At 65.8% G+C, this 52,064-nt stretch carries 58 protein-coding genes (1 of these 58 running past the window's edge); 22 read left to right on the top strand and 36 right to left on the bottom strand.

Translation table 11 applies throughout. The features are described 5' to 3' along the window. Positions 1 to 3 precede the first annotated feature (3 nt). The 3 genes from ACH2A7_RS04925 to ACH2A7_RS04935 all read right to left on the bottom strand — a co-directional run bounded on the left by ACH2A7_RS04925 (position 4) and on the right by ACH2A7_RS04935 (position 1,819). Positions 4 to 360, bottom strand: a complete 357-nt coding sequence (locus ACH2A7_RS04925) for a phage tail assembly protein (RefSeq protein WP_394960563.1) — start codon at positions 358 to 360, stop codon at positions 4 to 6. 141 nt (positions 361 to 501) lie between these two features. Beyond that, a complete protein-coding gene (locus ACH2A7_RS04930) occupies positions 502 to 1,185 on the bottom strand; it encodes a helix-turn-helix domain-containing protein (protein WP_394960564.1) in 684 nt (227 codons plus the stop codon). A 208-nt stretch (positions 1,186 to 1,393) separates the two neighbouring features. Then, positions 1,394 to 1,819: an Hsp20/alpha crystallin family protein gene (locus tag ACH2A7_RS04935; RefSeq protein ID WP_394960565.1), complete on the bottom strand. Its 426-nt coding sequence runs from the start codon at positions 1,817 to 1,819 to the stop codon at positions 1,394 to 1,396. Positions 1,820 to 2,151: 332 nt separating this feature from the next. On the opposite strand from ACH2A7_RS04935, the gene ACH2A7_RS04940 reads away from it, so the two are divergent. Both ACH2A7_RS04940 and ACH2A7_RS04945 read left to right on the top strand, forming a co-directional pair. Further along, positions 2,152 to 2,472, top strand: coding sequence for a PadR family transcriptional regulator (locus ACH2A7_RS04940; RefSeq protein ID WP_394960566.1), 321 nt, complete (start codon positions 2,152 to 2,154; stop codon positions 2,470 to 2,472). Continuing rightward, positions 2,469 to 2,957 carry a DUF2812 domain-containing protein gene (locus tag ACH2A7_RS04945; RefSeq protein ID WP_394960567.1) on the top strand — a complete coding sequence of 163 codons (489 nt, stop codon included), beginning with the start codon at positions 2,469 to 2,471 and terminating at the stop codon, positions 2,955 to 2,957. The genes ACH2A7_RS04940 and ACH2A7_RS04945 overlap by 4 nt, the downstream gene beginning before the upstream one ends. A gap of 357 nt (positions 2,958 to 3,314) precedes the next feature. Here the strand turns inward: ACH2A7_RS04945 and ACH2A7_RS04950 are convergent, their stop codons facing one another. From ACH2A7_RS04950 to ACH2A7_RS04965, 4 genes are read right to left on the bottom strand one after another with little or no spacing between them, the layout of a single operon-like run. After that, a complete protein-coding gene (locus ACH2A7_RS04950; RefSeq protein WP_394960568.1) occupies positions 3,315 to 4,529 on the bottom strand; it encodes an NADP-dependent isocitrate dehydrogenase in 1,215 nt (404 codons plus the stop codon). 28 nt (positions 4,530 to 4,557) lie between these two features. Then, complete coding sequence (locus ACH2A7_RS04955) at positions 4,558 to 5,754, bottom strand: PLP-dependent aminotransferase family protein (protein ID WP_394960569.1); 1,197 nt, start codon at positions 5,752 to 5,754, stop codon at positions 4,558 to 4,560. Positions 5,755 to 5,770: 16 nt separating this feature from the next. Beyond that, on the bottom strand, positions 5,771 to 6,970 hold the full coding sequence (locus ACH2A7_RS04960; RefSeq protein ID WP_394960570.1) for a cation diffusion facilitator family transporter: 1,200 nt from the start codon (positions 6,968 to 6,970) through the stop codon (positions 5,771 to 5,773). 45 nt (positions 6,971 to 7,015) lie between these two features. Continuing rightward, a complete protein-coding gene (locus ACH2A7_RS04965; RefSeq protein ID WP_394960571.1) occupies positions 7,016 to 7,222 on the bottom strand; it encodes a DUF896 domain-containing protein in 207 nt (68 codons plus the stop codon). A 483-nt stretch (positions 7,223 to 7,705) separates the two neighbouring features. Here ACH2A7_RS04965 and ACH2A7_RS04970 point away from each other — a divergent pair, with 483 nt between their 5' ends. Together ACH2A7_RS04970 and ACH2A7_RS04975 are read left to right on the top strand one after the other, a co-directional pair. Beyond that, positions 7,706 to 8,365, top strand: a complete 660-nt coding sequence (locus ACH2A7_RS04970) for an epoxyqueuosine reductase QueH (protein WP_394960572.1) — start codon at positions 7,706 to 7,708, stop codon at positions 8,363 to 8,365. Continuing rightward, complete coding sequence (locus ACH2A7_RS04975; protein ID WP_394960573.1) at positions 8,343 to 8,534, top strand: hypothetical protein; 192 nt, start codon at positions 8,343 to 8,345, stop codon at positions 8,532 to 8,534. Before ACH2A7_RS04970 ends, ACH2A7_RS04975 begins: the two co-directional genes overlap by 23 nt. A gap of 55 nt (positions 8,535 to 8,589) precedes the next feature. Here the strand turns inward: ACH2A7_RS04975 and ACH2A7_RS04980 are convergent, their stop codons facing one another. From ACH2A7_RS04980 to ACH2A7_RS05005, 6 genes are all read right to left on the bottom strand, one after another. After that, positions 8,590 to 9,534, bottom strand: coding sequence for a TPM domain-containing protein (locus ACH2A7_RS04980; protein ID WP_394960574.1), 945 nt, complete (start codon positions 9,532 to 9,534; stop codon positions 8,590 to 8,592). Next, entirely contained in the window at positions 9,531 to 10,097 is a 567-nt protein-coding gene (locus tag ACH2A7_RS04985; protein WP_394960575.1) for a LemA family protein, read from the bottom strand. The genes ACH2A7_RS04980 and ACH2A7_RS04985 overlap by 4 nt, the downstream gene beginning before the upstream one ends. Next, complete coding sequence (locus ACH2A7_RS04990; protein ID WP_394960576.1) at positions 10,097 to 11,257, bottom strand: toxic anion resistance protein; 1,161 nt, start codon at positions 11,255 to 11,257, stop codon at positions 10,097 to 10,099. The genes ACH2A7_RS04985 and ACH2A7_RS04990 overlap by 1 nt, the downstream gene beginning before the upstream one ends. A 28-nt stretch (positions 11,258 to 11,285) precedes the next feature. Beyond that, positions 11,286 to 11,915 (bottom strand): 5-bromo-4-chloroindolyl phosphate hydrolysis family protein, encoded by a 630-nt coding sequence (locus ACH2A7_RS04995; RefSeq protein ID WP_394960577.1) that lies wholly within the window; start codon positions 11,913 to 11,915, stop codon positions 11,286 to 11,288. 68 nt (positions 11,916 to 11,983) lie between these two features. Beyond that, positions 11,984 to 12,472, bottom strand: coding sequence for a DNA-deoxyinosine glycosylase (locus tag ACH2A7_RS05000; protein ID WP_394960578.1), 489 nt, complete (start codon positions 12,470 to 12,472; stop codon positions 11,984 to 11,986). Continuing rightward, entirely contained in the window at positions 12,462 to 13,268 is an 807-nt protein-coding gene (locus tag ACH2A7_RS05005; RefSeq protein ID WP_394960579.1) for an HAD hydrolase family protein, read from the bottom strand. The genes ACH2A7_RS05000 and ACH2A7_RS05005 overlap by 11 nt, the downstream gene beginning before the upstream one ends. 215 nt (positions 13,269 to 13,483) lie before the next feature. Here ACH2A7_RS05005 and ACH2A7_RS05010 point away from each other — a divergent pair, with 215 nt between their 5' ends. Both ACH2A7_RS05010 and ACH2A7_RS05015 read left to right on the top strand, forming a co-directional pair. Next, the gene (locus ACH2A7_RS05010) at positions 13,484 to 14,212 is read left to right on the top strand and encodes an AzlC family ABC transporter permease (protein WP_394960580.1); all 729 of its coding nucleotides are present in this window, start codon (positions 13,484 to 13,486) and stop codon (positions 14,210 to 14,212) included. Then, entirely contained in the window at positions 14,209 to 14,523 is a 315-nt protein-coding gene (locus ACH2A7_RS05015) for an AzlD domain-containing protein (protein WP_394960581.1), read from the top strand. The genes ACH2A7_RS05010 and ACH2A7_RS05015 overlap by 4 nt, the downstream gene beginning before the upstream one ends. 51 nt (positions 14,524 to 14,574) lie before the next feature. Here the strand turns inward: ACH2A7_RS05015 and ACH2A7_RS05020 are convergent, their stop codons facing one another. Beyond that, positions 14,575 to 14,874 (bottom strand): helix-turn-helix domain-containing protein, encoded by a 300-nt coding sequence (locus tag ACH2A7_RS05020; RefSeq protein ID WP_394960582.1) that lies wholly within the window; start codon positions 14,872 to 14,874, stop codon positions 14,575 to 14,577. Positions 14,875 to 15,023: 149 nt separating this feature from the next. On the opposite strand from ACH2A7_RS05020, the gene ACH2A7_RS05025 reads away from it, so the two are divergent. Next, entirely contained in the window at positions 15,024 to 15,533 is a 510-nt protein-coding gene (locus ACH2A7_RS05025) for a DUF6591 domain-containing protein (protein WP_394960583.1), read from the top strand. 45 nt (positions 15,534 to 15,578) lie between these two features. Here ACH2A7_RS05025 and ACH2A7_RS05030 read toward each other — a convergent pair whose 3' ends face one another. From ACH2A7_RS05030 to ACH2A7_RS05055, 6 genes are all read right to left on the bottom strand, one after another. Then, positions 15,579 to 15,929: an arsenate reductase family protein gene (locus tag ACH2A7_RS05030; protein ID WP_394960584.1), complete on the bottom strand. Its 351-nt coding sequence runs from the start codon at positions 15,927 to 15,929 to the stop codon at positions 15,579 to 15,581. Positions 15,930 to 15,944: 15 nt separating this feature from the next. Then, complete coding sequence (gene nagA, locus ACH2A7_RS05035; RefSeq protein ID WP_394960585.1) at positions 15,945 to 17,081, bottom strand: N-acetylglucosamine-6-phosphate deacetylase; 1,137 nt, start codon at positions 17,079 to 17,081, stop codon at positions 15,945 to 15,947. A 211-nt stretch (positions 17,082 to 17,292) separates the two neighbouring features. Beyond that, the gene (locus ACH2A7_RS05040; RefSeq protein ID WP_394960586.1) at positions 17,293 to 18,153 is read right to left on the bottom strand and encodes a putative manganese transporter; all 861 of its coding nucleotides are present in this window, start codon (positions 18,151 to 18,153) and stop codon (positions 17,293 to 17,295) included. A 194-nt stretch (positions 18,154 to 18,347) separates the two neighbouring features. Continuing rightward, positions 18,348 to 18,884, bottom strand: coding sequence for a rubrerythrin (rbr, locus tag ACH2A7_RS05045; RefSeq protein WP_394960587.1), 537 nt, complete (start codon positions 18,882 to 18,884; stop codon positions 18,348 to 18,350). A gap of 88 nt (positions 18,885 to 18,972) precedes the next feature. Beyond that, a complete protein-coding gene (locus ACH2A7_RS05050) occupies positions 18,973 to 20,271 on the bottom strand; it encodes an ABC transporter substrate-binding protein (protein ID WP_394960588.1) in 1,299 nt (432 codons plus the stop codon). A 55-nt stretch (positions 20,272 to 20,326) separates the two neighbouring features. Continuing rightward, positions 20,327 to 20,719, bottom strand: a complete 393-nt coding sequence (locus tag ACH2A7_RS05055; protein ID WP_394960736.1) for a transposase — start codon at positions 20,717 to 20,719, stop codon at positions 20,327 to 20,329. Positions 20,720 to 20,874: 155 nt separating this feature from the next. Between ACH2A7_RS05055 and ACH2A7_RS05060 the strand changes: the two genes are divergently transcribed. Then, entirely contained in the window at positions 20,875 to 21,057 is a 183-nt protein-coding gene (locus tag ACH2A7_RS05060; RefSeq protein ID WP_394960589.1) for a ferredoxin, read from the top strand. Positions 21,058 to 21,132: 75 nt separating this feature from the next. Here ACH2A7_RS05060 and ACH2A7_RS05065 read toward each other — a convergent pair whose 3' ends face one another. Both ACH2A7_RS05065 and ACH2A7_RS05070 read right to left on the bottom strand, forming a co-directional pair. Then, complete coding sequence (locus ACH2A7_RS05065) at positions 21,133 to 22,125, bottom strand: GGGtGRT protein (protein WP_394960590.1); 993 nt, start codon at positions 22,123 to 22,125, stop codon at positions 21,133 to 21,135. Between the two features lie 18 nt (positions 22,126 to 22,143). Then, the gene (locus ACH2A7_RS05070) at positions 22,144 to 22,836 is read right to left on the bottom strand and encodes an iron-sulfur cluster assembly scaffold protein (RefSeq protein WP_394960591.1); all 693 of its coding nucleotides are present in this window, start codon (positions 22,834 to 22,836) and stop codon (positions 22,144 to 22,146) included. Between the two features lie 351 nt (positions 22,837 to 23,187). On the opposite strand from ACH2A7_RS05070, the gene ACH2A7_RS05075 reads away from it, so the two are divergent. After that, on the top strand, positions 23,188 to 23,433 hold the full coding sequence (locus ACH2A7_RS05075; RefSeq protein ID WP_394960592.1) for a hypothetical protein: 246 nt from the start codon (positions 23,188 to 23,190) through the stop codon (positions 23,431 to 23,433). Here the strand turns inward: ACH2A7_RS05075 and ACH2A7_RS05080 are convergent. Continuing rightward, positions 23,411 to 24,679 (bottom strand): Gfo/Idh/MocA family protein, encoded by a 1,269-nt coding sequence (locus tag ACH2A7_RS05080; RefSeq protein ID WP_394960593.1) that lies wholly within the window; start codon positions 24,677 to 24,679, stop codon positions 23,411 to 23,413. The two genes, ACH2A7_RS05075 and ACH2A7_RS05080, sit on opposite strands and share 23 nt — an antisense overlap. Positions 24,680 to 24,811: 132 nt before the next feature. Next, complete coding sequence (locus ACH2A7_RS05085) at positions 24,812 to 25,987, bottom strand: MFS transporter (protein WP_394960594.1); 1,176 nt, start codon at positions 25,985 to 25,987, stop codon at positions 24,812 to 24,814. Between the two features lie 113 nt (positions 25,988 to 26,100). Here ACH2A7_RS05085 and hisS point away from each other — a divergent pair, with 113 nt between their 5' ends. Then, positions 26,101 to 27,345 carry a histidine--tRNA ligase gene (gene hisS, locus ACH2A7_RS05090; protein WP_394960595.1) on the top strand — a complete coding sequence of 415 codons (1,245 nt, stop codon included), beginning with the start codon at positions 26,101 to 26,103 and terminating at the stop codon, positions 27,343 to 27,345. Positions 27,346 to 27,465: 120 nt separating this feature from the next. After that, entirely contained in the window at positions 27,466 to 27,684 is a 219-nt protein-coding gene (locus ACH2A7_RS05095) for a DUF378 domain-containing protein (protein WP_394960596.1), read from the top strand. Positions 27,685 to 27,795: 111 nt separating this feature from the next. Here the strand turns inward: ACH2A7_RS05095 and gap are convergent, their stop codons facing one another. Then, positions 27,796 to 28,806 carry a type I glyceraldehyde-3-phosphate dehydrogenase gene (gene gap, locus ACH2A7_RS05100; protein ID WP_394960597.1) on the bottom strand — a complete coding sequence of 337 codons (1,011 nt, stop codon included), beginning with the start codon at positions 28,804 to 28,806 and terminating at the stop codon, positions 27,796 to 27,798. Positions 28,807 to 29,016: 210 nt separating this feature from the next. Here gap and ACH2A7_RS05105 point away from each other — a divergent pair, with 210 nt between their 5' ends. Further along, positions 29,017 to 29,730: an ATP-binding protein gene (locus tag ACH2A7_RS05105; protein WP_394960598.1), complete on the top strand. Its 714-nt coding sequence runs from the start codon at positions 29,017 to 29,019 to the stop codon at positions 29,728 to 29,730. A 55-nt stretch (positions 29,731 to 29,785) separates the two neighbouring features. Then, positions 29,786 to 30,808: an asparaginase gene (ansA, locus tag ACH2A7_RS05110; RefSeq protein WP_394960599.1), complete on the top strand. Its 1,023-nt coding sequence runs from the start codon at positions 29,786 to 29,788 to the stop codon at positions 30,806 to 30,808. 61 nt (positions 30,809 to 30,869) lie between these two features. Here the strand turns inward: ansA and ACH2A7_RS05115 are convergent, their stop codons facing one another. The 3 genes from ACH2A7_RS05115 to ACH2A7_RS05125 form a co-directional block, all read right to left on the bottom strand. Next, positions 30,870 to 33,470: a cation-translocating P-type ATPase gene (locus ACH2A7_RS05115; protein ID WP_394960600.1), complete on the bottom strand. Its 2,601-nt coding sequence runs from the start codon at positions 33,468 to 33,470 to the stop codon at positions 30,870 to 30,872. A gap of 296 nt (positions 33,471 to 33,766) precedes the next feature. Continuing rightward, positions 33,767 to 34,570, bottom strand: coding sequence for a hypothetical protein (locus ACH2A7_RS05120; protein ID WP_394960601.1), 804 nt, complete (start codon positions 34,568 to 34,570; stop codon positions 33,767 to 33,769). Continuing rightward, positions 34,570 to 35,934, bottom strand: coding sequence for a citrate synthase (locus tag ACH2A7_RS05125; protein ID WP_394960602.1), 1,365 nt, complete (start codon positions 35,932 to 35,934; stop codon positions 34,570 to 34,572). Before ACH2A7_RS05125 ends, ACH2A7_RS05120 begins: the two co-directional genes overlap by 1 nt. 138 nt (positions 35,935 to 36,072) lie before the next feature. Between ACH2A7_RS05125 and spoIID the strand changes: the two genes are divergently transcribed. After that, positions 36,073 to 37,140, top strand: coding sequence for a stage II sporulation protein D (gene spoIID, locus ACH2A7_RS05130; protein ID WP_394960603.1), 1,068 nt, complete (start codon positions 36,073 to 36,075; stop codon positions 37,138 to 37,140). Positions 37,141 to 37,205: 65 nt separating this feature from the next. Here the strand turns inward: spoIID and ACH2A7_RS05135 are convergent, their stop codons facing one another. Genes ACH2A7_RS05135 through ACH2A7_RS05155 form a run of 5 tightly spaced genes read right to left on the bottom strand, consistent with a single transcriptional unit; the run spans position 37,206 to position 40,334 of the window. Continuing rightward, a complete protein-coding gene (locus ACH2A7_RS05135; RefSeq protein ID WP_394960604.1) occupies positions 37,206 to 37,892 on the bottom strand; it encodes a PHP domain-containing protein in 687 nt (228 codons plus the stop codon). Positions 37,893 to 37,913: 21 nt separating this feature from the next. Next, a complete protein-coding gene (locus ACH2A7_RS05140) occupies positions 37,914 to 38,243 on the bottom strand; it encodes a hypothetical protein (protein WP_394960605.1) in 330 nt (109 codons plus the stop codon). Beyond that, entirely contained in the window at positions 38,240 to 39,535 is a 1,296-nt protein-coding gene (locus tag ACH2A7_RS05145; protein WP_394960606.1) for a [Fe-Fe] hydrogenase large subunit C-terminal domain-containing protein, read from the bottom strand. Before ACH2A7_RS05145 ends, ACH2A7_RS05140 begins: the two co-directional genes overlap by 4 nt. A gap of 26 nt (positions 39,536 to 39,561) precedes the next feature. After that, positions 39,562 to 39,987 carry an ATP-binding protein gene (locus ACH2A7_RS05150; protein ID WP_394960607.1) on the bottom strand — a complete coding sequence of 142 codons (426 nt, stop codon included), beginning with the start codon at positions 39,985 to 39,987 and terminating at the stop codon, positions 39,562 to 39,564. Next, positions 39,984 to 40,334 (bottom strand): DRTGG domain-containing protein, encoded by a 351-nt coding sequence (locus ACH2A7_RS05155; protein WP_394960608.1) that lies wholly within the window; start codon positions 40,332 to 40,334, stop codon positions 39,984 to 39,986. Before ACH2A7_RS05155 ends, ACH2A7_RS05150 begins: the two co-directional genes overlap by 4 nt. Before the next feature lie 245 nt (positions 40,335 to 40,579). Here ACH2A7_RS05155 and nuoE point away from each other — a divergent pair, with 245 nt between their 5' ends. From nuoE to ACH2A7_RS05185, 6 genes are all read left to right on the top strand, one after another. Beyond that, positions 40,580 to 41,074, top strand: coding sequence for an NADH-quinone oxidoreductase subunit NuoE (gene nuoE, locus ACH2A7_RS05160; RefSeq protein WP_394960609.1), 495 nt, complete (start codon positions 40,580 to 40,582; stop codon positions 41,072 to 41,074). Between the two features lie 22 nt (positions 41,075 to 41,096). Beyond that, positions 41,097 to 41,645 carry an ATP-binding protein gene (locus tag ACH2A7_RS05165; protein WP_394960610.1) on the top strand — a complete coding sequence of 183 codons (549 nt, stop codon included), beginning with the start codon at positions 41,097 to 41,099 and terminating at the stop codon, positions 41,643 to 41,645. 6 nt (positions 41,646 to 41,651) lie between these two features. After that, on the top strand, positions 41,652 to 42,029 hold the full coding sequence (locus ACH2A7_RS05170) for a (2Fe-2S) ferredoxin domain-containing protein (protein WP_394960611.1): 378 nt from the start codon (positions 41,652 to 41,654) through the stop codon (positions 42,027 to 42,029). 13 nt (positions 42,030 to 42,042) lie between these two features. Then, positions 42,043 to 43,836: an NADH-ubiquinone oxidoreductase-F iron-sulfur binding region domain-containing protein gene (locus tag ACH2A7_RS05175; protein WP_394960612.1), complete on the top strand. Its 1,794-nt coding sequence runs from the start codon at positions 42,043 to 42,045 to the stop codon at positions 43,834 to 43,836. 15 nt (positions 43,837 to 43,851) lie between these two features. Continuing rightward, entirely contained in the window at positions 43,852 to 45,606 is a 1,755-nt protein-coding gene (locus ACH2A7_RS05180; protein WP_394960613.1) for an NADH-dependent [FeFe] hydrogenase, group A6, read from the top strand. 138 nt (positions 45,607 to 45,744) lie between these two features. After that, entirely contained in the window at positions 45,745 to 46,635 is an 891-nt protein-coding gene (locus tag ACH2A7_RS05185) for a LysR family transcriptional regulator (protein ID WP_394960614.1), read from the top strand. A gap of 125 nt (positions 46,636 to 46,760) precedes the next feature. On the opposite strand, the gene ACH2A7_RS05190 is transcribed toward ACH2A7_RS05185, so the two are convergent. From ACH2A7_RS05190 to ACH2A7_RS05200, 3 genes are all read right to left on the bottom strand, one after another. Continuing rightward, on the bottom strand, positions 46,761 to 48,074 hold the full coding sequence (locus ACH2A7_RS05190) for an APC family permease (RefSeq protein ID WP_394960615.1): 1,314 nt from the start codon (positions 48,072 to 48,074) through the stop codon (positions 46,761 to 46,763). A gap of 1 nt (position 48,075) precedes the next feature. Continuing rightward, complete coding sequence (locus tag ACH2A7_RS05195) at positions 48,076 to 49,266, bottom strand: mandelate racemase/muconate lactonizing enzyme family protein (RefSeq protein ID WP_394960616.1); 1,191 nt, start codon at positions 49,264 to 49,266, stop codon at positions 48,076 to 48,078. Between the two features lie 412 nt (positions 49,267 to 49,678). Next, a complete protein-coding gene (locus ACH2A7_RS05200) occupies positions 49,679 to 50,791 on the bottom strand; it encodes an ABC transporter ATP-binding protein (RefSeq protein WP_394960617.1) in 1,113 nt (370 codons plus the stop codon). A gap of 133 nt (positions 50,792 to 50,924) precedes the next feature. Between ACH2A7_RS05200 and ACH2A7_RS05205 the strand changes: the two genes are divergently transcribed. Both ACH2A7_RS05205 and nagB read left to right on the top strand, forming a co-directional pair. Then, positions 50,925 to 51,704: a helix-turn-helix transcriptional regulator gene (locus ACH2A7_RS05205; protein ID WP_394960618.1), complete on the top strand. Its 780-nt coding sequence runs from the start codon at positions 50,925 to 50,927 to the stop codon at positions 51,702 to 51,704. Positions 51,705 to 51,842: 138 nt separating this feature from the next. Then, positions 51,843 to 52,064, top strand: partial view of a glucosamine-6-phosphate deaminase gene (gene nagB, locus ACH2A7_RS05210; protein ID WP_394960619.1) — the beginning only. Its footprint extends 516 nt past the window's final position; the window shows 222 of its 738 coding nt (coding positions 1-222); it begins with the start codon at positions 51,843 to 51,845; its stop codon lies beyond the right edge, outside the window.

A 52,064-nucleotide genomic window follows, 5' to 3' on the forward strand; every position in this document is an offset into this window, starting at 1 on the left:
CCTTCAGCCGATGCTGCCGAAGTCCACCTTCCAGGTGAAGGTTTTGCCGCAGTGCGGGCAGGTCACCTGGGCGGTGGGCGTCTCGCACCGGTTGATGGCGTCATACATCCGCTGCAGATAGCGCACGTCCTCCACGAACATGCCCTCGATGACCTCGGGCGTGACCGCGGGCAGGGTGCCCAGCGCGGTGATCACTCGGCTGAGCAGCAACGTTTGAGGATATCCCTCATCCGCCTTGACCCGCGGGTCCCGCAAGACCTGGAGTTCGTCCCCGGCGGTGGCAAGGCGCATCTGCCCCTGCCGGTGCAGCGTGCCCCCTGCGTCCAGATAGCCCTTGGGCAGGCTCGTCTGGAATTCCATTCTCCCGTCTCCTCCCTTTTCCGGGCAGCAAAGCAGTCCTGCCGGCCGCCTTTTTCAGCTGCCGCCCGCTGGTTTTTCAACAGTATACAGCAAATTCAAAACGACCGCAATATCCTGTCTGCGATTTTCCGGCGGTGTCCGTCAGCGGGCTCCTGCCTGCCGGACGTAACCGGCCAGCGCCGCCAGCAGGTTCAGCCCCAGGGTGACGACGCAGAAGAACAACACCACCGCCAGCAGCGGGGCCATGGTGTCCATCAGGGCGGACCAGTCTCCTTCCCGCACCTGGGTGAGGATATCGGCAAACTGGGCCGCAAGGGCTGCCAGGGCCAGCCCCAGGCTGAGGATGCAGCCCAGGGGGGTGCAGCGCCGCCGGGCCAGCTGCGCCAGGGGCGCGCTCCAGGCCCCCAGACCCAGCAGCAGGCTGGCCACCGAGCCGGCCACCACCGGCCCGCTCACCGCCAGCACCCACAAAAGAAAGGCCGCCGCGGCGGCAAACAACCCCAGGCAGACCACGCACGCCCACCACAGCGCCCGCTGCCCGGCGCTGCGGCTCTGCCGGGCCAGCGCCAGCGCCCCCGCCGCCGCTTCCTCCGCCTCCGGCAAAGGCGGCGTTTTCTGACGGCGGGCGGTGACCAGCTCGGCCAGGCTCACCTCCAGCGCCGCGGCCAGCGGCTCCAGGGTAGTGGCGTCCGGCAGGCCCACGCCCCGCTCCCACCGGCTCACCGCCTTGTCGGTGAGGTGCAGCCGCCCGGCCAGCTGGGCCTGGGTCAGACCCAGTTCCCTGCGCCGCACGGCGATAAAGTTCCCCAACGTTTTCGTGTCCATTCTCTTCGCCTCCCTGGGTCCTATCCTACCCTTTGGAGGCTCTGCGGTCAACCGACGCTTCGTTTACCCCATTCTTTACCCGAAAATAGGGCGATTCTTGTTGAAAACAATCCTTTTTATACACTTTGTATATTATAAAGCACAAAAAAGGGGCGCCCGGCCGGCTGGCCGGGCGCCCCTTTGCTTGCCATGGTGTGTTGTGGAAGGATCAGCCCTCGATCTGGATGCTCCGGGTCGCAGGCGCGCTCTCGGCCTGCTTGGGCAGCGTGACTTCCAGGATGCCGTTGTTGTAAGCGGCCTTGATGCCCTCGGTGTTGATGCCGCTGACATTGAAGCTGCGGCTGTAGGAGCCATACTTGCGCTCGCGGCGCAGGTAGTTGCCTTCGCCCTTCTCCTCCTTCTCGCTGTTGTGGCGGGCGGTGATGACCATGTTGTCGCCGTTCAGGTCCAGGCTGATGTCCTCCTTCTGGAAGCCGGGCAGTTCCGCCTCCATCAGGTAATGGTCGCCCTTGTCCTGAATGTCGCACCGGAACTGGCTCATGTCGCCGAAACCGGTGAACAGGTTCTTCTCCATATTATCCAGATAGTTCCACAGGCTATTTTCCTCACGGGTGAACGGAATCATACCAAACATACTGTACTCCTATTCTCCGCGCACGAAAAGATTTTGTTGTTTGGCGGCGCTGTGTTTGCGCGGGCGCTGCGCCGCCGGGCCAGGTGAGGAGGGCCCCGGGTTTTTGCTCCCGGGCCTCTTCCCTCTTGACAATTATTACTATACCCCTAATTTTGCTGTTTTGTGTTTCGGAATTATGAACTTTTTGTTAATTTTAGCAGTCTTTGTTTTAGAGCGCTAAATTATCCCCCAAACATTTTTTCTTGGGGGGATGGTTGACAACTATATCGGGTGCTGATATAATTATATCGTCAATCGATATATCGTTCCACGACGCAAAAGGAGGTGCGGCCATGGCGGAGAGCATTGCCCTGACCGAGGCGTTTTTCTACATTCTTCTTGCTTTATACCAGCCGCTGCATGGTTACGGCATCATGCAGAAGGTGCAGGAATTTTCCGGCGGGCGGGTGCGGCTGGCAGCGGGCACGCTGTACGGCGCGCTGAACACCCTGCTGGAAAAGGGCTGGATCGAGGCGCTGCCGGTGGAGGCGGGCAGCCGAAAAAAGGAGTATCGCATCACCGCTGCGGGCAAGGCGGCGGCGCAGGCGGAGCTGGCCCGGCTGGAGGAGCTGGTAAAAAACGGCCGGGCCGTGGCAAAGGAGGAGCAGGCATGAACAAAGTGGTTCACAAAGTGTTTCTTTTGTGGGACTGGGAGAAAGAGGCCGCCTGGCTCAATGAGATGAGCCGTCAGGGCTGGCAGCTGCGCCGGGTGGGCTGGTGCCGTTATGAGTTCGAGCCGGGCGAACCGGGCCGCTGGCAGTACCAGCTGGAGATGCTGCAAAAAAACGACCCGGACTATCTGGCCTTTCTGGAGGACACGGGCATTCAGGTGGTGGGCCGGCTGTTCCGCTGGGTCTACCTGCGGCGGGAGAACGACGGCACCCCCTTTGAACTTTTCAGCGACACCGACTCCATTCTCCGCCACATGGACCGGGTGCTCACCCTGTGCTATCTGCTGGGAGGCATAAACCTGTTTCTGGGTGCCAGCGCCCCCTACTCCCTGATCAACCTTGTGCTGGGCGCTGCCATCTGCCTGGGGGCGCTGCCCCTGGCGCTGCGGCGACACCGGCTGGCCCGGCGGCGGAAGATGCAGGAGTGAGCCATTGAAAAAAGCGGCAGAGAAACAAAGGCGGCCCCGCGGGAAATTCCCGCGGGGCCGTTCTGTTGCTGTATTGTATCGTGCCGGGATGCCGCCCGCCGCAAGTGCGGGCGGTGAAGGGCGGCGACGGGCCGACCTGTGTCTTTGGCCACCGGCTGTTTCCAACGTGTGCGGCGCTTCGACGGCCGCGCCACAAGGGCCGGAAAAGGCGGCTTCAAGCGCAGCCCGCCGAAAAGGCAGGGCGAAAGAAAGCGCGCACCAGCCCGCTCGCCGGGAAAGACAGACGCCGCGGCCCGTGGGGCGGATGCCGCCCGGCGGGCGAAGGCAAAGAGGACGCGCCGGCCCCGTCAGGGGCGCTCAGGCGCCCAGCTTCGCCTCCAGGTCCTTGCGGATGGCTTTGATGAACTCCTCGCTGGACACCGCCGTGGGGGTGATGCCCTCCGCCAGGCCGCACAGGTCTTTGGTCATCACGCCGCTCTCCAGCGTGTCAATGCAGGCGGCCTCCAGCTTTTTGGCGAAGTCCGAGAGGGCGGGGATGCCGTCCAGCTCGCCGCGCTTTGCCAGCGCGCCGGTCCAGGCGAAGATGGTGGCCATGGGGTTGGTGCTGGTCACCTCTCCCTTCAGGTAGCGGTAGTAGTGGCGGGTGACGGTGCCGTGGGCGGCCTCGTACTCGTAGCAGCCGTCGGGGCTCACCAGCACGCTGGTCATCATGGCAAGGCTGCCGAAGGCGGTGGAGACCATGTCGCTCATCACGTCGCCGTCGTAGTTCTTGCAGGCCCAGATAAAGCCGCCCTCGCTGCGGATGACCCGGGCCACCGCGTCGTCGATGAGGGTGTAGAAGTATTCGATGCCGGCCGCCTCGAACTTCTCTTTATACTCCGCCTCGTAGATTTCGGCAAAGATGTCCTTGAAGGTGTGGTCGTATTTTTTGCTGATGGTGTCCTTGGTGGCGAACCACAGGTCCTGCTTGGTGGAAAGGGCGTAGTTGAAGCAGCTGCGGGCAAAACTCGAGATGCTGGTGTCCTTGTTGTACTGGGCCTGCAAAACGCCCGGGCACTCGAAGTCGTACACCGTCTGGCGCATCTCGGCGCCGTCGGCGCCGGTGAACACCAGTTCCGCCTTGCCGGGGCCGGGCACCCGGAACTCGGTGCCCTTGTACACGTCGCCGTAGGCGTGGCGGGCGATGGTGATGGGCTTTTTCCAGTTTTTCACCACCGGCTTGATGCAGTTGATGAGGATGGGCGCGCGGAACACGGTGCCGTCCAGCACGGCGCGGATGGTGCCGTTGGGGCTCTTCCACATCTCGTGCAGGTTGTACTCGGTCATCCGCTGGGCGTTGGGGGTGATGGTGGCGCACTTCACCGACACGCCGTACTTTTTGTTGGCCAGCGCCGCGTCCATGGTGACCTGATCGCCGGTGGCGTCCCGGTTGGGCAGCCCCAGGTCGTAATATTCGCTCTTGAGTTCCACAAAGGGAAGGATCAGTTCGTCCTTGATCATCTTCCACAAAACGCGGGTCATCTCGTCGCCGTCCATCTCCACAAGGGGGGTGGTCATCTTGATTTTTTCCATGGGTGCCTCTCTCCTCTCGTTTTTGCGCTCACTGGGGGTTCGTCATCTCGGCCAGCACTTCGGCCATGATGGCCACGCCCCGGTCGATCTGCTCCGTGGTGGGGGTGGAGAAGTTCAGCCGCAGGAAGGGCTGCTCCACGGTGCTGTCGGTGTAGAAGGCGCTGCCCGGCACCACCGCCAGCTTCTTTTCCAGGCACCGGCGCACAAACTCGCCGGCGGGCACCTCGTCGGGCAGTTTGGCCCAGATGAACATGCCGCCCTCCGGGCGCACATAGGTCACCGCGCCGGCGAGTTCCTCGTCCAGCCGGTCCATCATGTGATTCGCCTTTTCCCGGTAGATGGCCTGCAGCCGGGCGATGTGGGCGCTCATGTCCGTCTGGGTGAGCATCCGCTCGCACACCCGCTGGGCCCAGACGTTGGTGTGCACGTCGCTGCCCTGCTTGGCGGTGACCATCTTGGTGATGAGGTCCGGCTGGCCGGCGCAGAAGGCAAGGCGCATGCCGGGGCAGAGGATCTTGCTGAAGGAGCCGGCGTAGATCACCGCGCCCTCCTCATCAAAGTGCTTGATGGGGGGCACGTCCTCGCCGGAAATGCGCAGCGCGCCGTAGGGGTCGTCCTCCAGCACCGGCACGCCGTACTTCACCGCCAGGCGGTAGATAGCTTTGCGCTTTGCCAGGCTGGTGGTGTAGCCGGTGGGGTTCTGGAAGTTGGGGATGCAGTAGAAAAATTTGGGCTTTGGCTCGGCGGCGAACACCGCCTCCAGCGCCGCCAGGTCCACCCCGTCCGGCTGCAGGGGCACCCCCCGCAGCACCGCGCCAAACCCGCGCATGGAGTTGTAGGCGCCCAGGAACGCGGGTTCCTCCACCGCCACCACGTCCCCCTCGTTGCACAGCAGCTTTGCGGTGAACTCGATGACCTGCTGGCTGCCGCTGGTGATGATGACCTCGTCGGAATCCTTCACCACCGGCCACTGGCGGTTGGCAAAGGCGCGGCAGGCGGTGCGCAGGGGGCCGTAGCCCTCGGTGACCGAATACTGCAGCATGCCCACCGGGTCGCTGGCCAGCAGCTGGTCGCTGAAGGCCCGGATGTCCCGGATGGGAAAGCTGTCCGCCGCCGGGTTGCCCCCGGCGAAGCTGATCAGCTGCGGATCGCTCATCTGCTTGAGCAGCTCGCGGATGATGCTGGGCCGCATCCCCAGCGTTTTGTTGGAATAGCGATACTCCATTGCCCGTTTCCCCCTTTTATGATCGCACCGCCTCGCCCGTGTGGGGCACGGCGGCAAAACTGGACTCCACCGTGATGACGCAGAAGTAGTTCGGATCCTTCTCCCGCACCAGCTTTTCAATGGCCTCCTTCAGCCGGGCGCTGCCCATGGCAAAGCCCGGCGGGGTCACACAGTCGAAGATCACGTTGGTGTGGGTCTTGCCCGGCACCATCCGCAGGTCGTGGATGGTGAGCCCCGGATCGATGGTCTTCACCGCGTCCGCCAGCCAGCGGCGCATGTCCCCCACCTGGGCGTCGGAGGTGACGATGGGGTCAAAGTGGATCACCACCGGCAGCCGGTCATTTTTGAGGAAATCCCGCTCGATGTCGTCGATGAGTTCGTGGCTCTTCATCACGTCGTCCTCGGCGGCCAGCTCCACATGGACGCTGGCGAACTGCCGCCCCGGGCCGTAATCGTGCACCATCAGGTCGTGGGTGCCCAGCACGCCGGGATAACTCATGATCTTGTCGTGGATGTGCTTGACCAGTTCCGGGTCGGGCGCCACGCCCAGCAGCGGGTCGATGGTGTCCTTGATCAGGCCCACGCCGCTGTAAAGGATGAACAGGGCCACCGCCACGCCCATCCAGCCGTCCAGTTCCACATGGATGAAATGGCTGACGAGGCTGGCGATGAGCACCGCGCTGGTGGTGAGCACATCGTTGCGGCTGTCCGCCGCGGTGGCGATGAGGGAACCGGAGTTGATGCGCCGGCCCAGCGTGCGGTTGAACAGCGCCATCCAAAGCTTGACGGCAATGGACGCCGCCAGCACCCCCATGGCCACCCAGCTGAAGGTGACGGGAGCGGGATGCAGAATTTTCTCCGCGCTGCTCTTGAGCAGTTCCACACCGATGACCAGCACCATCACCGCCACCGCCAGCCCCGCCAGATATTCAAAGCGGGCGTGGCCGTAGGGATGTTCCTCGTCGGCGGGGCGGGCGCCCAACTTGAAACCGATGAGGCTCACCACGCTGGAAGAGGCGTCGGAGAGGTTGTTCACCGCGTCGGCGGCGATGGAGATGCTGCCCGACAGGGTGCCGGCCAGAAATTTGCCGGTGCAGAGAAGCAGGTTGCAGAAGATCCCCACCCAGCTGGCCAGGTTGCCGTAGGCGGCCCGCACGGCGGGGTTCGTGGTGTCGCGGCGGTTTTTGATGAACAGCCGCACGAGCATTTCAGTCACACAAAGCACCTCGGATGTTATGAGCTGGGGGCCTCAAAAGCCCCCTTACGACTTTTTGGGCAGCGGGCGGTGCACACCGTACTCGTCGATCAGTTCGATGTTGTCCAGCTGGGTGCGCAGATTTTTCTTCATGCTGTCGATGTACTCCCTGCGCAGAGCGGCCTGCTCGGCCTTTTCCGCCTCGGTGAGGCCGGCGGGCGTGCGGCTCTTGCGGGCCAGCTCACCGATGCGCCGGATGTGTTTTTCGTCCATGGTTTTCCCTCCCCCGTCCTTCCCGCCGGGGGAAGGCAGAGTATTTAATCTATTATAGCAGAAACCTCTGCAAAACGCAAAAGCAGCCTGCCCCGAGGAGTAAGGGAGCAGGCTGCCTTTGCACAAATTGAAGAGGATTCTCATGAAAAAGCGGATATCTATATATAAACCTTCTCGCAAAGGGGAAGGGCGTCGGTTGTCTGGGCCGCCCCGGGCGGAGCTTGCGGGTCCGCCCGATCGCATGGGCGGCGGCCAGTGTGCGCGGCGTTCGCCGCGGCCGGTTTTTGTTTTGGGGAACGATCCGTTCCCCCCGGGCTGTGATTATAGAATACCCCTACTTTGTGGAAAAACCGTGATAAGGATTTAAACAAATTGCAAAATCGTTACAAACAGTTTGTGACCGGCCGGCCGGGCGGCACTTCACCGCCCTTGCGGAACGTGGTATAATGGCGTTGACCAATGTGCGAAAGGGGGCCGTGTTCTATGGCCAATCCACCCAACTATGCCCGGGAGATGGAGGCCGTGCTGGCCCGGCTGGCCCCCGCGGGGGACGAAAAGCCACGCCTGCTGCTCCACGCCTGCTGCGGGCCCTGCTCCAGCGCGGTGCTGGAACAGCTTCTGGCCCATTTTGCGGTGACCATCCTCTACTACAACCCCAACATCTGGCCCGCCGCCGAATACCACCGCCGGGCCGGCGAGCTGGAACGCTTTGCCGCCGCCTTTGCCCCCGCTGTGCGGGTGGTGGAGGCCGCCTATGACCCCGACCGCTACTACGCGGCGGTGGCGGGGCTGGAGGCCGAGCCGGAGCGGGGCGGGCGGTGCACCGTATGCTACCGGCTGCGGATGGAGGAGGCGGCCCGCTATGCCGCCGAGCATGGGTTCGACTGGTTCTGCACCACCCTGTCCATCAGCCCCCACAAGGACGCGGCGCGCATCAACGCCATCGGCCGGGAGCTGGAAGCGCAGTACGGGGTGCGCCACCTGCCCAACGATTTCAAGAAGAAAAACGGCTACAAGCGCAGCCTGGAGCTGTCGGCGGAGTACGGCCTGTACCGGCAGGACTACTGCGGCTGTGAGTTCAGCGCCCGGCGCGCGGCAAAGAACGAGGAGGACGCCCCCGATGGACCGGCTGGAACAACTTGAGAAGATGCTGGCGGACCTGCAGGCCCGCTACGCCGACACCACCGCCCGCATGGAAGGCCTGAAGGCGGCGGGCAAGACCCGCACCGCCACCTATCGTCAGCTGATGGGCGACAAACTCACCCTGGCACAGATGCTGGAGACCTGCCGGGTCTACGGCCTGCTGGACTGAAGACGCAAAAGCGGCCTTCCCCTCGTCGGGGAAGGCCGCTTGTTTTTTTAGGCCCTTATCTGCGTCGGCCCGCACCGCCGCCGGAGCGGGAACCGCCGCCGCTGCGGCGCCCGGCTCCCGAGCCCCGGGAGGAACCGCCGCCAAAGCCGCCGAAGTTCTTCGGCCGGGAGGACGAGGACGGGCGGGAGGAACCGCCGCCAAAGCCGCCAAACCCGCCGGGGCCGCCGGGACAGGGCGGGCGCGGGCCGCGGGGCGGCGGAGGCGGCGGAGGCCGCCGGTGCCAGCCGCCGTAGAACCGGCGGGGCGGCAGGGGCGGATAGCTGTAGCCAAACCAGCGGGTGCGCACATAGCGCACGGGATGCAGCAGGCTGCCCACCACCACCAGCAGCAGGAGCACCGCCAGCACGATCACCAGCGTGAAAGCACCGCCGATCCGGGCCGCGAGAGAGGGGCCCTCCGGCGCGGGGGCGGGGGCGCCGCCACCGGTGTTCTGGCCGGGCTGCACGCCATAGATATCGCACAGTTCGTCGTACATGGCATTGGCAAAGGCGGTGACGCCCGCGTCATAATCGCCCTTGGCAAAGCCCTCTTCCAGATTGTTCCAGAGAAGATCGTCCACCTTCTGCGGCGTCAGATCCTTTTCCAGGCCGGTGCCCACGGTGCAGTAGTAGTCCTGGGCGCCGATCACCAGCAACAGCAGCACGCCGTTGTTCTTGTCCGGGTCGCCCACGCCCCAGGCGTTGAACACCTGGGAGGCGTAGCCGGCGGTGGTGTCGGTGCCGGTGAAGTCCACCGTGAGCACGGCCATCTGTGCCCCGCAGGCCTCGTCCAGCGCGATGGTCAGATCGTTCACCGCCTGCTCGGTGCGCTCCGAGAGCACGTTCGCCTCGTCCAGCACACAGCTGTTTTCAGGGGCGGCGGGCACTGCCGCGAAGACGCTGCCGGTGAGCAGCATCGCCGCCAGCGCCGCGCCGGCAAGGGCGCGTTTCCACTGTCTCATTGGTAATACTCCGCCTCCTCGATGCCCCAGAGCGCGCCGATCAGCTTCGCCGGCTGGCCGGCGAGGGTGTCGTTGAACGCCTGCGCCCGGGAATTATAGTCGTTGTTTCGGATGGTGTTGCCCCGGGCGTTGAACTCCGCCAGTTCCCCGGCCAGCAGGTCGTACTGGTTTTGGTCCGCCAGGGCCACAGCCTCGTCGTAGAGGGCGTTCACCGCCTGGGCCAGCGCCCCGTCGGCGGCGGCCTTGGCGGCGGGCCCCTGGGCGGCCTGCACCGCCTGGATGGCGCCGTTCACCCCGTTGATGGCCTCGCCGCTCACCCCGCCGACCTTTTCGGCCACCGTGGCAAGGTTCGCCGCCGAGTTGAGCCGGGCGTCCAGGTCGGCGGCGATGGAGTACATCCCGTCGGAAAAGGCGGCGGCGGTGCTGTTTGCATAGGCGGCAAGCTTTGCCCCGCCGATGCCGAACACCGAGCCGACGGCCAGCAGGCAGGCGGCGGCCACCGCCACCGCCTTGTTCTTCAGCGGCGCGGGCAGCAGCTGTTCCAGTTTACACGGCCCCTTCATCAATTATGCAGCTCCATCAGTTTCTGCTTCAGTTCGCCCTCGATGCGGCCCAGCTCCACCTCGGCGGCGGCCCGCTTGGCGCGGCCCTCCGACTGGATCTTGTTCAGTTCGTCCAGCGTCTCGATGAGGCTCTTGTTGGTGGCCTGCAGGGTCTCGATGTCCACGATGCCCCGCTCGGACTCCTTGGCCGCCTCCACCGTGCCCTGCTTTAAGGCCGCGGCGTTCTTCTTCAGCAGTTCGTTGGTCATGTCGCTCACCGCCCGCTGGGCCTCGATGGCCTGCTGGCTGTGGGCCAGGCCCAGCGCCAGCACCATCTGGCTCTTCCACAGGGGGATGGTGTTCACGATGCTGGTCTGGATCTTCTCCGCCATCATGGTGTCGTTGTTCTGGATGAGCCGGATCTGGGGGCCCATCTGGATGGACACGTTGCGGGTGAGTTCCAGATCGTAGAGCTTTTTCTCGAACCGGTCGCACATATCCGCCAGGTCCCGGGCGGCCTGGGCGTCCTCGGGCAGGCCGCTGGCCTTGGCCTTGTCCATGGCGGCCTTCAACTCGCCCTCCCGCACCTGCTTGAGCTTTTTCTTGCCCGCCAGGATGTACATGGTGAGTTCCTTGAAGTAGAGCATGTTCATCTGGTACATCTTGTCCAGCATGGCCACGTCCTTCAGCAGCTGCACCTGATGGCCCTCCAGCACCGCCTCGATCTTCTCCACATTGGTCTCGGCCTTGGCGTACTTGGCCTTCATGGCCTCGATGCCGCTGCCCGCCTTCTTGAAGAAGCCGAAGATGCCCTTGCTCTCCTCCTGGGCGTCAAAGCCCTTGAGCTCGGTGACCAGGCTGGCGATCATCTCGCCCGTCTCGCCCAGGTCCTTGGTGCGCACCTTGTCCAGGGCGGTCTCGCTGAAATCGCCGATCTTCTTCTGGGTGGCCGCGCCGTACTGCAGCACCAGCTGGCTGTTGGTCACGTCGATCTTCTCGGCGAACTCATCCACCATCTTCTGCTCCTCGGGGGTCAGGCGGGTCTCCTCGATCATCACCGGCTCGACCTTCTTCTCCTCCTCCGCGGCGGCCGCCGCGGCCGCCTCGTCGGCGGCGGGGTCCAGGGTGAGGGTGGGCACGGCATCCAGGGTCAACTCGGGGCTCATGTTGTTTTCGTCCATGGTCGTTCTTCCTTTCGCTATCGAAAATTTATTCCACAAGGCCCTGCCCTTTCAGCATGCCTTTGAGTACTTCCAGGTCGGCGTCCAGGTCCAGCGCGGCGGCGGAATAGAGGCTGTCCAGCTGGTTTTCAAAAGCGGTGGCGATGACCGCCGCGTTCGCCTCCACCTGCTTTCGCACCTCCTCAGCGTTCTCGCCGGTCACGCCCGTCTCCTCCATGTCGGCGTAGAGGGTGAGGATCTTCACCGCGTCCGGCAGGTAGTGGTTGGCAAAGCGCCGCACCTGCGGGGCCTTGTCCGGGTCCTTTTCCAGCTGGGTCAGGATGCCGTCGCAGGCGGCCACCATCCGGCGGATGGCGGCGCTGAGGGCGTCGTCGGGGATGCGCTCGTCCAGCACCCGCAGGCGGTGGCGGTCGGCGTCGATCTGTCGGAGCATCTCGTCCGCGTCTTCCCGGCCGGTGAGATAGGGCATCTCCTTCGTCTCGATCACCGGCGGGCAGAGTTTGAAGGCCGCGGCCAGCGCCGCCAGCGAGGCGACCGCCACAAGGCCCAGCGCCCACAGCTGGTAGACGGGCAGCGCCAGCGCCCCCGCCACCCACACCGCCCCGGCGACGTACCAGGGGGCGGCGGGCTTCTTTTTGATCTGGATGGTCTTGCTCATGCTTCGTTTCTCCTGCGGACCGGCCGGCCCGTCATTTGTTGTTATTTTACCATACTAAAGCAGTCAAATCAACGCCGGCCGCAGATCCAGGGCCCCAGCGCCTGGCCCCAGGCGCCGGCCAGCCGGTCCAGGCTCCAGGCGGCGTTGGCGGGGCTGGTGCTGGGCAGCCGCACGGCGGCGAGGCCCGAGACCGGCCGCAGCATTTTTTCATACAGCCGGAAGGCGGTGGCCCCGTTGCAGAAGACCGCCTCAACGGGCGCCTGCTCCAGCAGGGCCGCCAGGTCCACCGGCACCGGGTCCTTGATGGAGGCGTCCGCCGCGCCGGTGACGGTGCAGCGTTCCAGCACATCCCAGAGGGCCAGGCCGTTTTGCAGGATCAGCGCCCGCTTTTGTTCCACCGTTCCCGGCACCGGCGCGGCGCACAGCCTTGCCAGCAGCGGCCAGAACCGGTTGCGGGGGTGGCCGTAGTAAAAGCCCTGGCGCCAGCTTTCGGGGCTGGGCCAGCTGCCCAGGATGAGCGCCCGGCTGCCCGGGCCGAACACCGGATCAAAACTCATGGGGAAAGAACTCCTGTCGCAGGGCGGCGGCCACGCCCTCCTCGGTGACCGGCGGCGCGATGGCGCTGGCGGCGGCCTTGGCCGCGTCGGAGCCGTTGGCCATGCACCAGGACCGGCCCACCAGCTTCATCAGCGGCACGTCGTTGTCGTTGTCGCCCATGCTCAGCAGTTCGTCCGCCTTCCAGCCGCAGCGCTCCATCAGCTTTTTCACCCCCACCGCCTTGGTGGTACCGGCGCGGTTGATGTCGTAATAGCCGGGGTGATAGGGCACGAACTGCAACCCCAGATGGCCGTAGCGGGCGGCGAAATCCTCCACCGCCTCAGGGGGCAGGATGCCAAAGGCGCCGAAGGGCATGTCCCGCAGATGCCGGTCCTGGTCCTCGCCGTCCCGCACAAACTCCTCGTGGCCGGTGACCGACTTGTAAAACCGGCGCATCTTTTCAAACTCCACATAGACGTAGTAGCTGTCGGAAAAGCAGAAGGCCAGGGGGTAGTCGTAGTCCTCGAAGTAGTCCACCAGGGCATACATCTCCTCGGGGGTGAAGTCCTCGCTGGCCAGCAGGTTGCCCTCTTCGTCCAGCACCTGCGCGCCGTTGGCGCAGACGGCATAGTCCGGCTTGATGCCCCCCAGGATGGAGGTGTTCATGGCGTAGTAGGTGCGCCCGGTGGCGATGACCACCTTCACGCCCAGGGCCTGCACCCGCCGCACCATCCCGGCCACCGCCGGGCGGGCGGATGGCTCGCCGTGGGCCACCAGCGTGCCGTCCACATCCAGTATGATCGCTTTGTAACGCATGGGAAAAGGTTCTCCTTTTTACGGGGTAGGGCCGGGCCGAAACGCGCGGCGGCCCATAGCCCTATTATAGACAGTTTGCCCGGCGGGCACAAGAAAAACTTGGGCGGACACAGCGTTTACGGCAACGTACAAAAAGTTTTTTGCGAAACCCTTTGCACTGCCCCGCCGTTGGTAGTATAATGAGGCGCAGCAATCATCACGGCGGAGGGAAAACCATGAGGAGCGAATACGCTTGCGGCCTGCGGGACGGGCTCGCCATCGGCGTGGGATATTTTTCGGTAAGCTTCACCTTCGGCATCCTGGCGGTGAACGGCGGGCTCTCGCCGTTGACGGCCGGGCTCATCAGTCTGACCAACATGACCAGCGCAGGCCAGTTTGCCGGACTGACGGTGATTCTGGCCCACGGCTCCCTGGTGGAACTGGCTTTGACCCAGCTGGTCATCAACCTGCGCTACGCGCTGATGAGCCTCTCGCTGAGCCAGCGGTTCGGCCCGGCATTCACCACCTGGCGGCGGATGATCGTGGCCTTTGCCAACACCGACGAGATCTTCGCGGTGGCCATGGGGCGGGCGGCGCCGCTCACCCCCCGCTATATGTACGGCCTTGCCAGCCTGCCCATCGTGGGCTGGACGTCGGGCACCGTGGCCGGCGCGGTGGCCGGCGCGGTTTTGAGCCCCGCCGTGCGCAGCGCGCTGGGGGTGGCGCTTTACAGCATGTTCATCGCCATCGTGGTGCCGCCCATGCGCCGCTCCAGGCCGGTGCGGCTGGTGGCGGCAGCGGCCGCCGCGGCAAGCTGCATCCTTGCCTGGACGCCCCTGTCCAGGATGGTGGGCAGCGGCTTTGCCATCGTGCTCAGCACGCTGGCCGCCGCCGCCATGGGCGCCTGGCTGTTCCCGGTGGACGCTTCTCCCGAGGACGACGGGGGAAAGGAGGCGGCGGTATGAGCCTTGTGTGGTATCTTGTGGTGATGGCGGGGGTGACCTATCTCATCCGCATGCTGCCCCTGACCCTTTTGCAAAAAAAGATCCGCAGCCGTTGGCTGCAGTCCTTTTTGTACTATGTGCCCTATGCCTGCCTCACGGCCATGACCTTTCCGGCCATCCTCACAGCCACCGAAAGCCCGGTGAGCGCCGCCGCGGCGCTGGTGGTGGCGGTGGCGGTGGCCTTTGCCGGCAAGGGGCTGATGACGGTGGCCGTCTGCGCCAGTGTCACCGTGTTCCTGGTGGAGCGGCTGCTGCCCCTCCTTTCCTTCTGAACCCTTCTCAAAAGGAACCATCCCCGGACCGTTGGTCCGGGGATGGTTCCTTTATTTTTCGGCACGGAAACACTCGATCACGTTCACCACCGCCGCCACCTGTTTTTCGGACAGCCCTTCCACCGAGACCGCGGCGGTTGTGTCCATTCCCAACAGATAATCGGTGGAGACCCCAAACATCTTTGCAAGTTCCACCACATATTGCGTTGACGGAACCGCAAGCCCCATTTCCCAGGCATTCACACCCGCGCGGGAGATCCCAAGCTGACGAGCGATCTCCGCTTGGGTCAGTTCCAGTTTTTCCCGCAGAGACTTGATCCTCTCCGCCACGGTAAGCAATTCTTTGGTCATTGCACTCTCCCCTTTCCTCCAGATTACAATGACCATTTTGATATTGCCTTATCATAATGATAATTTAATTTGACATCCCTTCAAAACAGGTGTATACTCTTACCAGCCGAAGCAGGCAACACCCCTATTTTTGATCGGAGGAATGAATCATGCGAAACATCTGTGCGGCTCTGGCCGCGGCGCTTTTGTTGGCTTTGATGGCCGCTTGCAGCGGAACGCCATCCGGAACGGGAACGTCCGCCCCCACGGCGACAAGCCAGGCCGGAAGCGATGCATCCAGCGCGGCCTCTGTTGCGGAAGAGAGCGAAGGCCCGGAATCGGCGCCCGAAGATCTGACGCCGGACGCTTCGTCTGCCACGGAGGTGCAAAGTGCCGCCACCCTTTCCGACGGTGAGATACGCCCGGAATTCCAGCAGGCAATGGACAGCTATGAATCCTTTTTTGATGAATACTGCGATTTCATGCAGCGCTACAGCGAGTCCGACGGGACCGACTTAAGCATGCTGGCGGATTACGCTGACATGATGGAGCAGTACGCTCAGGTGACATCTGATTTCAACAATTGGAACAGCGATGACCTGACCACAGCGGAACTTTCCCTTTATCTGGATGTTCAGACCCGGGTCAGCCAGAAATTGCTGGAGATCTCTGCCGGATGACGGAAAATGCGCCCCGGAGCCTTTGCTCCGGGGCGCATACTTTTTTCACAGCAGCTTTGCCCACTCCTCGGGCTTGAAGCCGGGGCACACGCCCTTGTCGGTGATGAGCACCGGGCGCTTGACCAGCATCCCGTCGGTGGCCAGCAGTTCGCAGACCTGGCGGTCGCTCATGGCGGGCAGCTTGTCTTTCAGGCCCATGGATTTGTACAGCAGGCCGCTGGTGTTCACGAAGCGCTTCACCGGCAGGCCGCTTTGGGCCAGCCAGCCCTCCAGTTCGGCGGCGGTGGGGTTCTGCTCCTTGATGGGGCGGGCGGTGTACGCGGCGCCCTGCTCTTTGAGCCAGTTCTCCGCCTTTTTGCAGGTGGAGCATTTGTCATAGCACAGGAAAGTGGTCATGAAACAGCCTCCGGGTCACAGTTCTTTGCCGCCGATGAAGATGTGCTCGGGGTGCAGGTCGGCGCCCAGCACCAGCACGTCCGCCCGCTTGCCCACGGCGATGCTGCCGATCTCGTCGAAGAGGCCGGCGGCCTTGGCGGGGTTCATGGTGGCGGCCTTCAGCGCGGCCTCCAGCGGCACGCCGAACTTGACGGCCCGGCGGAAGCCCTCGGGCTGGCAGGTGGCGCTGCCGGCGATGGTGCCGTCCGCCAGGGTGGCCAGGCCGTCGGTCATGAACACCTTCTGGCCGCCCAAGCTGTACTCGCCGTTGGGCATACCGCAGGCCTGCATGGCGTCGCTGATGATGCACACCCGGTCCGGCCCGAACATCCGGAACACCGCGCGCACCACCGACGGGTTCAGATGGATGCCGTCGCAGATCATCTCAACATGCTCGGCATAATCGCTGGCGGCGCCCACCACGCCGGGGGCCCGATGGGTGAAGGCGGGCATGGCGTTGAACAGGTGGGTGGTGTGGGTGAAGCCGTTGGCAAAGGCCGCGCAGGCCTGGCTGTAATCGGCGCAGGTGTGGGCGATGGAGACGGTGCACAGCTGGCCGGCCTTCCGGGCGAACTCCAGCGCGCCGGGCAGTTCGGGGGCCACGTCCACCAGGCGGATGTTGTGGCCGCTGCGCTCCCACAGGCGCTGGAACATCTCCCAGTCGGGATCGACGATGTACTCCTCGGCCTGGGCGCCCTTTTTGGCCTTGTTGAAGAAGGGGCCCTCCATATTGACGCCCCGCAGCACCGCGCCGTAGCCCTCCTGGCCGAAGATGGGCCGGGCCACGTCAAAGATGCGGTCCAAAATCTCCTCGCTGAACGCCATCGTGGTGCCCAGGAAGCTGGTGACGCCCTGGCTGCCCAGATACTTCTGGATCGCCCGCACATACTTGTCGCTGCCGTCCATGCCGTCGCAGAAATCCGCGCCGGCGGCCCCGTGGATGTGGATGTCCACAAAGCCGGGGGTGACGTATCTGCCCGCGGCGTCGATCTCCTCGCCGCCCTGGAGGGTGCCCGCCGGGGCCACCCGCACGATGCGGTCGCCGGCGATCTCCACGTCGGCGGGAATGAACTGGCCGTTGGAATTGAAAACCTGTCCGTTTTTGATGATCATGGAAAACTCTCCTTTCGGTACAAAGAGGGCGCACGCGCCTGAAGTTCTTTCATACCTTGATTATACAGCGCGGGGCGGCGTGGGACAATTCGCTGAATCGCAAAAAGCCGATCGTGCAAATTTTGTACAGTTTTACATCCGGAACGGCAACAAAACAGCGGGGGCGGACCGTGACGTCCGCCCCCGCTTTCTCGCGGAAGGATCGCGCGTTTCAAAGGCCCAGCAGCATCAGCACCATGCCGCAGCCAGCGCCCACCGCCCAGAGCAGGGCGGTGATGAACAGGTTCTGTTTGAGGCTGGGGTTGGCCCGGAACAGCACCAGCAGGCCCACCCCCGCGTTGGCGCAAAGGCCCGCCGTGACCGACGAAAAGCCGATGGCCCCCGACAGGTACAGCTGGGTGAGCAGCACGCTGGAGGCGCAGTTGGGCACCAGGCCCAGCAGCGCCGCGAAGAGGGGCTGGGCCAGGCCCATGCCGGTGAGGAAGCCGGTGAAGTTGTCCTCCCCCACGCCCTCGATCACAAGGCCGATCACCACGCTCAGGGCCAGCACCCACAGAAAGATGTTCACGGTGTGGCTCAGCGCCGCGACCACCAGGCTCTGTTTTTCCTCGTGGTGCTCGTGGCAGTCCACCTCGTCGGCGTGGCCGGTGTAGCCGCCCCGCATGGACGCGGGCAGCCGCCGCCGCAGCAAAAGGTCCAGCACGGCGCCCACCGCCGCGCCCAGCACCACCTTGAAGGCCAGCAGCACCGCCAGGTCGCCCCAGCGCTCGGGCACCGCCAGCATCAGCGGCACCGCCTCGTCGCTGGTGGCGATGAACACCGCCATCAGCGCGCCCAGGCTGATGACCCGGCTGCCGTAAAAGTTGGCTGCCATGGCGGAAAAGCCGCACTGGGGCGCGCAGCCCAGCAGGGCGCCCACCGCAAAGCCCCACCGCCCGCCGCCCGCCAGCGCCCGCTCGATGCGCTCGCCCTGGCGGCGCTCGATCAACTCGATCAGCAGGTAGGCAACAAACAGGAAGGGAAGCATTTTCGCGCTGTCTTCCAGCGCGTGAAGCAGAACATGTTGGATCAAGGAAAGCTCTCCGTTTCTTTTGCGGGGGCCACAGCGCCCCCGGATGGTTCGGACATGGTTCAGTATACCCCGCCCCGTCACCCCTTCGCAAGGCCCCCCACCCCCATTTTCGCCCGCTTTTTTCACCGGCGGGGCAAAAAAAGCGGCCCCCGCGCTTCGCGGGGGCCGCTTTTGCGTTATTTCTGGGCCGGCGCTCAGTGATTCTCGGCGCGCAGCACAAAGTAGGCCTGGGGATGCTCGCACACCGGGCACTTCTCGGGGGCATGGGTGCCGATGTGGATGTGGCCGCAGTTGGTGCAGATCCATACCTGCTCAGTCTCCCGGGCGAACAGGCGGCCCTCCTCCAGCAGCTTCTTCACCTCGCGATAGCGCTCCTCGTGCCCCTTCTCGATGGCGCCCACCATCCGGAACAGCTGGGCGATGCGGGCAAAGCCCTCCTCCTCGGCGGTGGCGGCAAAGCCGGCGTACATATCCGTCCACTCATAGTTCTCGCCGGCGGCGGCATCCGCCAGATTGGCCAGAGTGTCGGGCATGCCGTCGTGCAGCAGCTTGAACCAGATCTTCGCGTGCTCCTTTTCGTTGCCCGCGGTCTCGGCGAACACATCCGCCAGCTCGTTGTAGCCCTCTTTCTTGGCCTTGGACGCGTAATAGCCGTATTTGGTGTAGGCCTGGCTCTCGCCAGCAAAGGCGGCCATCAGATTCGCTTCGGTCTTGGAACCCTTCAGTTGCATAGTCATACCTCCGTTTTCGAATGATCGTCGTGTTTTATAGGAGCAATTCCTATTTGCAGTCTTATCTTACACCGCCGGGGCGCAAAAGTCAAGAGGCCGCGGCAAATTCCGGGTAGGCCAGGGCCGCCGCGTCGGCGATGGCGAACACCAGCCGGGGGGACAGGGTCTCGGTGAGGCGCAGGTCCAGCCAGACCACCGCGCCATTCTGCACCGCCCGCAGGTCCCCCAGGGCGTCAGCCAGCTCCTCGGGCGAGACGGTATCCGCCACCAGCAGCACATCCGGGTCTGCGGCGCGGATCTCGTCCAGGTCGTTTTCCCCGTCCTCGTCGGTCAGGCACCCGGCACCCGCCAGCCAGTCGGCGGCGTCGGGCAGCGGGTGCCGGAACACCTGCCCCAGCAGCGTCCACTCGGCGGTGTCCGCCGTGGCCGCCAGGCCCGACAGGTCGGGCAGCAACAGGGCGGTGGCTTTCTCCGGCAGGGCCGCGTCGTAGCGGGCGAGGGTGCTCTCCAGCCGGTCGATCACCCCATAGCCCAGAGCGCGGCCGGTCTCATTGCCGCCCAGCAGCGCCCCAAGCTGGCCATAGAACTGGCGCAGGCCGGCAAGGTCGGCGGGGGTATCCAGCTGGATGACCTCTACCCCCGCCTGTTCCAGCGCGGTCTGCACCGGGCCCGCGAGGGGCGTCTGGCAGAGCACATAGTCCGGCGCGAGGGCGATGATCTCCTCGGTGCGGGGCAGCAGCGGCGTGCCCACGGTGGGAAGGGAGGTGGAGCGGGCGTCACAGTACTCGGTGACGGCGCAGAGGGCCTCGTGCCCCGGCAGGCTCAGCAGCGCCTCGGTGACCATGGGCGAGAGGCTCACCACCTTTGCGGGCTTTTCGCTCACCATGCGGTCGCCCACCATGGCGGGCCACTCCTGCCCGGCCTGGGCCGAGGAGGAGGCGGCGGGCCCCGTCAGCGCCGCCAGGCGGCCGGGAAGGTCCAGCGCCCAGCCCGCAAAGCAGACCAGCAGCAGGGCCAGCAGGCCCGTGAGGATACACAGCGGCAGAAGCGGGCCGCGCCGGGCCGCCTTCCGCTTTGCCGGCCGGGCCGCCGGGCGCGGTGCGGCGCCGGGCGATCTTGCGGCCTGCCGCGGCTGCGGGGCCCGGGCGCTTTGCTCCCCCGGCCCGGGGCCGCGGCGCAGTTTCACCGGCCGGGACGGGGCGGGCGGCGTTTGGTCGGGCGCGGCGGCCTGGGACGGCGCGTTGCTTTTCCCGGGCGCGGCGGCCTTTTTGACCGGCCGGTCCCCCTTCCCGCCGCCCGCGCGGAACACGGTCTTGCCGCCCTGCCGGCGCAGCGAGCCCGAGGGGTCGGCGTCGCCCGCCCGGAAGATATGCTTTTCTGGCGGCATCACACCCGCCCCCTTTGCTCAGGATATGCCGGGACCCGCCGGCGCGTGCCGGCCCTCAGTCCCGGGAGAGTTTTTTGAACAGCCGCACCGCCTTCGTCACCTGGCTCTGGGGGATGCGCCGCCGGAAGGCCGCCATGCTGCGGGCGGAGAAGGGCGCCTCATCCGTGAAGGCAGACAGGCCGATGAAGTATTGCAGATAGGGGTCCTCCCGGATGAGTTCCACCGTCTGCCGGTCGGACAGGCCCAGCGCCGCCCGGATGACCAGGCTGCCGAAGGCCATGCGCAGGGGCAGGGCCACCGCCCCACCCTCGCCAAAGTGGGCGGCGTACTGCTTTTCCAGCTTCAGCCAGTCGATCTTTCCGGCAAGGCGCACCCAGCGGTTCTCCCCGTTCAGGCGCCCCTCAAAGGGCTGCACAAAGTCATACACCGTCAACTGCATCTGGGCCATCTCGTACACGGCACACCGCCCCTTTCGGCGCTTTTTTCTATTGTACCACAAACCGGGCGTCAAAATAAAGGCCGGATGAATCCGGGGCGGGGCAGCGGGCCATACTTCCGGTGCGGGGCCGCCCGGCCCCGACAAAACGCAAGGAGAGATCAGTCATGCAGGTTACCATCGAACCCGGCTGCATCGGGTGCACCCTGTGCGCCTCCACCTGCCCGGCGGTATTCGAGATGGACGCCGAGGGCCTGGCCCGGGTGGCCGCCCAGCCCGGCCCCGCCGACGAGGAGGCCGCCCGGGAGGCCGCCGCCAACTGCCCGGCAAACGTCATCCGGGCCGAGTGAGCCCCGGGGCACAGAAAAAGCCGGTATGGCCAAACGGCCATACCGGCTTTTTTCGTTTTCAGGCGATGGCGCGCCTTACGCCTGGCTGGCGGCCACGGCGCAGGCCACGGTGGCACCCACCATGGGGTTGTTGCCCATGCCGATCAGGCCCATCATCTCCACATGGGCAGGCACGGAGCTGGAGCCCGCGAACTGGGCGTCGCCGTGCATACGGCCCATGGAGTCGGTCAGGCCGTAGCTGGCGGGGCCGGCGGCCACGTTGTCCGGGTGCAGGGTGCGGCCGGTGCCGCCGCCGGAGGCAACGGAGAAGTACTTCTTGCCGTTCTCAATGGCCCACTTCTTGTAGGTGCCGGCCACCAGGTGCTGGAAGCGGGTGGGGTTGGTGGAGTTGCCGGTGATGGAGACCTCCACGGCCTCCTTCTTCATGATGGCAACGCCCTCCAGCACGTCGTTGGCGCCGTAGCACTTCACGGCGGCGCGCTCGCCGTCGGAGAAGGCCTTCTCACGGACGACCTTCAGCTCGCCGGTCTTGAAGTCGAAGTCGGTCTCCACATAGGTGAAGCCGTTGATGCGGCTGATGATATAGGCGGCGTCCTTGCCCAGGCCGTTCAGGATGACACGCAGCGGGGTCTTGCGGGCCTTGTTGGCGGTGCGGGCGATGCCGATGGCGCCCTCGGCGGCGGCGAAGGACTCGTGGCCGGCCAGGAAGGCGAAGCACTTGGTCTCGTCCCGCAGCAGCATGGCGCCCAGGTTGCCGTGGCCCAGGCCCACCTGGCGCTGCTCGGCCACCGAGCCGGGGATGGTGAAGGCCTCCAGGCCCTCGCCGATGGCGGCGGCGCAGTCGGCCGCGTTCTTCAGGCCGCGCTTCACCGCGATGGCGGTGCCCAGGGTGTAGGCCCAGACGGCGTTCTCAAAGCAGATGGGCTGCACGCCCTTGACGATGGCGTCGCAGTCGATGCCCTTGGCCAGCAGCATATCGCGGCAGGCGTCCAGGCTCTCCAGGCCGTTGGCCTTCAGGCACGCCTCGATCTTGGGCATGCGGCGCTCCATAGATTCAAAAGTAGCCATTGTGTAACTCCTCCCCTCTTACTCTTCCCGCGGGTCGATGTACTTCGCAGCGCCATCGAACCGGCCATAGGTGCCGATGTTCTTCTCGTAGGCAGTCTTGGGGTCCTCGCCGTGGCGGATCGCCTCCAGCATCTTGCCCAGCCGCACGAACTGGTAGCCGATGACCTCGTTGTTGTCGTCCAGCGCCAGCTTGAGGATGTAGCCCTCGGTGAGCTCCAGGTAACGAACGCCCTTGGCCTTGGTGGAGAAGATGGTGCCGGTCATGCTGCGCAGGCCCTTGCCCAGGTCCTCCAGGCCGGCGCCGATGGGCAGGCCGTCCTCGCTGAAGGCGGTCTGGCTGCGGCCGTAGACGATCTGGAGGAACAACTCGCGCATGGCCACGTTGATGGCGTCGCACACCAGGTCGGTGTTCAGGGCCTCCAGGATGGTCTTGCCGGGCAGGATCTCGCCCGCCATGGCGGCGGAGTGGGTCATGCCGGAGCAGCCGATGGTCTCCACCAGAGCCTCCTCGATGATGCCCTGCTTGATGTTCAGGGTCAGCTTGCAGGTGCCCTGCTGGGGGGCGCACCAGCCCACGCCGTGGGTCAGGCCGGAAATATCCTTGATCTCATACGCCTTGACCCAGTTGCCTTCCTCCGGGATGGGCGCGGGGCCGTGGTGAGGCCCTTTGGTCAGAGGACACATACGCTCTACTTCATGCGAATAGGTCATGTTCGTTCTCTCCTTTGCTCTTCGTACTGCCGGGTATATTGTGATTGTTTGCACAATGTTCCGCAGTATCCATTATAGGCAAAAAGCCCTCTTTTTTCAAGGCGTTTTCCCCGCCTTTTGCCGCAGTGTGCCACAAATTTTCCCCGCCGCCGCCGGGGCTTTTTGACACCGGCCGGTGATCGTGCAATATCTTTGGGCTTTTTTACAAACACTTTTGTTGCATTTCTACAATAACTATGCTATAGTATGGGGGCGAGGAAAACGGCTGGGGCGCCGTTTTTCAGAAGAGTACGACGGTGGCCCCGCGCCGCGGTTTTGCTTGGGAAAATCGAGAAAGAGAGGTCATCCACCATGGATCGCATCAATGTGAACAATTTCGACGTGAGTGATTTCGCCAAGGTCGTCGCTTCCTGCAAGGGCGACGTGTACATGGTCACCCCCGAGGGCGACCGGCTGAACCTGAAGAGCAAGCTGTGCCAGATGATCGGCTTCACCAGCCTGATCAAGGGCGGCCAGATCGCCTCGGCCCAGTTCGAGTGCTCCGACCCTGAGGACGAGAGCCGCCTGTTCCGGTTCAATCTCTTCGGCGAGAAATAAAAGAGAATCCTGTAAAAACGCGCGCAGAGGCGGCGGCCAGGGCGATGGAGTGGCTCTCCAGCGACACGTCCAGGCTGGTGAGGCCGCTGCCGGGCTCGCCGCCCAGCATCAGTTCCACAAAGGCCCGCACCAGGCCCGCGTCGCCGCCGCTGTGGCCCTCGGCCGCGTCGACGGAGAACACCTGTTCCGGCTGCCCGAACTGCCGCAGCGTGATCTCGCCGGCCAACAGGTCGGCGGTGAGCTCCCCCGCCGTGCCCATGAACTTCGCAAAGCGGGTGTTGTGCTGGGTGAAGCCGGTCATGGTAAAGCCCAGGGTGCTGCCGTCGCTCATCTCCACGTTCACCACCTGGTGATCCACCACGTTGTTGTCGCAGGCGAAAACGCACCGCCCGTAGGGCCCGGTGCGGATGGCCTCCCGCACCGAATCGTGGGTGGGATGGGCCGCCAGCACCTCGCAGGGCCAGCCGTCGTTGCCCGCGTCGATGCCGGTGGCGGCGTTGGTCAGATAGATCTTCTCCGCGTCGAAAGGGCAGTTCTCCTTGGCGGCGCAGCCGGAAAGGCACCGGTCCGCCGCGCCCGCCGGGGCGTGGGCGGCGTTGAAGAAGGAGTTGGCCCCGAAGGAGGACACCCGCGCCGCGCTCTTGCCCGCCAGCCACAGGTAGAGATCGAGATCATGGCAACACTTTTGCAGCAGCATGGGGCTGGAGGTGCGGTCGTCGCGCCAGTTGCCCCGCACAAAGCTGTGGGCCTGGTGCCAGTAGCCCACGTTCTCGATGGCCTGGATGGTCATCACCGTCCCCGCGGCGCCCGCCTCCAGCAGCTCCTTGACCTTGCGGTAGAAGGGGGTGTAGCGCAGCACATGGCACACCACCACCCGCCGGCCGGTCCTGCGGGCGGTCCGGGCCAGCCGGGCGCACTCCTCCAGCGAGGGCGACACGGGTTTTTCCAGCAGCAGGTCGTACCCCTTTTCCAGCGCGGGCACCGCCTGGGGCACATGCTGCCGGTCCATGGTGGCGATGCAGGCCGCGTCCGCCAGGCGCGGGCCGGCCAGCAGTTCCTCCCCCGTTCTGAAGCAGCGCTCCGGCGGCAGCTGCAGGCGGCGTGCCACCTCTTCCCGCCGTTCGTCCACGGGCTCCGCGATGGCGGTCACCCGCACCCTGTCGCCGCACTTCAAAAATTCCGGCAGATAGGTGTCCTTGCCCCGGTTTCCCAGGCCGATCAATGCGATGCTGAAAGAATCCTTCACAGCGTTTTCTCTCCCCTCTTTGGTTCGGATGCTGTGTCCAGTATACACCTGCCGCGGCGGGATGAACAGAGGGGAGTGCCCGGCCGGGCACAAAACAGGCCGCCGGCCCGCGAAAAAAGGGGGCTTGCCCTTTTAAAGCCGTTTGCCCCGGGTGGGGCGCAGCGCCACCAGGCAGGCGAATCCCGCCGCCGCGGCCCCCACCGCCAGCCAGTGCCTGCCGACGGCCAGGCCCAGCGCCCGGGCCGCAAGGGGAAACCCGATGCTGCCCGCGCTCATGCCCAGGGCCAAAAAGCCGTAGTTGACGCCGGTGTGTTTGAGGCCGAACAGGTCGGTGCACAGGCTGGGCAGCACCGCCGCCTCGCCGGAGTAGCAGAAGGTCAGGGCGGTGTAGACGGCGATCACCCACCAGCCGCCGGCGAAGGCGAAGGCCGCCGACAGCCCGGCGAGGCCGGCGAACAGGATGAGGTCCGCCGCCCGCCGGCCGATGCGGTCGCTGAGGGCGGGCATGGCCAGCCGCCCCGCCGCCGAGCCCACCGAGCCGATGGCCACGGCAAGATGGGCGGCGCCCTCCGAGAGGCCCCGCTCCTGGCCCAACTGCACGATGACCGGGCTGAAGAGCAGCACCGCCGGCGTGCCCAGGGCGGTGGCCAGAAAGAGCAGCCGGTACTGCCGCGTGCGCAGCATCTTTTTGGGGGGAAGGTCCGGCCCGCCGCCCGCCGCCGGGGTCTGGGCATTTTCGGGGTTTTCCAGCAGAGCGCTGCCCACGGCGCACACCGCCAGCATGGCGCCCCCCAGCGCCCAGAAGCAGACCCGGATGCCCCACCGCCCGCTCAAAAAGCGCACCAGCAGGGTGAGCGCCGCGCCCGACAGGCCCACCGCCCCGCCGATGACCCCGGTGGCCAGGCCCTTTTTGTCGGCGTACCACTTCTGGGCGCAGCCCATCACCGCCGGGTAGAGGAAGGCGCTGCCCAGCCCCACCGGCAAAGAGAAGGCCAGGTAGAACAGCCACGGCCTGCCCGCCGGCACGAAGCCCACCGCGAAGAAGCCCGCCGCCAGCAGCGCCGTGCCCGCAAAACCGGCGATGCGGGGGCCGGCCTTGTCCTGTAAAAAGCCCCCGATCACGCACCCCAGCCCGTAGGCCCCTATGGTGAGGCTGAGCACAAAGCTGGCCGCCCCCTCGTCGAACCCGTACTCCGCCCGCACCGGCCCCTGGAACACGCCCCAGGCGGCGGGCACCCCGGTGAGGATCTGGATGGCGGCCCCCGCCGCCAGGATGCTCCACCGGTTCTTCTTCAAAAACGCCTGCATCGGCTCTCCCCCTTCTGTGATTTCCGGTTTAGTATGGCCGCTTTCCGGTTGACAAATGCGGCCGCGGGGGGCTATGATATATAGGTTAAACACGCGATACAGGGGGAACCGTCATGAAGATCCATCCGCTCAAGGGCATGAAGGACTATCTGCCCGACGAACAGCGCCTGCGGGACTATGTGCAGGGGCGCATCCTGGCCACCTACCGCGCCAGCGGCTTTCAGCGCATCTCCACTCCCATGCTGGAGGACATGGAGAACCTGGACAAGAGCGAGGGCGGCGACAACCTGAACCTGATCTTCAAGGTGCTCAAGCGGGGGGACAAGCTGGCCGCCGCGCTGGCCTCGGGGCAGGAGAAAGAGCTGTCGGACATGGGGCTGCGCTACGACCTGACGCTGCCGCTGAGCCGCTACTACGCCGCCAACCGGGACAAACTGCCCACGCCCTGCAAGGTCATCCAGACCGACCGGGTGTTCCGCGCCGAGCGGCCCCAGAAGGGCCGGATGCGGGAGTTCGTGCAGTGCGACATCGACATCCTGGGCGACGAGAGCACCAACGCCGAGATCGAACTGATCGACGTGACCGCCCGGGCCCTTCTGGACATCGGCTTCAAGGACTTCACGGTGAACATCAACGACCGGCGCATTTTGCGGGGGATGCTGGCAGGCATGGGCTTTGCCGCCGACAGCCTGGACAGCGTCTGCATCACCTTTGACAAGCTGGACAAGATCGGCGCCGAGGGCGTGACCGCCGAACTGGCCGACAAGGGCTGCCCCGCCGCCGCGGTGGCGGCGCTGAGCGAATTTCTGGCCGCCGGCCGCACCGACCTGCAGGCGGTGAGCGCGCTGTGCGGCGACGAGGCCCTGGCGGCAGACCTTGAGCGGGTGATGGAGGCGGTCAAAACGCTGGCGGACGGAACATACGCCATCGAATACTGCCCCAGCCTGGTGCGGGGCCAGGGCTACTACACCGGCATGGTGTTCGAGGTGACCTGCCCCGCCTTTGCAGGGGCGGTGGCCGGCGGCGGCCGCTACGACAACATGGTGGGCAAGTTCCTGGGCCAGGCGGTGCCGGCGGTGGGCTTTTCCATCGGTTTTGAGCGCATCTGCGGCATCCTGGCGGAGCAGGGCTTCACGGTGCCCGCCGACAAGGCCCGGCTGGCGCTGCTCTACCTGCCCGGGTCGGACTTTGCCGCCGTGCTGAAAAAGGCCGCCGACCTGCGCGGCCAGTACACGGTGACGGTGCTGCCCCAGGCAAAAAAGCTGGGCAAGCAGCTGGGCCAGCTGGAGGCCCAGGGCTTTGCCGCCGCGGCCTTCTTCGACAACGACGACATCAAGGCGCTGGGCGTGGCCCGGTGAGCCGTTTTCCCCTTCGATTTGAACGGGAGGGGCGGGCGAAAGACGTCCGCCCCTCCTTTTTTTGCATAAACGCCCCGCCGCCCGGGCAGACTACTGCCAGGAAGGGAGGAGGAGGCGTGTATGCAGATCTTCTTTAAAATCTGTCTTGTCCTGCTGATCGTGGGCGGTCTGAACTGGGGCCTGGTGGGCCTGTTCAGCTTCAACCTGGTGGGATGGCTGTTCGGCGGTTCCGCCAGCACCATCAGCCGCATCATCTTCACGCTGGTGGGCCTGGCGGCCCTGGGCGCCATCCCCGGCCTGTTCGGCCTGGGCGACGGCGGCGAGCGCACCCAATCCTGAATCTTGTGACCGCAACGGAAAGGCCGCGGCGCTTTTTAAAAGCGCCGCGGCCTTTCCCGCGCAAAAAAGGGGCCCCCGGCGTCTGCCGGGGCCCCTCTGTCTGCTTTGAGATTACAGCTCAGCGAAGTACTTGATGGTGCGCACCATCTGGCTGGTGTAGCTGTTCTCGTTGTCGTACCAGGCCACGACCTGCACCTGATAGGTGTCGTCGTCGATCTTGGTGACCATGGTCTGCGTGGCGTCGAACAGGCTGCCGTAGCGCATGCCGATCACGTCGCTGGACACGATGGGATCCTCGTTGTAGCCGTAGCTCTCGGAAGCGGCGGCCTTCATGGCGGCGTTGATGCTCTCCTTGGTCACGTCCTTGCCCTTGACAACAGCCACCAGGATGGTGGTGGAGCCGGTGGGAACGGGCACGCGCTGGGCGGAGCCGATCAGCTTGCCGTTCAGCTCGGGGATGACCAGGCCGATGGCCTTGGCAGCGCCGGTGCTGTTGGGCACGATGTTGGCGGCGCCGGCACGGGCACGGCGCAGGTCGCCCTTGCGGTGGGGGCCGTCCAGGATCATCTGGTCACCGGTGTAGGCGTGCACGGTGGTCATGATGCCGCTCTGGATGGGGTAGGTGTCGTTCAGGGCCTTGGCCATGGGAGCCAGGCAGTTGGTGGTGCAGGAAGCGGCGCTGATGATCTGGTCATCGGCGGTCAGGGTGTTCTCGTTCACGCTGTAAACGATGGTCTTCAGGTCGTTGCCCGCGGGAGCGGAGATGACGACCTTCTTGGCGCCGGCCTGGATGTGGGCCATGGCCTTGTCCTTCTTGGTGAAGAAGCCGGTGCACTCCAGCACCACGTCCACACCCAGCTCGCCCCAGGGCAGCTCGGCGGGGTTGGGGTTCTTGTAGATGGTGATCTTCTTGCCGTCGACGGTGATGGAGTCCTCACCGGCCTCCACGGTGTGACCCGCGTAACGGCCCTGGGCGGTATCGTACTTCAGCAGATGGGCCAGCATCTCGGGGCTGGTCAGATCGTTGATGGCCACCACTTCGTAGCCCTCCGCGCCAAACATCTGACGGAAGGCCAGACGGCCGATGCGGCCGAAACCATTGATTGCAACTTTCACTGCCATTGTAAAATCCTCCTTATGATTCGAGCCCCTCCCTGGCGGGCGGAACTTCTCACGGTTGGTTTTATTGTAACGCAATTCCCGTGAAAGCACAAGGGGCTGTGAAGAATTTAACGCAAAAATGCAAAAGAAAACTTTGGAAGGTACAACGCGCGCATGAACAAAGCCCGCCCCGCCACACTAAAGGGAGACTGAAAAAAGGACGGGGATGGGATGAGCCTGCAAACCGAGTGCCCGCGGCGCACCGCGGCGCTGCTGCGCGCTGAATGCGCCGAGGTGCTCACGGCGGAAGGCGCGGCGGCGCGCGCCGCCGGCTACCGCATTTTGCGCGCGGCGCAGAATCTGGAGATGTGGGCGGATCTCACCGGCGGCGGCTTTCCCGCGCGGGTGATGGACCTTGCCGCCAGCGCCCGGGCGCTGGCCGAGGCGGCGCGGGAGGTGTGCCCCATGCCCCCTTCCCTGCTGCGCTTTGCCGCCTGCGGCCAGCCGCTGCCGGTGGCCGCCAGCGAGCCGGCCTTCGGGGCGGCATTTCTGAATCTTTTGTGCAACAGCCTTGTCTACGGCGGGGCGAAACCGGCGGTGAGCGTGCGCTGCCTGCGCCAGGGCAACCGGGCGGTGCTGCTCTTCCGGGACTGGGGGCCGGGCATCCCGCTCCACCGCCAGCGGCAGGCCCTGACCCCCTTTGCCGGGTCGGGCAGCCTGCCGGGGCTGGGGCTGGGGCTGCCGCTGGCCGCCGCCTTCGCGGCCCGCTACGGCGGGGCCTTCACACTGGAGAGCCGGCCGGGCCGGGGGGTGGCGGCGGCGCTGTCGCTGCCGCTGTGCCCGGTGGCCCGGCTGCCCCGGCCGCCCCACGCCGCCGCTTTGCTGGCCGACCGGTACAGCCCGGTGTATGTGCAGCTGTCGCCCCGGTGCATCCTGCCCGATTGACCCGCGCAAACGGGTATATTATAATGGACGTGCACGATTTTTCGGGAGGCAGGGCATGAAAAAGCGAATCTGTATCCTTTACACCGGCGGCACCATCGGCATGGTGCCCACCCCCAAGGGCTACGCCCCCCGGCGGGGATACCTGGGCCCGCTGCTGGCGGAGATGCCGGAACTCACCGGCCCCGAGGCCCCCGACTGGGACCTGGTGGAGATGGATCCCCTGCTGGACTCCTCCAACATCGCGGTGGACCAGTGGAACGACATCGGCCGGGCCATCTTTGCCCGCTACGGCGATTACGACGGCTTTGTGGTGCTGCACGGCACCGACACCATGGCCTACACCGCCGGCGCGCTGAGTTTCATGCTGGAGAACCTGCAAAAGCCGGTGGTGCTCACCGGCAGCCAGATCCCCCTGTGCCGGCTGCGCAGCGACGGGCGGGAGAACCTGATCACCAGCCTGCTGATCGCGGCCCAGGGCCGGGCCGCCGAGGTGTGCCTTTATTTTGGCGGCAAGCTGCTGCGGGGCAACCGGGCGGTAAAGCGCTCGGCGGACGGGCTGCAGGCCTTTTTCAGCCCCAACTACCCGCCGCTGGCGCTGGCGGGGGTGAACATCCGCTACGACGACGCGGCCCTGCGCCGGCCCGGCCCCGAGGGCCCGCCGGCGCTGGCCCCCTTCGACCAGGTGCCCATCGGGGTGCTGAAGGTGTTCCCCGGCATCCAGTTCGACCTGTTCGAGCCCATCATGACCCGCCGGCTGCGGGGCATCGTGCTGGAGACCTTCGGCGCGGGCAACATCCCCGACGAGCAGGGCGCGCTGCCGCCCCTCATCCGCAAGGCCTGGCAGAACGGCGCGGTGCTGACGGTGTGCAGTCAGTGCTTCCAGGGCGGGGTGCTGCTGGGTGAGTACGCCGCCAGCGCGGCGCTGACGGCGGCGGGGGCGGTGAGCGGCGGCGACATGACCACCGAGGCCGCCGTGGCAAAACTCTACTATCTGTTCAGCAAGGGGCTGGACGCCGCCGCCGTGAAGGAGAAGATGGGAGAAAACCTGCGGGGCGAGCGCAGCGACGCCGCTACATAAATTTCCGCGAAAGAGGCGGCCCCCGCCGGGAAGTTCCCGGCGGGGGCCGCCTCTTGCTTTGTCAGCGCCTGATGATCTTGTAAAGCTGGATGACCAGGGTGGGCGCCAGGGCCAGCAGGGCGATCTGCCCCAGCTGGGCCCCCGAGAGGGCGCTCACGGCGAAGAGGCCCTCCAGCGCCGGCACGAAGAGCACCGCCGCCAGCAGCACCACGCCCAGGACGAAGGCCCCCAGGCTGTACCAGTTGCCGGAAAAGCCCAGCTTGAAGATGGACGCCCGGCCCCGGCAGTTGAACCCGTGGAACAGCCGCGCCAGGGTGAGGGTGGCGAAGGCCATGGTGCTGGCCAGCGCCGCCCCGCCGGCGGAAAGGCCCAGGTAGAAGGCGGTCATGGTGGCGGCGCCGATCAGCGCGCCCTGGGCGCCGATGACGCCCAGCAGCCCCTTGTCCAGGATGGGTTTCCTGGGGTCGCGGGGGGGCTGGTCCAGCAGGTCCTCCCCCGCGGGCTCCATGCCGATGGCCAGGGCGGGCAGGCTGTCGGTGAGGAGGTTGATGAACAGCAGGTGCACCGCCTGGAAGGGCACCGGCAGCCCCGCCAGCGAGGCCCACAGCACGCAGAGGATGCCCGCCGTGTTGCCCGAGAGCAGGAATTGGATGGCGTTTTTGATGTTGGCATAGACGCCCCGGCCGTTCACCACCGCCCGCACGATGGTGGCGAAGTTGTCGTCGGTGAGGATCATGGAGGCGGCGTCCTTGCTCACCTCGGTGCCGGTGATGCCCATGGCCACGCCGATGTCCGCGGCCTTCAGGGCGGGCGCGTCGTTCACCCCGTCGCCGGTCATGGACACGATGCTGCCCCGGCGCTGCCAGGCCTCCACGATGCGGATCTTGTGCTCGGGCGAGACCCGGGCGTAGACCGACACCCGGGGCAGCACCTCGTCCAGCTGAGCGTCGGTCATGCGCTGCAGCGCCGCGCCGTCCAGCGCCTCGTCCCCCGGCCGCAGGATGCCGATCTTGGCGGCGATGGCGCTGGCGGTGACCTTGTGGTCGCCGGTGATCATGATGGTGCGGATGCCGGCGCGCTTCGCGTCCGCCACCGCCTGCACCGACTCGGGCCGGGGCGGGTCCACCATGGCCACCAGGCCCACAAAGGTGAAGTCGCTCTCGCAGGCCATGGTGAGGGGTTCGTCCTCGGCCAGGGTGCGGCGGGCAAAGCCCAGCACCCGCAGCCCCTGCCCCGACCAGGCGTCGTTCACCCTGTCCAGCAGGGCCCTGTCGTCGTCGGTGATGGGCCGCTCGCCCGCCGCCGTGAGGATGCGCGCCGAGCGGGCCAGCAGTTCGTCCATGGCGCCCTTGGTGTAGAGGGTGCGCCGCCCGTCCACCCGGTGCAGGGTGCTCATCAGCTTGCGGTCGGAGTCGAAGGCCAGCTCGCCCAGGCGGGGGTATTCCGCCCGCAGGGCCTGCTCGCTCAGGCCCATGCCCCGCCCCAGCTGCACCAGGGCGATCTCGGTGGGGTCGCCCACCGCGCCCTCCTCGCCGATGGTGGCGTCGCTGGCCAGCAGGCCCATCCCGGCCAGCAGGGTCTGGGCCGGGTCGTCGGCGGCCATGGCGGCCGCGTCCAGCTCCTCGCCGGCCACCCAGGCCTTCTGCACCTCCATGCGGTTCTGGGTGAGGGTGCCGGTCTTGTCCGAGCAGATCACCGACACCGACCCCAGGCTCTCCACCGCCTTCAGGTCCTTGATGACCGCGTTCTGCCGGGCCATCTTCTGCGTGCCCATGGCCAGCACGATGGTGACGATGGAGCTGAGGGCCTCGGGGATGGCGGCCACCGCCAGCGCCACGGCGAACATCAGGGAGTCCAGCACGGGCATGCCGCTGCGGAAGATGGACAGCAGGAACACCACCCCGCAGATGGCCATGATCACCACCGCCAGCTTGCCGCTGAAGGCGTCCAGGCTCTGCTGCAGGGGGGTCTTGCGCTGCTGGGTGCGGTTCATCAGGGCGGCGATGTGGCCGATCTCGGTGTCCATGCCGGTGCCGGTGACCACCATCATCCCCCGGCCGTAGGTGACCAGCGACCCGGAAAAGGCCATGTTTTTCCGGTCGCCCAGGGGCACCTCGTCCCCTTCCAGCGGCCCGTCGGTCTTTTCCACCGGCTCGCTCTCACCGGTGAGGCTGCTCTCGTTGACCTTCAGCGACCAGCTGTTCAAAAGCCGCCCGTCGGCCACCACCATGTCGCCCGCCTCCAGCAGCACCACGTCGCCGGGCACCACCTGTGTGGAGGGCAGGGCCACCGTCTCGCCGCCCCGCAGCACCTTGGCGGTGGGGGCGGACATGGCCTTCAGGCTCTCCAGGCTCTTTTCCGCCTTGAGGTACTGCACCGTGCCCAGCACCGCGTTGAGCAGCAGCACCGCGAAGATCACCAGGGTGCTCTCGCTCTGGCCGCTGGCCAGGGAGATGAGGGCCGCCGCCACGAGGATGATCACCAGCAGGTCCTTGAACTGTTCGGCAAACACCTGCAAAGCGCTCTTTTTCTTGCCCTCCGACAGCTTGTTCTCCCCGTACTGCTCCCGACGGCGGGCCGCCTCGTCGGCGGTGAGGCCCTCGGCGGTGACCTGCAGGGCGTCCAGGGTCTCGCGGGCTGTTTTTTTGTACCAGTTTTCCATCTTTTGTGCCTCCCCTGTCTTCTTTGCGGGCATATAAAATGCCCGGCCGTCCTTGCGCGGCGGCCGGGCAAAAAGAAAAGACCTCCCGGCAGCCGCGGCAAAGCGACTGCTGAAAAGTCTTGTGACCACAAAACACAGGGCCCGCGCCGCCAGGCCCGAGGGGCCGGCTTGTTGGCGGTGCGGCAGGGCGGCTTTGGACCGGCCGCCTACACTACTCCCTTTTCAACACCGTTATTATACCCGGAAGGGGGCGGCGCGTCAATCGCGCCGCCCCCATTTTACAAACATTTTACATTTCAGGTCCCGTCGGCGGCGGGTTCCGGCTCCCGGGCCGGGGCCCCCGCGGAGCCAAAGGCGTACACCGCGCCGCAAAGGCCCACCAGCGCCAGCGCCGCGGCCTCGGCCAGGTCGGCCGGGGCGGCGCTGCCCACCAGAAAGCGGGCCAGCGCGCCGGGGAAGGCCAGGCAGCTGCACAGCAGAAAAGCCGCGCTGCCGGTGAAGAACACCCAGCCGCCGCTGCGCCCGCCGGGCAGATAGGCCACCTTGGCCTGGGCGGCGGTGAAGAGCAGCGCCGCCAGCGCCGCCAGGGCGGCGAAGTTGGCGTCCACCCGGGCCATGCCGGTGGGGGCCAGGCCGAAGCGGCAGATGGTGAGCAGATAGAGCGAGAGGGTGCCCGCCACCCCCCACAGGGCGCTGCCGGTGGGGGCTTCAAACTCGGGGGTGAACCGGCTGCGGCCCAGCAGCAGCATCCAGACGGCGCTGACCAGGTACAGCACCGCGCAGGCCTTGCCGAAGGCGTCCAGCGCCGCCCAGCCGGCCAGTTTCGTGCCCGCCAGCGCGGCAAAGCCGAAGCCGGCCAGAAAGCACGTCACGCCCTGAGCGGTGCTCTGGCCGCAGAGGGCCGCGGGGCGGCGGGGCGCCAGCAGCGCGCCCAGCGCCAGCAGCGCCAGCACGCCCCCCGCCACGGCGTAGCGCGCCCAGGCGGGGCCCCAGGTCACAAAGCCGGTGGCAAGGTCGGTGTAGTTCACCACGTCCAGCCAGCGGGCCGCGCCCGCCGTCGCCGCCACCAGCAGCAGCAAAAAAGCAGCAATGCGTTTCATCAGCGTTCCTCGAGGGTCTTGTATTTCTGCCGCACGCCCAGATACTTGTAGGCCGGGCGGATGATGCGGTTGGCGAACATCACTTCCTCCACCCGGTGAGCGCACCAGCCGGGGATGCGGCTGATGGCGAACAGCGGGGTGTACAGGTCCGGCCCGATGCCCAGCATTTTGTAGATCAGGCCGCTGAACAGGTCCACATTGGCACAGACGGTCTTGTTGCCCTTCTCCTCGGCGAACACCTGGGGGCCCAGCCGCTCCACCAGGCACAGCAGGTTGAACTCGTCCTCAAAGCCCTTCTCCATGGCCAGGTCCCGGGCCTTCTGGCGCAGGATCACCGCCCGGGGATCGCTGAGGGTGTACACCGCGTGGCCCATGCCGTAGATCAGGCCGCTGCCGTCGCCCTCCTGACGGCGGATGATCTTGCGCAGAAACTCCCGCACCTCGTCCTCGTCGGCGTGGTTTTGCACCCCGGCCTGGATCTGGCCCAGCTGCTCCATCACCTTCAGGTTGGCGCCGCCGTGCTTGGGCCCCTTCAGGCTGCCGATGGCCGCCGCGATGGCGGAGTAGGTGTCGGTGCCGGAGGAGGAGAGCACCCGGCAGGTAAAGGCGGAGTTGTTGCCGCCGCCGTGGTCCGCGTGGAGCACCAGGCACAGATCCAGCAGCTTTGCCTCCTCGTGGGTGAACTTCTGGTCCGCCCGGTAGGTGGCCAGGATGTGCTCGGCGGTGCTCTGGCCGGGGGTGGGCATATGGAAATACATGCTCTGGTGGTCGTAGATGCGCCGCTTGATCTGGTAGGCGTTCACCATGATGGTGGGCAGGCCGGCGATCAGGCTGATGGACTGCTCCAGCAGGTTCTCCAGGCTCAGGTCCTCGGGATTCTGGTCGTAGCTGTACATGGCCAGCACGCCCCGGGCCAGCTTGTTCATCAGATTGGGGCTGGGGGCCTTCATGATCATGTCCTCGGCAAAGCCGTCGGGCAGGGCCCGGTGGCTTTGCAGGATCTCATCGAACTGGTCCAGTTCCGAGGCGGTGGGCAGGGTGCCGAAGAGCAGCAGCCAGATGACCTCTTCAAACATGAAGCGGTCCTTCTCATAGGCCTCCTCCACGATCTTTTCCACATTGATGCCCCGGTAGATGAGCTTGCCCGGGATGGGCACCACCCTGCCGTCGGGCGTTTTTTCATAGCCCACCACGTCGCAGACGTTGGTGAGCCCCGCCAGCACGCCGGTGCCGTCCGGGTTGCGCAGCCCCCGCTTGACCCCCAGCCGCTCGCTGGTCTCGGGGTCGATGTAGTTATTTTTCAGGAACTCCTCGCATAGATATTTCATTGTCTCCGGCGCGAGCCGGGTCTTTTCCACCGCCATGATCCTTTTTTCCTTTCCTCATTTGATACTTTCCCGTACTCCGCCGCGTCCCGCGGCCGCCTGTCTCTTTAATATATATATTTTCCATATTACACGGTTTGCCCTTAAATTGCAAGGGCGACAAAAAGGAGGATGTACATGAAACGCGCGCTGCTTCCCATTGCCCTGTTCGCCCTGCTCACCTACTGCCTGCCGCTGGTGAGCCTGCTGGTGCCGGTGCGGGCCTCCGGCGAAAGCGCCGATCCGCCCGCCGCCTCCGCCGACCCGGAGGCCGGTCAGAGCCCCGCCGCCCAGTTCCTTGCTCCCGCCGACCCGGACGAGACGGGGCAGCAGCCGGCGGACGCGGAGGCCGACAGCGAGGTGATCCGCCTGTGGGACGCGGGCGCCGGCGAGGTGCTGGAGGTGCCGCTGCTGGAGTATCTCATCGGGGCGGCGGCCAGCGAGATGCCGGTGACCTGGCCGGACGAGGCGCTGAAGGCCCAGGCCATTGCCAGCCACAGCTACGCCCTCTACCAGCGGGACCACGCCGAGGCGGACAAGCTCTCGGGGGCCTGGTTCTCGGTGGACCCGGCACGCCGGCAGGGCTACATGAGCAAGGAGGTGCTGCAAAGCTACTGGGGCGACGCCTTTGCGGCCAATTATGCCCGTCTGGAGGCGCTGTTCACCCCCCTTTTGCACCAGGTGCTCACCTTTGAGGGGGCGCCGGCGGCGGCCTGTTACCACGCCATCAGCAACGGGCAGACCGAGGCCAGCGAGAACGTGTGGAACGAGGCGCTGCCCTACCTGGCGGGGGTGGATTCCACCCTGGACCTCACCGCCGAGGGGTATGAACAGACGGTGACCTACACCACCCAGCAGATGTACGACGCCATCGTGCTGGCGGTGCCGGGGGCCGCGCCGGAGGAGGGCGAACCGGAGGGCTGGTTCGGCGAAGCCAGCTACACCCCCGCCGGCTATGTGGACAAGATCCAGTGCGCCGGGGTGTTCGTGCGGGGCACCGACCTGCGCACGGCGCTGGGGCTGCGCAGCGCCTGTTTTTCCATCGAGTATTCCGACGGGGTGTTTGCGGTCACCACCAGGGGATACGGGCACGGCGTGGGGATGAGCCAGTACGGCGCCAGCGCCATGGCCCTCACCGGCAAAAGCTGCGCCGAGATCCTGGCCCACTACTACCCCGGCACCGCCCTGGAGACGCTGCCGGGCTGAGCGCGGACGAAAGGGCCGCCCGCGGGGAGAAAAGATCTCCCCGCGGGCGGCCCTTTTTTGCATTTTCACAGCAGCCGGCACAGCACGCTCTCGGGCGGGAGTTCCTCCATCCGCCCGCCCACCGCCGAAAGGAAGTGGGCGTCGGAGGAGGCGAGCACCTCGAGACCGGGGGGCAGCAGACCCCGCCGCTCATACTCCGCCGCCCGCTCCGGCCTTTGCAGTTCCACCGCCCGAAAGCCCGCCTCGGCGGGCAGCAGCCCCAGCACGGAAAAAGCGGAATAACTGCCCGCGTCGGCGTGGGCGGGCACCGGCTCGCCGCCTAAGAAGCGGCACCGGGCGGCCGCCTCCTCCAGCGGCCAGGCGCAGGCGGCGGGCAGCAGCTTGTTGATCCTGGCCAGCACCCGGTCCTCCTCGTCCATCACCCACTGCTCGCCCCAGATGGCCGGGTCGCAGGGCAGGGGCGGCAGCGCCTGCCACAGCTGCCGGCCGTACTCCAGCGCCGCCTCCACCGTTTTGAAGTAGCACAGAAGATGGATCTCCTCGGCGCAGGTGACCTCCAGCCCCGGCAGCAGGCGCAGCCCGTACTCCCGGCAGGCCCGCGCGGCGGCGGGCAGGTTCAGGGCGCTGTTGTGGTCGGTGACGGCGATGAGCCCGGCCCCCGCCAGCTTCGCCAGCCCCGCCACGTTGGCGGGGGTCATGTCCCGGTCGGCGCAGGGGGAAAGGCAGGTGTGCAGGTGCAGGTCGTACCGCATCGCCTTTTCCCCCTTTCGTTTTTACAGGCCCATGGCCTTTGCCAGGGCAAGGCTCGCCTCAAATTCCGGCAGGTCGGTGGCAAACACCAGCACATCGTTTTCCGCCGCCCGCTGCCGGGCGGTGTCGTCCAGAACGGCGCCGTGGCAGAGCACGACGCAGGCGCACTCCGCCAGGCAGGCCACCGCCACCGCGTTCACGTTGCCCATCACGGTGAACCAGGCGTCCCCCTCCTTCGCCCGGCCCATGGCCCAGCTCAAAAGGTCGCCGGTGAAGACCCCTTTTATCTCCCGCTCCTCCCCCGGCACCAGCGGCAAAAAGCCGCAGGCGGCGGGCAGGTCGTTGGTGGTCATCGTCCCTCGCCCCCTTCCCCGGCCGCTCTCTCCTGTTTTGCCAGCAGCGCCTCCAGCTGGCGGCAGCGCAGCAGGGCGCAGTCGGTCACCTGGGCCAGGCCCCGCACCACGTCCTCCGCCAGCGCCTCGCAGCTGGGCGCGCCGCAGGCGCCGCAGTCCAGCCCCGGCAGGGCCTTGCAGATGGCCTGCATCCGGTTGTATCGCTCGAACCGCTCCCCCCGGGTGGCCCCCAGTTCCAGCACCGGGGCGTAGGTGAGGTCGGTGTCCCACAGCATCCCGGTGGGCACCCCGCCGTTCAGCCGGTTCACCGTGCCCGCCACCGTGCGCTGCATCCGCTTGAGTTTGGTGCGGGCGATGTAGGGGTTTTCCAGCTGCAGCACGCCCCCCAGGCAGCCGCCCGCGCAGGCCCGCAGCTCCACAAAGTCGATTTGGTCGTATTTTTCGTCCTCCAGATCCTCCAGCACCCGGGTGATGTTCTCCATGCCGTCCGCCACCAGGTGATTCTCCACCCCGGACAGGCCCAGCGCCTCGCCACCGCTGGCCGCCCAGGCCAGGCCCGCCGCGCCCGCCGTCGCCCGGTGGGGCGGGGTGCGGCTGCCGTCCATCAGTGCCAGCAGTTTGGGGTAGATCTCCGCCGCGGCCACCGCCCCGTCCAGGGCGCTGCGGCTGCTGCCCACCGGCGCGCGGCGCATGGTGACCTTGGCCGGGCAGGGCACGATGGCGATGCAGCCGATCTTTTCCGCTGGCAGGCCGGTCTTTTCCGCGGCCCGCTCCTTGGCCATGCGGGCCGCCAGTTCCATGGGCGGCACCAGGGGCAGCACATGGTCGATCAGCTGGGGAAAGCGCACCCGGATGAGCCGCGTCACCGCCGGGCAGGCGGAACTGATCACCGGCTTTTCCACGCTGCCGGTGGCCAGGATGCGGCTGGTGGCGTCGCTGATGAGTTCGGCGGCGGCCGCCTCCTCAAACACGTCGTCAAAGCCGGCTTTGCACAGCGCGTCCAGCACCAGATCCTGATTTTTCTGGTGGTTGTACTGCACATAGAGGCTGGGGGGCACGATGGCCACCCGGTATTCGAAATGCCCCAGCAGCGCCAGCGGGTCGCTCACCGCCCGCTTGGCCCGGTGGGGGCAAAGCCGGATGCACTCGCCGCAGTCGATGCAGCGCCCCGCCTCGATCACCGCTTTGCCGCCCCGCACCCGGATGGCCTGGGTGGGGCAGCGCTTGATGCAGTTGGTGCAGCCGTTGCACAGCCGCTTTTCCAGCGTGACCGAATGCACGAATTGGTCCATGTTCCCCTCCCCGAACGGCGCGCCGCTCAGTCGATGTTCACCCGCATGGCGATGGTGGTGCCCACCCCCACGGTGGATTCGATGTGGAATTCATCGGTGTAGCGCTTCATGTTGGGCAGGCCCATGCCCGCCCCGAAGCCCAGGCTGCGCACCTCGGCGCTGGCGGTGGAAAAGCCCTCCCGCATGGCCTGCTCGATGTCCGGGATGCCGGGCCCGTGATCCGACAGCACCATCTCCACCGCCTCGTCGCCGATGGCCACGTCGATGCGCCCGCCCCCCGCGTGGATGGCCAGGTTGATCTCCCCCTCGTAGAGGGCGATGGCGATGCGCCGCACCGCCGCCGCGGGCAGGCCCAGCTTTTTCAGGGTGGACTTCAGCTCGGCGCTGGCCTCCCCCGCCCGGGCGAAGTCGTCGCCGGGCACGGTGTACTCCAGCCGGATGGGTTCGCTCATGCCATCTCCCCTCCCCGCAGGCCCTGCTGATAGAGCCTGCCGCAGGCGGTGAACATGGGCAGGTCGGTGGAGAGCACCGCCATCCCCCGCGCCGCCGCCATCTCCACGATCTGCGCCTGGGGCTGCTTGCCCCGCACAAACACGATGCACACCATGTCCATCATCTCGGCGGTGCGCACCACCTGGGGATTGTTCAGCCCGGTGAGCAGCACCGCCTGGTCCTTCACATAGGCCAGCACGTCGCTCATCATATCGCTGCCGCAAGCCCCGTGCACCTGGGTGTCCAGGTCGGCAGCTGGCGTGTGCAGCGTCGCGTTCAGAATGTCTCTCACCTGCCCGATGGTCATATCGGCGCCCTCCCTTTTCCCTCGGGCGGCCCGGCCGGCCGCCTCTTTGCTTTTATTATAAAAGACGCCCACCCCGCTGACAAGGGCGGATTTGGGGTATTTTTCACAATTTCATTGAAACATCCCGTTCAATTTTGTCTGTATTTCTCGCCCTCAGATTGTTTATTCCGTAACGATCTTTTGGTATAATGGTCTTGTATGGGCAGGTACCGCTGCCCCCGTGACCAACCATCAGGAGGGATAGTATGAGGCACTTTTCCACCGTGCCGTTTGCCGGCACACCCGAACAGGAAGGGCAGTTGAAGGCCTGGCTGGACGAAAACCGGGACACGCCGGGCGCGCTGATGCCCGCCCTGCAGAAGGCCCAGGAGATCTACGGCTACCTGCCCATCGAAGTACAGCGCATGGTGGCCGAGGCGCTGGGCAAGCCCCTGGCCGAAGTGTACGGCGTGGCCACTTTTTACAGCCAGTTCAGCCTGACGCCCAAGGGCAAATACCGCATCAGCGTGTGTCTGGGCACCGCCTGCTATGTGAAGGGCAGCGGCAAGCTGTATGAAAAGCTGCAGGAGAAACTGGGCATCGCCGGCGGCGAGTGCACGCCGGACGGCAAGTTCAGCCTGGACGCCTGCCGCTGCGTGGGCGCCTGCGGCCTGGCCCCGGTGCTGATGGTGAACGACGACGTCTATGGCCGGCTGACGGTGGACGATCTGGACGGCATCCTGGCCAAATACCAGGACTGAGCGGGCAAAAGGAGGCCGGAGGGTGCAGGAACTTTCGATGAACCTGCTGGACGTGGCGGAGAACGCGGTGGCCGCCGGTGCAACGCTGGTGCGCATCGACCTTGCGGTGGACAACGCCGCCCGCCGGCTGCGGCTTTCCATCACCGACAACGGCAAGGGGATGGACCCGGCGCTGGCCGCCCGGGTGACCGATCCCTTCTGCACCAGCCGCACCAGCCGCAAGGTGGGCCTGGGGCTGCCCTTTCTGAAGATGGCGGCCGAGCTCACCGGCGGGCAGCTGACGCTGGAGAGCGAAGAAGGCAGAGGCACCGCCGTGACGGCGCTCTTTTGCACCGACCACATCGACATGCCACCCCTGGGGGACACGGCCGCCAGCGTGGCGGGCCTTATCCAGTGCAGCCCGGACATCGACTTCGTGTTCACCCTCACCGGGCCCGGCGGCGCTTTTTGCGCCGACACCCGCGAGATGCGGCCGCTGCTGGGCGGGGTGAGCTTCGCGGAGCCGGAGGTGGCCTTGTGGCTGCGGGAATATCTGGCCGAACACATCCGTGAGATTTTGGAAAAGGAGTAACGCTGTATGAAGAGTTTGCAGGAACTGGCGGCCATCCGGGACCGGATGCGCCAGACCGTGAATACCCGCGAGCCGGGCGAAAACCCCATCCGCGTGCAGGTGGGCATGGCCACCTGCGGCATCGCCATGGGCGCGCGGCCCGTGCTGAACGCCTTCACCGAAGAGGTGGCCCGCCGGGGGCTTTCCGGCATCATGGTCACCCAGACGGGCTGCATCGGCATCTGCAAGTACGAGCCGGTGGTGGAGGTGTTCGTGCCGGGGCAGGAGAAGGTGACCTATGTGCACATGACCCCCGAAAAGGCCGCCCGGGTGGTGGCGGAACATCTGGCGGGCGGCCATGTGGTGACCGAATACACCATCGGCCAGGCCGGCACGGAAGAATAAGGAGGCGAAGCCAATGTACAGAAGTCATGTCATGATCTGCGGCGGCACCGGCTGCACCTCCTCCGGCAGCGACCGGGTGGCGGCGGCCTTCGAGGCGGAGATCGTCACCGCCGGGCTGGAAAACGAGGTGAAGGTCATCCGCACCGGCTGCTTCGGCCTGTGCGCTTTGGGCCCCATCGTGGTGATCTACCCCGAGGGCACCTTTTACAGCATGGTCAAGCCCGAGGACGTGGCGGAGATCGTGGGCGAGCACCTCTTGAAGGGCCGCCCGGTGATCCGCCTGCTCTACAACGAGACGGTGGCCGAGGACAACTCCATCAAGAGCCTGGACGAGACCTCCTTCTACAAAAAGCAAAAGCGCATCGCCCTGCGCAACTGCGGCGTCATCAACCCCGAGAACATCGAGGAGTACATCGCCTTCGACGGCTACGCCGCCCTGGGCAAGGCCCTCACCGAGATGACCCCCGATGAGGTCATCCAGGTGGTGCTGGACTCCGGCCTGCGGGGCCGGGGCGGCGGCGGCTTCCCCACCGGGCGCAAGTGGCAGCTGGCCTGCGCCGACCGGGGCAAGGTGGAAAAATACGTCTGCTGCAACGCCGACGAGGGCGACCCGGGGGCCTTTATGGACCGCAGCGTGCTGGAAGGCGACCCCCACAGCGTCATCGAGGCCATGGCCATCGCCGGCTACGCCATCGGGGCAGACCGGGGCTATGTGTATGTGCGGGCGGAGTATCCCATCGCGGTGAACCGGCTGTCCACCGCCATCGCCCAGGCCCGGGAGTACGGCCTGCTGGGCCAAAACATCTTCGGCACCGACTTCTCCTTCGACATCGACATCAAGCTGGGCGCGGGCGCCTTCGTCTGCGGCGAGGAGACTGCCCTGATGACCAGCATCGAGGGCAACCGGGGCGAGCCGCGGCCCCGCCCGCCCTTCCCCGCCAAGAAGGGCCTGTTCGGCCGGCCCACCATCCTGAACAACGTGGAGACCTACGCCAACATCCCCCAGATCATCCTGAAGGGGGCGGACTGGTTCCGCAGCATGGGCACCGAGAAGAGCCCCGGCACCAAGGTGTTCGCCCTGGGCGGCAAGATCAAGCACACCGGCCTTGTGGAAGTGCCCATGGGCACCACCCTGCGGGAGATCGTGGAGGAGATCGGCGGCGGCATCCCCGGCGGCAAGAAGTTCAAGGCCGCCCAGACCGGCGGGCCCTCCGGCGGCTGCATCCCCGCCAGCCTCATCGACACCCCCATCGACTACGACAACCTGATGGCCATCGGCAGCATGATGGGCTCCGGCGGCCTGATCGTCATGGACGAGGACACCTGCATGGTGGACATCGCCAAGTTCTTTTTGGAATTTACGGTGGACGAGAGCTGCGGCAAGTGCACCCCCTGCCGGGTGGGCACCAAGCGCCTTTTGGAACTGCTGGAGAAGATCACCAGCGGCAACGGCACCATGCGGGATCTGGAGCGCATCGAGGAACTGGCCCAGTTCATCAAGGAGAACAGCCTGTGCGGCCTGGGGCAGACCGCCCCGAACCCGGTGCTCTCCACCCTGAAGTACTTCCGGGAGGAGTACCTGGCCCACATCCAGGACAAGCGCTGCCCCGCCGGGGTGTGCAAGGCCCTGCTCACCTACAAGATCGACGAGACCAAGTGCCGCGGCTGCACCCTCTGCGCCCGGGCCTGCCCCGCGGGCGCCATCAACGGCAGCGTGCGCAACCCCCACAACATCGACACCCTCAAGTGTGTCAAGTGCGGGGCCTGCATGGAGACCTGCCGCTTCGGCGCCATCAGCAAGGGTTAAAGGAGGACGGGAAGAATGGAAATGGTAAACCTGAAGATCAACAACGTGCCCTGCAAAGCGCCGGCGGGGGCCACCATCCTGGAGGCCGCCCACGAGATCGGCATCACCATCCCCACCCTGTGCTACTTAAAGGAGATCCAGCGGGTGAACGGCGCCTGCCGCGTCTGCGTGGTGGAGGTGAAGGGGGCGAAAAACCTGCTGCCCGCCTGCGTCTACCCGGTGAGCGAGGGCATGGAGGTGTTCACCAACACCCCCAAGGTGCAGGCCGCCCGCAAGACCAACCTGGAGCTCATCCTCTCTACCCACAACCAGGACTGCATGAGCTGCGTGCGCAGCGGCGACTGCGAGCTGCTGCGGCTGTGCAAGCAGTACGGGGTGGACAAATCCAACTCCTTCGAGGGCGCGATGCCCGAGCGCCAGGACGACTACAGCGCCCTGCACCTTTTGAAGGACAACTCCAAGTGCATCATCTGCCGCCGCTGCATCTCCACCTGCGCCGAGAATCAGGGCGTGGGGGTCATCAACGTGGTGGAGCGGGGCTTCAACACCCACATCGCCTGCGCCTTTGAGGGCAAGCTGGCGGACTCCACCTGCATCGGCTGCGGCCAGTGCATCAACGTCTGCCCCACCGGCGCGCTGGTGGAGCGGGACGACACCGGCAAGGTGTGGGCCGCCCTGGGCGACCCCACCCGCCACGTCATCGTGCAGACCGCCCCCAGCGTGCGGGCGGCCCTGGGCGAGGAGTTCGGCCTGCCCATCGGCACCAACGTGCAGGGCAAGATGGTGGCCGCCCTGCGGCGGCTGGGCTTTGCCGGCGTGTTCGACACCGACTTTGCCGCCGACATGACCATCATGGAGGAGGCTACCGAGTTTCTGCACCGGGTGAAGGAGGGCGGCCCCCTGCCCCTCATCACCAGCTGCAGCCCCGGCTGGGTGCGCTACTGCGAGACCTTCCACCCGGACTTCATCCCCAACCTCTCCAGCTGCAAGAGCCCCCAGCAGATGTTCGGGGCGCTGAGCAAGACCTACTACGCGCAAAAGATGGGCATCGACCCCCGGGACATCTACTGCGTCAGCGTGATGCCCTGCACCGCCAAGAAGCTGGAGATCGGCCGCCCGGACGAGTGCGCCGCCGGCGAGGGCATCCCCGATGTGGACGTGTCCATCACCACCCGGGAGCTGGCGCGGATGATCCACCGCAGCGGCCTGCGCTTCAACGACCTGCCCGACGAGGACTTCGACCCCGCCATGGGCGAGGCCTCCGGCGCGGGGCACATCTTCGGCGCCACCGGCGGCGTGATGGAGGCGGCGCTGCGCACCGCGGTGGAGACCCTCACCGGCCAGGAGGTGCAGCCGGTGGAGTTCGAGGCCGTGCGGGGCACCAAAGGCATCAAGGAGGCCACCTACCAGGTGGAGGACCTGACGCTGCGGGTGTGCGTGGTCAGCGGCACCGCCAACGCCGGCAAGGTGCTGGACATGGTGCGCCGCGGCGAAAAGCAGTACGACTTCATCGAGGTGATGGCCTGCCCCGGCGGCTGCGTCAACGGCGGCGGCCAGCCCATCCAGCCCGCCCCGGTGCGCAACTTCACCGACATCAAGGCCCTGCGCGCCAAGGCCCTCTACGATCAGGACGAGCACAGCCCCGTGCGCAAGAGCCACGAGAACCTGCTGGTGAAAAAGGTGTATGTGGAGTTTTTGGGCAAGCCCGGCGGCAAGAAGGCCCACGAGATCCTGCACACCCACTACCAGAAGCGGGAGAAGTTGTATTGAGCGGGAAAATCCGCTAAAATAGACTGCAGAGCGCCGCTTTGCAGAAAGACGCGCGCCGGGCGGCGCGGGGCATCCCCCCGCGCTGCCCGGCGGCCCTTTTGGGGCGCGGCGCAACAGGGGCACGGGAGGCGGGCAGCGGTGAACGACATCAGCTTTCAGCAGATACTGTATTTTCGGGCAGCCATGCGCAGCACCAGCTTTTCGGCCGCCGCGAAACTGGCCTACACCACCCAGTCCACCATCAGCAAGGAGATGCGGGCGCTGGAGCGGGTGGTGGGCGAGCCGCTGTTCATTCGGGGCAAGCGGGGCAGCTTTCCCACCCAGCGGGCGGTGGAACTGGACATGGAGCTGACGGGGATCTACGACACGGTGGACCGCCTGCTCACCGGCTCCGAGGCCCTGGGCAAGGAGGAGCTCGGCATCGGCTTCTGCCAGAGCATCGATTTTCTGTCGGCCATACCCCATTTCTTCGAGACGCTGCGGGAATTTGAGGAGGAGCTGAACGTCCGGCTGGTCTGCCGGGAGAACAGCGAGGTGCTGAGCGGCGTTCTGGACGGCTCGCTGGACCTGGGGTTCATCCTGTCGGACTCCAACCCCGTGAACCCCAACATCAAACTGCACACGGCGGTGTCCGCCGCGCCCCGGGTGTACTTTTCCCGCAACTGCCCGCTGGCCCGGGCCGACAAGCCCCTCTCGCCGGAGGCCTTTTCCCGCTATCCCCTCATCACCACAAAATACCTGATCGAGCAGAACGGCTACCGGATGGTCAATCTGCTGCCCTTCACCCCCGCCTGGATCAAGATCGTGGACTCCTACGACGACGTGCTCCTGCATCTTGCCACCGGGCGCTACATCACCCTGCTGCGCCCCTATGTGAACCTGGCCAACAACGTGAACGTGGTGGGCTATGAACTGCCCGCCAGCTATTCCCTCAAGCAGGGCGTGTCGATGATCTGGCGCAAGGACAACAAAAACAGCCGGCTGAAAGCCCTGCTGAACAAACTGCGCCTTTACGACAAGCAGCCGTGAGGGCGCGCAGTCCCAGGAAACGCAAAGAAGGCCCCCGCGCGGTTTGCACCGCGCGGGGGCCTTCTTTGCGCTGAAAAAGCCGGCGGCCGCCCTCAAACGGGAGGCCGCCGGCCGGAAGCTGCCGGTCAGGCAGATTTTTTGCTGATCGCCCGGAAGATGAAATAGGCGGGGATGGAGGTGGCCATCAGGCCGATGCTCTTGAGCATCTGCGCGGGGGTGCAGGTGAGGCAGATGGCAAGGGTGATGGCAATGGCCAGGATGGTGGTGACGGGGTAGCCCGGCATCTTCAGGGGGCGCTTCAACTCGGGCCGCTTTTTGCGCAGCACCAGCAGCGACAGGCAGACAACGCATTCCAGGATGCGCCCGGCGAAGACGTTGATGGCCAGCAGGGTGCTGAAGGAGCCGGTCCACACAAAGACCAGCGCCACCAGGCAGATGAACAGGGTGGGCACATAGGGGGTGTTGAACTTGCTGTGCAGCCGGCCGAAGGATTTGAACATCAGGCCGTGCTGGCTCATGGAGAAGGTCACCCGGGGATAGCTCATGATGCCGCCGTTCAGCGCGCCGAAGATGGACACGCAGGCGCCGATGGTGACGATGACGGTGCCGGCGGTGCCGAAGATGGCGGTGCCGGCGTCCACCACGGGGGTCTCGCTGCCGGCCAGGGCGGCGAAGCCCACGGTGCCCACGCAGGCCACCGAGATCAGGATGTTCACAGCGATGACCACCACCATGCCGATGATCAGCGCCCGGGGCAGGGTCTTTTCGGGGTTCTTGATGTCACCGGCCATGTAAGCCAGCTGGTAGTAGCCGCCGAAGGCCAGGAAGGCGGGGAACGCCGCGCTCAGCACGCCGCTGGCGCCGGTCTGCGCGTCCGGCACCACGGTGGTGAAGTTCTCGGGCGAGAGGATGAAGAAGCCGCCCACGATCACCAGGATCAGCGCCAGCAGCTTGCCCACGGTGAAGATGTTCGCCACGGTGGAGCCCAGCTTGGTGCCGCAGATGTTCAGGATCATCAGGGCGAGGATGATGGCCGAGGCGATCATCTTGATGCCGGTGGCGGTGATGCCGGGCACCAGCTTGGCGAAGTTGGTGGCAAAGCCGGTGGCCAGCATGGCCACCAGCGGGATGTAGTTGCCGATGGTCATGGACCAGCCGTAGACAAAGCCGCCGGGCTTGCCGAAGGCCTCGGTGATGTAGACGTAGGGGCCGCCGGCCTCCGGTATGGCCGGGGCCAGTTCGGAGTAGACCAGGGCGCAGAGGATGCCGCTGGCGCCCGCCAGCACCCAGGCGATCATGAACGGGCCGAAGGAGCCCGCCGCCGCAGCCACGGTGCCGGGGGTCATAAAGATGCCCGAGCCGATCACGGCACCCACCAGGATGGACACCGCGCCGAACAGGCCGATCTGGCGCTTCAGTCCTGTCTCTTGTGCGTTCATCTCACACCTCTCCTTTCACGGTGCTCTTTTCCAGGGCGTGCTCGATGGCCCAGGGCGAGAGCTCCTGCCCGATGCCCGGCAGTTCCGGCACGCTGCAGAAGCCCTTCTCGTCGGGCTGGTAATCGTAGACGCCCAGGCGGATGTTCTTGTCGTTGCGGTTGGTGACGTGATGCTCGTGGATCACGAAGTTCGGGATGGAGGATTCCACATGGAGCGACGCCGCGATGGCGATGGGGCTGCCGCAGACGTGGATCTGGATGCCCGCGTCCACCGCCGCGGCCATGGAGGCGATCTTCATCGCCTCGGTGATGCCGCCGCAGGTGCCCAGGTCGGGCTGGTAGATCTGGTAGGCGTCCTGCTTGATCAGGTTCGCGTAGTGGTACTTGCCATACACCCGCTCGCCGCCTGCCTGGGGAATGGCGGAAAGCTTGCGCACCGTCTCCAGCACCTGCAGGTTCATGGGGGTGCAGGTCTCCTCCATGAACATGATGTTGTAGGGCTTGATGATCTCGCTCATCTCCACCGCGGACACCGCGTCAGTGCGGGCGTGGTTCTCCACGATGATGTCCACCTTGTCGCCCACGGCGCGCCGCACCGCGCTCACCCGCTCGTCGATCAGGGCGCGCACCTCCGGGTGGATGGGCCCCTTCAAAAAGCCCAGACGGCCGCCCTGCGCGTCATAGGTGATAAAGTTGATCTTGATGGCGTCGAAGCCCTCGGAGACCGCCTTGAGGGAGTGCTCCACCAGGTCCTCTGTCTTGTAGCCCCGGTCGAACACCATGCCCTTGCCCCAGCCGAACTGAAGCTGGCTGGCGTAGGCCCGCAGCTTGTCGCGGCACTTGCCGCCCAGCAGCTTGTAGAGCGGAACGTTCAGCGCCTTCGCCTTGATGTCCCAGCAGGCCATGTCGATGGTGCTGATCGCGGAGAACATCACCGTGCCGCCGCCCTGCGCCCAGAAGGTCTGGGTGTACATCCGATCCCAGACGGCCTCCGTGGCCATCGGGTCCATCCCGATCACCAGCGGAGCCACTTCCTGGATCATGCGGTAGGATGCGCTGGCCCCCGTGTCGAACCCGACGGAAGCCTCGCCATAGCCATAGATCCCTTCATCCGTGTTGACACGGCAGACGATGGGCCGCCACCCGGGCGAGCCGCCATCCAGAAGGAAGGTGTCGATGCTTTGGATCTTCAAGAAAACTTACCTCCTCGTTTCACATCTGTCAGTACTGACCTTGCCTTCATTATACGGCATTCCGCGCCAGTCAGTCATTCCAAGATGGAATGGATCGCATTCCTTTTGCTCATAGCCCCTCCGATGAGGCGTTTCTCCTTTTCGCGCCCCGGCTCCCCATTCTGCGACAGAAAATTTAAATACTCACTGTAAAATTATAATACAATTACACAAAAACAGGCGGCGGTCCAACGGCCCGCCGTCTGTTTCGTGTGGTGCAAATTCCGTGGCGCTTCCCCCGCTAGGTATTCCAGCTTCGCCTTTTGGCAGAAGCCGCCCCCCGCCGCGCGCAAAAGGCCGCCGCCGGGGCGGACGGTCAAAAAAGGGCGGCGGACAAAGCCGTCCGCCGCCCTTTCGTTGTTTGCAATGCCGCTCAGTTCAGGATGGTGAGTTCGGTCTCGGGGTCGAACAGATGCACCTTGTGGGGGTCGAAGGCCACCACCACGTCGCTGCCGTTCTTCGCCTTGGAGGTGGGGGCCACGCGGGCGGTGAGCTTGCTGCCCTTGTAGTCCAGGTAGAGGTAGATCTCGCTGCCCATCAGCTCGCTGACCTCCACGTTGGCGGTGAGCTTGCAGTCGCCGTGCTTGGCCACGAACTCCTCGTCGTCCTTGATGTCCTCGGGGCGCACACCGGCCTTGACGGCCTTGCCCACATAGGCGTCCAGCTTGCCGTCGGCGGTCTTCTCCGGGGGCAGGATGATCTTGTCGCCGCTGAGATCGATCACATAGTTGCCGCCCTCCTTGTTCAGGGTGGCATCCAGGAAGTTCATCTGGGGGCTGCCGATGAAGCCCGCCACGAACATGTTGCAGGGCAGGTCGTACAGGTGCTGGGGGGTGTCGACCTGCTGGATGATGCCGTCCTTCATGACCACGATGCGGTCGCCCATGGTCATGGCCTCGGTCTGGTCATGGGTGACGTAGATGAATGTGGTGGCCAGCTTCTGATGCAGCTTGATGATCTCGGTGCGCATGCTGGTGCGCAGCTTGGCGTCCAGGTTGGACAGAGGCTCATCCAGCAGGAACACCGCCGGGTTGCGCACCATGGCGCGGCCCAGGGCAACGCGCTGGCGCTGGCCGCCGGACAGCGCCTTGGGCTTGCGGTCCAGCAGGTGCTCGATGTCCAGCACCTTGGCGGCCTCGCGCACCCGCTTGTCGATCTCGTCCTTCGGGGTCTTGCGCAGTTCCAGGCCGAAGGCCATGTTCTTGTACACGGTCATGTGGGGGTACAGGGCGTAGTTCTGGAACACCATGGCGATGTCGCGGTCCTTGGGAGGAACGTCGTTCACCAGCCGGTCGCCGATGTACAATTCGCCCTTGCTGATCTCCTCCAGGCCGGCGATCATGCGCAGGGTGGTGGATTTGCCGCAGCCGGAGGGGCCCACCAGGATGATGAACTCCTTGTCCGCGATCTCCAGGTTGAAATCCTTCACGGCGGTGACATCGCCGGGGTAGATCTTGTAGATATGCTGTAAGCTGATGCTGGCCATCCTTGCAAAACTCCTTTTCATAAATTATTCATTCATTGATGTGCGTTGACGTCACATCCTCTGTTTACTATAATAATACCAGGGATTTTTGCGGATTAAATAGTATTTTATTGATTTGAGGTGGCAAAAATTGATGTTCGATTGCACGCGGGTGGCGCGGCTGGAGCAGACGGCGGACGAGCAGTTCAGCCTGCCCCTTACCCTGCCGGGCGAGGGGCTGTGGGCGGGGGTGCTCTCCAGCGGGCGGTGCGCTTTGGAAAACGACGAGGCCCGGCTGGCGGGGGCGGGCAGCCTGCTGCTGGCGGCGGGGCCGGTGCGGCTGGTGCCCGCGGAGCAGTGTCACCTGCTGGCGGTGCGGCTGGAGGGGCTTGCCGTTCAGCTGTTCCTGCGGGGGCTGGCAGCGCCCATGTTCGCCGACGGCGCCACCTGTCCGGGGGCGGCGGCGCTGATGGCGGCGCTGGCCGAAGCCCCCGCGGCGGGGCAGGGGCTTTTGTGCTATCAGCTGCTGTGCGAGTTGGCCGGCGCGGACGCGGCCCGGCCCACGGTGCCGGCGCTGGCGGCGCAGGCGGTGGCGCTGATCCGGGAGCACTACGCCGGGCTGTACGGGGTGGACGAACTGAGCGAAGCGCTGGGGGTGAGCAAGAGCCACCTGGTGCGGGTGTTCAAGGCGGCCATGGGCACAACGCCCGGGCAGTATCTCACCGGGGTGCGGCTGGAGGCGGCAAAGCGGCTGCTGACCCGGCGGGAATACCCGCTGGAGGTGGTGGCCAGCCTGTGCGGCTTTTCCGGCGCGAATTACCTGTGCCGTGTGTTCAAGAAGGCCACCGGCATGACCCCCGCCGCCTTTCGGGCGGCCGCCGCGCCTGCCGCGCCCGCGGCGCCGCTGCCGCTGGAACGGGAATTGTATGTCTGACCGGCGCGCAATGGGTGATCCTGTGCAAAAAATAAAGCCTTTCTGGGCTTTCCTTTTGGGGCCTGACCCGGTATGATTAGGGTGGATACAACCCCCGGCGCGGGGCCGCCAAAAATCATCAAGAACGGAGTGCTTATCATGAACGTTGTCGTGACCAATAGCTATGACGAAAGCTGCGCCTATGTGGCCGATATGATCTGCCGGCTGGTCAACGAAAAGCCCGACTGCAAGCTGGGCCTTGCCACCGGCGGCACGCCCGTGCCCATGTACAAAAAGCTGATCGAGGCGAACCAGGCGGGCAAGGTGGATTTCTCCAAAGTGCGCACGGTGAACCTGGACGAATACTGCGGCATCCCCGCC

It is taken from the genome of Candidatus Allofournierella merdavium (genome assembly GCF_944382735.1).
Taxonomy (GTDB): Bacteria; Bacillota; Clostridia; order Oscillospirales; family Ruminococcaceae; genus Allofournierella_A; species Allofournierella_A merdavium.

What these genes read in the sequence shown, in the direction of transcription:
- ACH2A7_RS04925 (WP_394960563.1), bottom strand. Translation starts at nt 360, where the DNA reads ATGGAATTCCAGACGAGCCTGCCCAAGGGCTATCTGGACGCAGGGGGC.
- ACH2A7_RS04930 (WP_394960564.1), bottom strand. Translation starts at nt 1,185, where the DNA reads ATGGACACGAAAACGTTGGGGAACTTTATCGCCGTGCGGCGCAGGGAA.
- ACH2A7_RS04935 (WP_394960565.1), bottom strand. Translation starts at nt 1,819, where the DNA reads ATGTTTGGTATGATTCCGTTCACCCGTGAGGAAAATAGCCTGTGGAAC.
- ACH2A7_RS04940 (WP_394960566.1), top strand. Translation starts at nt 2,152, where the DNA reads ATGGCGGAGAGCATTGCCCTGACCGAGGCGTTTTTCTACATTCTTCTT.
- ACH2A7_RS04945 (WP_394960567.1), top strand. Translation starts at nt 2,469, where the DNA reads ATGAACAAAGTGGTTCACAAAGTGTTTCTTTTGTGGGACTGGGAGAAA.
- ACH2A7_RS04950 (WP_394960568.1), bottom strand. Translation starts at nt 4,529, where the DNA reads ATGGAAAAAATCAAGATGACCACCCCCCTTGTGGAGATGGACGGCGAC.
- ACH2A7_RS04955 (WP_394960569.1), bottom strand. Translation starts at nt 5,754, where the DNA reads ATGGAGTATCGCTATTCCAACAAAACGCTGGGGATGCGGCCCAGCATC.
- ACH2A7_RS04965 (WP_394960571.1), bottom strand. Translation starts at nt 7,222, where the DNA reads ATGGACGAAAAACACATCCGGCGCATCGGTGAGCTGGCCCGCAAGAGC.
- ACH2A7_RS04970 (WP_394960572.1), top strand. Translation starts at nt 7,706, where the DNA reads ATGGCCAATCCACCCAACTATGCCCGGGAGATGGAGGCCGTGCTGGCC.
- ACH2A7_RS04975 (WP_394960573.1), top strand. Translation starts at nt 8,343, where the DNA reads ATGGACCGGCTGGAACAACTTGAGAAGATGCTGGCGGACCTGCAGGCC.
- ACH2A7_RS04980 (WP_394960574.1), bottom strand. Translation starts at nt 9,534, where the DNA reads ATGAGACAGTGGAAACGCGCCCTTGCCGGCGCGGCGCTGGCGGCGATG.
- ACH2A7_RS04985 (WP_394960575.1), bottom strand. Translation starts at nt 10,097, where the DNA reads ATGAAGGGGCCGTGTAAACTGGAACAGCTGCTGCCCGCGCCGCTGAAG.
- ACH2A7_RS04990 (WP_394960576.1), bottom strand. Translation starts at nt 11,257, where the DNA reads ATGGACGAAAACAACATGAGCCCCGAGTTGACCCTGGATGCCGTGCCC.
- ACH2A7_RS04995 (WP_394960577.1), bottom strand. Translation starts at nt 11,915, where the DNA reads ATGAGCAAGACCATCCAGATCAAAAAGAAGCCCGCCGCCCCCTGGTAC.
- ACH2A7_RS05000 (WP_394960578.1), bottom strand. Translation starts at nt 12,472, where the DNA reads ATGAGTTTTGATCCGGTGTTCGGCCCGGGCAGCCGGGCGCTCATCCTG.
- ACH2A7_RS05005 (WP_394960579.1), bottom strand. Translation starts at nt 13,268, where the DNA reads ATGCGTTACAAAGCGATCATACTGGATGTGGACGGCACGCTGGTGGCC.
- ACH2A7_RS05010 (WP_394960580.1), top strand. Translation starts at nt 13,484, where the DNA reads ATGAGGAGCGAATACGCTTGCGGCCTGCGGGACGGGCTCGCCATCGGC.
- ACH2A7_RS05015 (WP_394960581.1), top strand. Translation starts at nt 14,209, where the DNA reads ATGAGCCTTGTGTGGTATCTTGTGGTGATGGCGGGGGTGACCTATCTC.
- ACH2A7_RS05020 (WP_394960582.1), bottom strand. Translation starts at nt 14,874, where the DNA reads ATGACCAAAGAATTGCTTACCGTGGCGGAGAGGATCAAGTCTCTGCGG.
- ACH2A7_RS05025 (WP_394960583.1), top strand. Translation starts at nt 15,024, where the DNA reads ATGCGAAACATCTGTGCGGCTCTGGCCGCGGCGCTTTTGTTGGCTTTG.
- ACH2A7_RS05030 (WP_394960584.1), bottom strand. Translation starts at nt 15,929, where the DNA reads ATGACCACTTTCCTGTGCTATGACAAATGCTCCACCTGCAAAAAGGCG.
- nagA (WP_394960585.1), bottom strand. Translation starts at nt 17,081, where the DNA reads ATGATCATCAAAAACGGACAGGTTTTCAATTCCAACGGCCAGTTCATT.
- rbr (WP_394960587.1), bottom strand. Translation starts at nt 18,884, where the DNA reads ATGCAACTGAAGGGTTCCAAGACCGAAGCGAATCTGATGGCCGCCTTT.
- ACH2A7_RS05050 (WP_394960588.1), bottom strand. Translation starts at nt 20,271, where the DNA reads ATGCCGCCAGAAAAGCATATCTTCCGGGCGGGCGACGCCGACCCCTCG.
- ACH2A7_RS05055 (WP_394960736.1), bottom strand. Translation starts at nt 20,719, where the DNA reads ATGGCCCAGATGCAGTTGACGGTGTATGACTTTGTGCAGCCCTTTGAG.
- ACH2A7_RS05060 (WP_394960589.1), top strand. Translation starts at nt 20,875, where the DNA reads ATGCAGGTTACCATCGAACCCGGCTGCATCGGGTGCACCCTGTGCGCC.
- ACH2A7_RS05065 (WP_394960590.1), bottom strand. Translation starts at nt 22,125, where the DNA reads ATGGCTACTTTTGAATCTATGGAGCGCCGCATGCCCAAGATCGAGGCG.
- ACH2A7_RS05070 (WP_394960591.1), bottom strand. Translation starts at nt 22,836, where the DNA reads ATGACCTATTCGCATGAAGTAGAGCGTATGTGTCCTCTGACCAAAGGG.
- ACH2A7_RS05075 (WP_394960592.1), top strand. Translation starts at nt 23,188, where the DNA reads ATGGATCGCATCAATGTGAACAATTTCGACGTGAGTGATTTCGCCAAG.
- ACH2A7_RS05085 (WP_394960594.1), bottom strand. Translation starts at nt 25,987, where the DNA reads ATGCAGGCGTTTTTGAAGAAGAACCGGTGGAGCATCCTGGCGGCGGGG.
- hisS (WP_394960595.1), top strand. Translation starts at nt 26,101, where the DNA reads ATGAAGATCCATCCGCTCAAGGGCATGAAGGACTATCTGCCCGACGAA.
- ACH2A7_RS05095 (WP_394960596.1), top strand. Translation starts at nt 27,466, where the DNA reads ATGCAGATCTTCTTTAAAATCTGTCTTGTCCTGCTGATCGTGGGCGGT.
- gap (WP_394960597.1), bottom strand. Translation starts at nt 28,806, where the DNA reads ATGGCAGTGAAAGTTGCAATCAATGGTTTCGGCCGCATCGGCCGTCTG.
- ACH2A7_RS05105 (WP_394960598.1), top strand. Translation starts at nt 29,017, where the DNA reads ATGAGCCTGCAAACCGAGTGCCCGCGGCGCACCGCGGCGCTGCTGCGC.
- ansA (WP_394960599.1), top strand. Translation starts at nt 29,786, where the DNA reads ATGAAAAAGCGAATCTGTATCCTTTACACCGGCGGCACCATCGGCATG.
- ACH2A7_RS05115 (WP_394960600.1), bottom strand. Translation starts at nt 33,470, where the DNA reads ATGGAAAACTGGTACAAAAAAACAGCCCGCGAGACCCTGGACGCCCTG.
- ACH2A7_RS05120 (WP_394960601.1), bottom strand. Translation starts at nt 34,570, where the DNA reads ATGAAACGCATTGCTGCTTTTTTGCTGCTGCTGGTGGCGGCGACGGCG.
- ACH2A7_RS05125 (WP_394960602.1), bottom strand. Translation starts at nt 35,934, where the DNA reads ATGGCGGTGGAAAAGACCCGGCTCGCGCCGGAGACAATGAAATATCTA.
- spoIID (WP_394960603.1), top strand. Translation starts at nt 36,073, where the DNA reads ATGAAACGCGCGCTGCTTCCCATTGCCCTGTTCGCCCTGCTCACCTAC.
- ACH2A7_RS05135 (WP_394960604.1), bottom strand. Translation starts at nt 37,892, where the DNA reads ATGCGGTACGACCTGCACCTGCACACCTGCCTTTCCCCCTGCGCCGAC.
- ACH2A7_RS05140 (WP_394960605.1), bottom strand. Translation starts at nt 38,243, where the DNA reads ATGACCACCAACGACCTGCCCGCCGCCTGCGGCTTTTTGCCGCTGGTG.
- ACH2A7_RS05145 (WP_394960606.1), bottom strand. Translation starts at nt 39,535, where the DNA reads ATGGACCAATTCGTGCATTCGGTCACGCTGGAAAAGCGGCTGTGCAAC.
- ACH2A7_RS05150 (WP_394960607.1), bottom strand. Translation starts at nt 39,987, where the DNA reads ATGAGCGAACCCATCCGGCTGGAGTACACCGTGCCCGGCGACGACTTC.
- ACH2A7_RS05155 (WP_394960608.1), bottom strand. Translation starts at nt 40,334, where the DNA reads ATGACCATCGGGCAGGTGAGAGACATTCTGAACGCGACGCTGCACACG.
- nuoE (WP_394960609.1), top strand. Translation starts at nt 40,580, where the DNA reads ATGAGGCACTTTTCCACCGTGCCGTTTGCCGGCACACCCGAACAGGAA.
- ACH2A7_RS05170 (WP_394960611.1), top strand. Translation starts at nt 41,652, where the DNA reads ATGAAGAGTTTGCAGGAACTGGCGGCCATCCGGGACCGGATGCGCCAG.
- ACH2A7_RS05175 (WP_394960612.1), top strand. Translation starts at nt 42,043, where the DNA reads ATGTACAGAAGTCATGTCATGATCTGCGGCGGCACCGGCTGCACCTCC.
- ACH2A7_RS05180 (WP_394960613.1), top strand. Translation starts at nt 43,852, where the DNA reads ATGGAAATGGTAAACCTGAAGATCAACAACGTGCCCTGCAAAGCGCCG.
- ACH2A7_RS05190 (WP_394960615.1), bottom strand. Translation starts at nt 48,074, where the DNA reads ATGAACGCACAAGAGACAGGACTGAAGCGCCAGATCGGCCTGTTCGGC.
- ACH2A7_RS05200 (WP_394960617.1), bottom strand. Translation starts at nt 50,791, where the DNA reads ATGGCCAGCATCAGCTTACAGCATATCTACAAGATCTACCCCGGCGAT.
- ACH2A7_RS05205 (WP_394960618.1), top strand. Translation starts at nt 50,925, where the DNA reads ATGTTCGATTGCACGCGGGTGGCGCGGCTGGAGCAGACGGCGGACGAG.